The organism is Bacillus sp. FSL M7-1020 (assembly GCF_038050415.1).
Classification (GTDB): Bacteria; Bacillota; Bacilli; order Bacillales; family Bacillaceae_G; genus Bacillus_A; species Bacillus_A toyonensis.
Genome location: NZ_JBBOTW010000001.1, coordinates 5047501 through 5095000 on the forward strand (window position 1 = coordinate 5047501; position 47500 = coordinate 5095000).

Annotated in this window: 50 protein-coding genes, 2 tRNA genes and 2 rRNA genes (2 of these 54 running past the window's edge); 53 read left to right on the plus strand and 1 reads right to left on the minus strand. The window is 36.1% G+C overall.

From position 1 onward, the window contains the following. The 11 genes from MHB70_RS25965 to rsmI form a co-directional block, all read left to right on the plus strand. A 23S ribosomal RNA gene (locus MHB70_RS25965) occupies window positions 1–245 on the plus strand (it extends 2677 nt beyond the left edge of the window). A 49-nt stretch (window positions 246–294) separates the two neighbouring features. Then, a 5S ribosomal RNA gene (rrf, locus tag MHB70_RS25970) occupies window positions 295–410 on the plus strand. Window positions 411–600: 190 nt separating this feature from the next. After that, window positions 601–780, plus strand: coding sequence for a sigma factor G inhibitor Gin (locus tag MHB70_RS25975; RefSeq protein ID WP_000776275.1), 180 nt, complete (start codon window positions 601–603; stop codon window positions 778–780). Between the two features lie 78 nt (window positions 781–858). After that, window positions 859–2280, plus strand: a complete 1422-nt coding sequence (locus tag MHB70_RS25980) for an aminotransferase class I/II-fold pyridoxal phosphate-dependent enzyme (RefSeq protein WP_001072283.1) — start codon at window positions 859–861, stop codon at window positions 2278–2280. A gap of 1 nt (window position 2281) precedes the next feature. Next, window positions 2282–2908 carry a dTMP kinase gene (gene tmk / locus MHB70_RS25985; protein WP_000677208.1) on the plus strand — a complete coding sequence of 209 codons (627 nt, stop codon included), beginning with the start codon at window positions 2282–2284 and terminating at the stop codon, window positions 2906–2908. Between the two features lie 35 nt (window positions 2909–2943). Next, entirely contained in the window at window positions 2944–3927 is a 984-nt protein-coding gene (gene holB / locus MHB70_RS25990) for a DNA polymerase III subunit delta' (protein WP_061529830.1), read from the plus strand. Between the two features lie 5 nt (window positions 3928–3932). After that, window positions 3933–4760, plus strand: a complete 828-nt coding sequence (locus tag MHB70_RS25995) for a PSP1 domain-containing protein (RefSeq protein ID WP_000272428.1) — start codon at window positions 3933–3935, stop codon at window positions 4758–4760. Between the two features lie 14 nt (window positions 4761–4774). After that, window positions 4775–5125, plus strand: coding sequence for a DNA replication initiation control protein YabA (gene yabA, locus MHB70_RS26000; RefSeq protein WP_000412058.1), 351 nt, complete (start codon window positions 4775–4777; stop codon window positions 5123–5125). Window positions 5126–5246: 121 nt separating this feature from the next. Then, the gene (locus MHB70_RS26005; protein ID WP_001055365.1) at window positions 5247–5987 is read left to right on the plus strand and encodes a tRNA1(Val) (adenine(37)-N6)-methyltransferase; all 741 of its coding nucleotides are present in this window, start codon (window positions 5247–5249) and stop codon (window positions 5985–5987) included. Beyond that, window positions 5974–6264 carry a GIY-YIG nuclease family protein gene (locus tag MHB70_RS26010; RefSeq protein ID WP_000414346.1) on the plus strand — a complete coding sequence of 97 codons (291 nt, stop codon included), beginning with the start codon at window positions 5974–5976 and terminating at the stop codon, window positions 6262–6264. Before MHB70_RS26005 ends, MHB70_RS26010 begins: the two co-directional genes overlap by 14 nt. Then, on the plus strand, window positions 6233–7108 hold the full coding sequence (gene rsmI, locus MHB70_RS26015) for a 16S rRNA (cytidine(1402)-2'-O)-methyltransferase (RefSeq protein WP_000267799.1): 876 nt from the start codon (window positions 6233–6235) through the stop codon (window positions 7106–7108). The genes MHB70_RS26010 and rsmI overlap by 32 nt, the downstream gene beginning before the upstream one ends. Window positions 7109–7128: 20 nt before the next feature. Here the strand turns inward: rsmI and MHB70_RS26020 are convergent, their stop codons facing one another. After that, window positions 7129–7413 carry an AbrB/MazE/SpoVT family DNA-binding domain-containing protein gene (locus MHB70_RS26020; protein WP_000843036.1) on the minus strand — a complete coding sequence of 95 codons (285 nt, stop codon included), beginning with the start codon at window positions 7411–7413 and terminating at the stop codon, window positions 7129–7131. A 507-nt stretch (window positions 7414–7920) separates the two neighbouring features. On the opposite strand from MHB70_RS26020, the gene metG reads away from it, so the two are divergent. The 42 genes from metG to lysS form a co-directional block, all read left to right on the plus strand. Next, the gene (gene metG / locus MHB70_RS26025) at window positions 7921–9903 is read left to right on the plus strand and encodes a methionine--tRNA ligase (RefSeq protein WP_000159673.1); all 1983 of its coding nucleotides are present in this window, start codon (window positions 7921–7923) and stop codon (window positions 9901–9903) included. Between the two features lie 168 nt (window positions 9904–10071). Further along, window positions 10072–10839, plus strand: a complete 768-nt coding sequence (locus tag MHB70_RS26030) for a TatD family hydrolase (protein ID WP_000895828.1) — start codon at window positions 10072–10074, stop codon at window positions 10837–10839. Window positions 10840–11058: 219 nt separating this feature from the next. Continuing rightward, window positions 11059–11616, plus strand: coding sequence for a ribonuclease M5 (gene rnmV / locus MHB70_RS26035; protein ID WP_000692838.1), 558 nt, complete (start codon window positions 11059–11061; stop codon window positions 11614–11616). After that, window positions 11613–12491 carry a 16S rRNA (adenine(1518)-N(6)/adenine(1519)-N(6))-dimethyltransferase RsmA gene (gene rsmA / locus MHB70_RS26040; RefSeq protein WP_000651557.1) on the plus strand — a complete coding sequence of 293 codons (879 nt, stop codon included), beginning with the start codon at window positions 11613–11615 and terminating at the stop codon, window positions 12489–12491. Before rnmV ends, rsmA begins: the two co-directional genes overlap by 4 nt. Before the next feature lie 110 nt (window positions 12492–12601). Then, a complete protein-coding gene (gene yabG / locus MHB70_RS26045) occupies window positions 12602–13465 on the plus strand; it encodes a sporulation peptidase YabG (protein WP_001173740.1) in 864 nt (287 codons plus the stop codon). A gap of 238 nt (window positions 13466–13703) precedes the next feature. Then, the gene (gene veg / locus MHB70_RS26050; protein ID WP_000044348.1) at window positions 13704–13964 is read left to right on the plus strand and encodes a biofilm formation stimulator Veg; all 261 of its coding nucleotides are present in this window, start codon (window positions 13704–13706) and stop codon (window positions 13962–13964) included. A 91-nt stretch (window positions 13965–14055) separates the two neighbouring features. Beyond that, window positions 14056–14235: an acid-soluble spore protein SspF gene (gene sspF, locus MHB70_RS26055; RefSeq protein ID WP_001985066.1), complete on the plus strand. Its 180-nt coding sequence runs from the start codon at window positions 14056–14058 to the stop codon at window positions 14233–14235. A gap of 197 nt (window positions 14236–14432) precedes the next feature. Next, the gene (ispE, locus tag MHB70_RS26060; protein WP_000772089.1) at window positions 14433–15302 is read left to right on the plus strand and encodes a 4-(cytidine 5'-diphospho)-2-C-methyl-D-erythritol kinase; all 870 of its coding nucleotides are present in this window, start codon (window positions 14433–14435) and stop codon (window positions 15300–15302) included. 54 nt (window positions 15303–15356) lie between these two features. Further along, window positions 15357–16205, plus strand: a complete 849-nt coding sequence (gene purR / locus MHB70_RS26065; RefSeq protein ID WP_000702479.1) for a pur operon repressor — start codon at window positions 15357–15359, stop codon at window positions 16203–16205. Window positions 16206–16330: 125 nt separating this feature from the next. Beyond that, a complete protein-coding gene (locus tag MHB70_RS26070; protein ID WP_000869820.1) occupies window positions 16331–16705 on the plus strand; it encodes a RidA family protein in 375 nt (124 codons plus the stop codon). A 152-nt stretch (window positions 16706–16857) separates the two neighbouring features. After that, window positions 16858–17151, plus strand: coding sequence for a septation regulator SpoVG (gene spoVG, locus MHB70_RS26075; protein WP_000454042.1), 294 nt, complete (start codon window positions 16858–16860; stop codon window positions 17149–17151). A 322-nt stretch (window positions 17152–17473) separates the two neighbouring features. Then, window positions 17474–18853, plus strand: a complete 1380-nt coding sequence (glmU, locus tag MHB70_RS26080) for a bifunctional UDP-N-acetylglucosamine diphosphorylase/glucosamine-1-phosphate N-acetyltransferase GlmU (protein WP_000071045.1) — start codon at window positions 17474–17476, stop codon at window positions 18851–18853. Between the two features lie 18 nt (window positions 18854–18871). Beyond that, window positions 18872–19825 (plus strand): ribose-phosphate diphosphokinase, encoded by a 954-nt coding sequence (locus MHB70_RS26085; RefSeq protein ID WP_000107420.1) that lies wholly within the window; start codon window positions 18872–18874, stop codon window positions 19823–19825. Between the two features lie 72 nt (window positions 19826–19897). Further along, entirely contained in the window at window positions 19898–20458 is a 561-nt protein-coding gene (gene pth / locus MHB70_RS26090; RefSeq protein WP_079520253.1) for an aminoacyl-tRNA hydrolase, read from the plus strand. 70 nt (window positions 20459–20528) lie between these two features. Beyond that, a complete protein-coding gene (locus MHB70_RS26095) occupies window positions 20529–20753 on the plus strand; it encodes an anti-sigma-F factor Fin (RefSeq protein ID WP_000399440.1) in 225 nt (74 codons plus the stop codon). Between the two features lie 105 nt (window positions 20754–20858). After that, window positions 20859–24389, plus strand: a complete 3531-nt coding sequence (gene mfd, locus MHB70_RS26100; RefSeq protein ID WP_000579697.1) for a transcription-repair coupling factor — start codon at window positions 20859–20861, stop codon at window positions 24387–24389. Between the two features lie 136 nt (window positions 24390–24525). After that, complete coding sequence (gene spoVT, locus MHB70_RS26105; protein ID WP_000648310.1) at window positions 24526–25062, plus strand: stage V sporulation protein T; 537 nt, start codon at window positions 24526–24528, stop codon at window positions 25060–25062. Between the two features lie 228 nt (window positions 25063–25290). Beyond that, window positions 25291–26892, plus strand: a complete 1602-nt coding sequence (locus MHB70_RS26110) for a putative polysaccharide biosynthesis protein (RefSeq protein ID WP_061529831.1) — start codon at window positions 25291–25293, stop codon at window positions 26890–26892. 12 nt (window positions 26893–26904) lie between these two features. Further along, window positions 26905–28365 (plus strand): nucleoside triphosphate pyrophosphohydrolase, encoded by a 1461-nt coding sequence (gene mazG, locus MHB70_RS26115; protein ID WP_000014272.1) that lies wholly within the window; start codon window positions 26905–26907, stop codon window positions 28363–28365. A gap of 14 nt (window positions 28366–28379) precedes the next feature. Further along, window positions 28380–28655 carry an RNA-binding S4 domain-containing protein gene (locus MHB70_RS26120; protein WP_001234879.1) on the plus strand — a complete coding sequence of 92 codons (276 nt, stop codon included), beginning with the start codon at window positions 28380–28382 and terminating at the stop codon, window positions 28653–28655. A 58-nt stretch (window positions 28656–28713) separates the two neighbouring features. Next, window positions 28714–29022, plus strand: a complete 309-nt coding sequence (gene yabP, locus MHB70_RS26125; RefSeq protein ID WP_001059100.1) for a sporulation protein YabP — start codon at window positions 28714–28716, stop codon at window positions 29020–29022. Next, the gene (yabQ, locus tag MHB70_RS26130) at window positions 29019–29672 is read left to right on the plus strand and encodes a spore cortex biosynthesis protein YabQ (protein ID WP_000059779.1); all 654 of its coding nucleotides are present in this window, start codon (window positions 29019–29021) and stop codon (window positions 29670–29672) included. The genes yabP and yabQ overlap by 4 nt, the downstream gene beginning before the upstream one ends. After that, window positions 29669–30028 (plus strand): cell division protein DivIC, encoded by a 360-nt coding sequence (divIC, locus tag MHB70_RS26135; RefSeq protein WP_001208736.1) that lies wholly within the window; start codon window positions 29669–29671, stop codon window positions 30026–30028. Before yabQ ends, divIC begins: the two co-directional genes overlap by 4 nt. Before the next feature lie 87 nt (window positions 30029–30115). After that, window positions 30116–30601: a S1 domain-containing RNA-binding protein gene (locus MHB70_RS26140; protein ID WP_000021451.1), complete on the plus strand. Its 486-nt coding sequence runs from the start codon at window positions 30116–30118 to the stop codon at window positions 30599–30601. Between the two features lie 161 nt (window positions 30602–30762). Then, window positions 30763–30836: transfer RNA gene (locus tag MHB70_RS26145), tRNA-Met, on the plus strand. Between the two features lie 13 nt (window positions 30837–30849). Continuing rightward, window positions 30850–30921: transfer RNA gene (locus tag MHB70_RS26150), tRNA-Glu, on the plus strand. 262 nt (window positions 30922–31183) lie between these two features. Then, the gene (spoIIE, locus tag MHB70_RS26155) at window positions 31184–33655 is read left to right on the plus strand and encodes a stage II sporulation protein E (protein WP_001123526.1); all 2472 of its coding nucleotides are present in this window, start codon (window positions 31184–31186) and stop codon (window positions 33653–33655) included. Between the two features lie 294 nt (window positions 33656–33949). Next, on the plus strand, window positions 33950–35380 hold the full coding sequence (gene tilS / locus MHB70_RS26160) for a tRNA lysidine(34) synthetase TilS (RefSeq protein WP_000655437.1): 1431 nt from the start codon (window positions 33950–33952) through the stop codon (window positions 35378–35380). Beyond that, window positions 35377–35919, plus strand: a complete 543-nt coding sequence (gene hpt / locus MHB70_RS26165; protein ID WP_016106834.1) for a hypoxanthine phosphoribosyltransferase — start codon at window positions 35377–35379, stop codon at window positions 35917–35919. The genes tilS and hpt overlap by 4 nt, the downstream gene beginning before the upstream one ends. Window positions 35920–36004: 85 nt before the next feature. Beyond that, window positions 36005–37906, plus strand: coding sequence for an ATP-dependent zinc metalloprotease FtsH (gene ftsH, locus MHB70_RS26170; RefSeq protein ID WP_001079666.1), 1902 nt, complete (start codon window positions 36005–36007; stop codon window positions 37904–37906). A gap of 223 nt (window positions 37907–38129) precedes the next feature. Further along, entirely contained in the window at window positions 38130–38918 is a 789-nt protein-coding gene (locus MHB70_RS26175) for a type III pantothenate kinase (protein WP_000578374.1), read from the plus strand. A 6-nt stretch (window positions 38919–38924) separates the two neighbouring features. Next, window positions 38925–39800, plus strand: coding sequence for a redox-regulated molecular chaperone HslO (hslO, locus tag MHB70_RS26180; RefSeq protein ID WP_000656374.1), 876 nt, complete (start codon window positions 38925–38927; stop codon window positions 39798–39800). Between the two features lie 117 nt (window positions 39801–39917). Further along, window positions 39918–40841, plus strand: coding sequence for a cysteine synthase A (cysK, locus tag MHB70_RS26185; RefSeq protein ID WP_001261721.1), 924 nt, complete (start codon window positions 39918–39920; stop codon window positions 40839–40841). A 222-nt stretch (window positions 40842–41063) separates the two neighbouring features. Then, window positions 41064–42461 carry an aminodeoxychorismate synthase component I gene (gene pabB, locus MHB70_RS26190; RefSeq protein WP_001189712.1) on the plus strand — a complete coding sequence of 466 codons (1398 nt, stop codon included), beginning with the start codon at window positions 41064–41066 and terminating at the stop codon, window positions 42459–42461. A gap of 5 nt (window positions 42462–42466) precedes the next feature. After that, entirely contained in the window at window positions 42467–43054 is a 588-nt protein-coding gene (gene pabA, locus MHB70_RS26195) for an aminodeoxychorismate/anthranilate synthase component II (protein WP_000602280.1), read from the plus strand. Further along, entirely contained in the window at window positions 43048–43920 is an 873-nt protein-coding gene (gene pabC, locus MHB70_RS26200; RefSeq protein WP_000909853.1) for an aminodeoxychorismate lyase, read from the plus strand. Before pabA ends, pabC begins: the two co-directional genes overlap by 7 nt. Continuing rightward, complete coding sequence (folP, locus tag MHB70_RS26205) at window positions 43895–44755, plus strand: dihydropteroate synthase (RefSeq protein ID WP_002104269.1); 861 nt, start codon at window positions 43895–43897, stop codon at window positions 44753–44755. The genes pabC and folP overlap by 26 nt, the downstream gene beginning before the upstream one ends. Then, complete coding sequence (gene folB, locus MHB70_RS26210) at window positions 44756–45118, plus strand: dihydroneopterin aldolase (RefSeq protein ID WP_000358065.1); 363 nt, start codon at window positions 44756–44758, stop codon at window positions 45116–45118. Continuing rightward, on the plus strand, window positions 45115–45630 hold the full coding sequence (gene folK, locus MHB70_RS26215) for a 2-amino-4-hydroxy-6-hydroxymethyldihydropteridine diphosphokinase (RefSeq protein ID WP_001059455.1): 516 nt from the start codon (window positions 45115–45117) through the stop codon (window positions 45628–45630). Before folB ends, folK begins: the two co-directional genes overlap by 4 nt. Continuing rightward, window positions 45582–45785 carry a helix-turn-helix domain-containing protein gene (locus MHB70_RS26220; protein WP_000387027.1) on the plus strand — a complete coding sequence of 68 codons (204 nt, stop codon included), beginning with the start codon at window positions 45582–45584 and terminating at the stop codon, window positions 45783–45785. The genes folK and MHB70_RS26220 overlap by 49 nt, the downstream gene beginning before the upstream one ends. Window positions 45786–45808: 23 nt before the next feature. Then, on the plus strand, window positions 45809–46807 hold the full coding sequence (dusB, locus tag MHB70_RS26225) for a tRNA dihydrouridine synthase DusB (RefSeq protein WP_000912271.1): 999 nt from the start codon (window positions 45809–45811) through the stop codon (window positions 46805–46807). A 160-nt stretch (window positions 46808–46967) separates the two neighbouring features. Then, window positions 46968–47500 carry the beginning of a lysine--tRNA ligase gene (gene lysS, locus MHB70_RS26230; protein WP_000369685.1) on the plus strand. It continues 967 nt past the right edge of the window, so only the first 533 of its 1500 coding nucleotides appear in the window; its start codon is at window positions 46968–46970; its stop codon lies beyond the right edge, outside the window.

Genomic DNA, 47500 nt, shown 5'->3' on the forward strand with positions numbered 1-47500 from the left:
GTACGAGAGGACCGGGATGGACGCACCGCTGGTGTACCAGTTGTTCTGCCAAGGGCATAGCTGGGTAGCTATGTGCGGAAGGGATAAGTGCTGAAAGCATCTAAGCATGAAGCCCCCCTCAAGATGAGATTTCCCATAGCGTAAGCTAGTAAGATCCCTGAAAGATGATCAGGTTGATAGGTTCGAGGTGGAAGCATGGTGACATGTGGAGCTGACGAATACTAATAGATCGAGGACTTAACCATATAATATGAAGCAAATGTTATCTAGTTTTGAAGGAATATGCCTTCATAGTTTGGTGATGATGGCAGAGAGGTCACACCCGTTCCCATACCGAACACGGAAGTTAAGCTCTCTAGCGCCGATGGTAGTTGGGACCTTGTCCCTGTGAGAGTAGGACGTCGCCAAGCAACTAAAACACAAGTCTTTTGACTTGTGTTTTTTTGTATTGTTAAACAGTGCATAAAAGAAGTAATGGTAATACAAACACGTTGCCCAAGAGTAAATCATATTATATAAGAGATGGATGTATATTTTTCTGTAAATTGTTAAGGAATAGAGGTATCAAATATGTTTATTTAAATACAGGGAGGGAAGGTTATGAAATTACAAAGTGAAATTTGCATTGTTTGTGAGACAAAAAGAGAAGAAGGTATATATGTTTATAATAATTTGATATGTCATGAATGTGAAAAAGATATGGTGAGTACTGAGACAGATGATCCAAAATATATACATTATTTAAAACAGCTTCGGAAGTTAGAAGTATCATATTTATAAATAGGCATCTGCCTATTATTTTTTTTGCCTTAATATCTGTATAATAGATACAGAATGAATAATAAGGAAGAGATAGATATGAATCAAAAGCGTATGCCTTTATATGAGGCGTTAATAGAGTTTAAAGAACGAGAACCACTGTCCTTTCATGTTCCAGGTCATAAGAATGGTGTAAACTTCCCTCAGGAAGCCATTGGGGAGTTTAAAGATATACTATCCATTGATGTAACCGAACTAACAGGGTTAGACGATTTACATAGTCCGTTTGAATGTATAGATGAAGCACAAAAATTATTAGCTGATGTATATGGTGCGGAAAAAAGTTATTTTTTAATTAATGGTTCAACGGTCGGAAATCTAGCAATGATTTTATCTTGCTGCGGTGAGCGTGATATTGTCCTTGTACAAAGAAATTGTCATAAATCAATCATTAATGGATTAAAACTAGCGGGTGCGAATCCAATTTTTCTAGACCCATGGATTGATGAGGCATATAACGTACCAGTAGGAATTGGTGATGAAGTTATTAAAGGGGCAATTAAAAGATATCCTAATGCTAAAGCCCTCATTTTAACGCATCCTAATTATTATGGTATGGGGATAGATTTAGAAGCAAGTATTGCTTATGCACATGCACATAAAATCCCTGTTTTAGTAGACGAAGCTCATGGAGCACACTTTTGCTTAGGGGAACCATTTCCAAAGTCAGCATTAGCATATGGTGCAGATATTGTGGTTCATTCTGCACATAAAACATTACCTGCGATGACAATGGGATCTTATTTACATATAAATAGTCATTTAGTGAATGAAGAAAGAGTTTCTGCTTATTTGAGTATGCTACAATCTAGTAGTCCGTCATATCCAATTATGGCTTCACTTGATATAGCGCGCTTTACACTAGCAAGTATAAAGGAAAAAGGTCATGATGAAATTGTCGAGTTTTTACGGAGATTTAAAAAAGGATTGTGTTCCATTTCGCAAATAGCTGTTTTACAATATCCGTTGCAAGATGATTTAAAGATTACTGTACAAACTCGTTGTCAGTTATCAGGATATGAATTACAGTCTGTATTTGAAAGGGCCGGAATATATACAGAAATGGCAGATCCATATAATGTCCTACTTATTTTACCTCTACAAGCAAAAGAGGAGTACATGAGGGCTATAGAGATAATTCGAGTTGCGTTGGAACATTATGAGGTGAAAGACAAGAACGAATCTATTCGTTATACTTATAAAAGAGAATCCTCTCCTTTACCGTATACATATAAACAATTAGAAGGATACAAAACAAAAGTAGTACCTATAGAAGAAGCGGTAGGGATGATAGCGGCGGAAATGATAATTCCATATCCGCCTGGAATTCCATTGATTATGTATGGAGAGAGAATTACTTCAGAACATAAAGAACAAATTATGTATTTAGAGAAAACAGGAGCTCGTTTTCAAGGTAGCACGAAAGATATGAAAGTGTATGATATAGAAAGTAGGTTTTAGGATGAAGGGATTATTTGTAACAATTGAGGGGCCAGAAGGTTCGGGTAAAACAACGTTAATTAAAAAATTATTACCATACTTTGAGCAAAAAGAACAAAAGATAATGGCGACGAGAGAACCAGGTGGTATAGCAATTTCTGAAGATATTAGAACAATTCTACATAAACAAGAATATACGATGATGGAAGCACGTACAGAGGCGCTTCTTTATGCTGCTGCACGTAGACAACATTTAGTAGAAAAAGTTATGCCAGCGCTTAATGAGAACTATCTTGTATTATGTGATCGTTTTATAGATAGCTCTTTAGCGTATCAAGGATATGCAAGAGGCTTAGGAATGGATAAAGTATTTGAAATAAATCGCTTCGCAACAGAAGACTGTATGCCTAGTGTAACGATTTACTTAGACATTGAACCAGAGATTGGTTTAGCTCGCATTGAAAAAGATGCGGGGCGCGAAGTGAATCGATTAGATATGGAAGATATCTCTTTCCATAAACGTGTACGTGAAGGGTATTTAGAAGTTGTAGAACGTTTTTCTGATCGTATTGTATTAGTAAATGCTGATCAACCAATGGAAAAACTTATAGAAGAAGTTGTTCAGATTATAGAAGATAAATTGTTATAATAGAAGGAAAGAATGAAATAAGTGAGGTATGCATTATGAAGAAGACGTGGGAGCAGCTTTCTGCTATACAGCCCATCGGTGTAAAAATGTTGATGAATAGCATTGCAAAAGAGCGTATATCCCACGCTTACTTGTTAGAAGGAGGGAAAGGAACAGGGAAGTTTGCAACAGCGATTCAAATGGCAAAGAGTTTCCTCTGCTCTCAAAGGAATGAGGTAGAACCATGTCATGTATGTACAAATTGTAAACGAATTGACTCAGGTAACCACCCTAACCTACATATTGTAAAACCAGATGGATTATCTATTAAAAAGCAACAAATTCATGATTTACAGGAAGAATTTTCAAAAACAGGATTAGAGGCAAATAAAAAAGTTTATATTATCGAGCATGCAGATCGTATGACAGCAAATGCGGCAAATACACTATTGAAATTTCTAGAGGAACCGAGTAGTGATACAACAGCTATTTTACTTACTGAACAAAGTCATCAAATTTTAAATACGATTTTATCTCGCTGTCAAGTTGTTACATTTAGACCGTTACCTACGGAGTCTTTAAGTAGAAGATTACAGGATGAAGGCATTACATCCTCTTTATCAACTCTAGCTGCACAGCTTACGAATAGTTTTGATGAAGCTTTAGCTTTATGTAATGATGAATGGTTTGCACAAGCACGAACTTTAGTGATAAAATTATGTGAAGCGCTCGAAAAAGATAAAGCCTCTATTTTTTTTGTACAAGAAAAATGGGGAAAACACTTTGGAGAGAAAGAACAGTTACAGCAAGGTTTAGATATGTTGCTCCTTATTTATAAGGATTTATTATATGTTCAACTTGGAGAAGAAGATCGTCTTGTTTTTCATGAGCAGAAAGAGATGTTTGAATCTTTTTCCTATACTCAGAAGCGCATTGTATCAGCTCTCTTTAATATATTAGAGGCAAAAAATAGAATCAACGCTAATGTAAATGCGCAGCTTGTGTTCGAACAGTTAGTGTTGCGGTTGCAGGAGGGATGACCGTTTTGTATGATGTAGTAGGTGTTCGCTTTAAGAAGGCCGGCAAGGTATATTACTTTGATCCGAATCAGTTCGATATCTCTGAGAATGAGTTTGTAATTGTAGAAACGGTAAGAGGTATTGAATACGGAAAAGTAGTTATTACCAAAAAGCAAGTTGATGAAAACGATGTTGTGTTACCGTTAAAAAAGGTTATTCGTATCGCAAATGAAAATGATCGTACCATTGTTGACGAGAACAAACATGCTGCGAAAGAGGCATATCAAGTTTGTCAACAAAAGGTAGTAGAGCATAATCTAGATATGAAACTTGTAGATGTAGAGTATACGTTCGATCGTAATAAGATTATTTTCTACTTTACTGCAGATGGTCGGATTGATTTCCGCGAACTAGTGAAAGACTTAGCGGCAATTTTTAGGACGAGAATTGAACTAAGACAAATTGGTGTTCGTGATGAAGCGAAGATGCTTGGTGGTATTGGTCCATGTGGTCGTATGCTTTGTTGTTCTACTTTTTTAGGAGATTTTGAACCTGTATCCATTAAAATGGCAAAGGATCAAAATTTATCATTAAATCCTGCAAAAATTTCTGGTTTATGTGGTCGCTTAATGTGTTGCTTAAAATATGAGAATGATGAATATGAGGCAGCAAAGGAACAACTTCCTGATTTAGATCAACGTATACAAACACCACATGGTACTGGCCGTGTTATCGGATTAAATATTTTAGAAAGATTAATTCAAGTGGAGCTAGTAGACAAGGAACGGATAGTAGAATATACGTTAGATGAGTTAGTGAATAAAGGGGTCGTTTCGAGTCAAACCACAGATTAATGAGGTGGGTGCTTGTGGAGAAAAAAGATATTTTTGCATCGGTTTCTAGTATGGAAGAGCAAATTGGACATTTATATAAACAGTTGGGTGAATTAAAACAACATCTTGCAGAGTTGTTGGAAGAAAATCAACATATAAAAATGGAAAATGAAAATTTGCGACACCGTTTTGAAGAAGTGCAGAATAAAGAAAAACAAAAAGCTCAAAAACGTAAAGAAGTGAAGCCGAAGACGGATATTGGTGAAGGCTATGACAATTTAGCAAGACTATATCAAGAAGGTTTCCATATTTGCAATCTACATTATGGAAGTGTACGTAAAGAGGGAGATTGTTTATTCTGTCTGTCATTTTTAAATAAAAAGTGAAATTACCTTTCCAATTATAATTGGAAAGGTAATTTTTTATACATGAGAATAGAACAAAATGTATTTGTATATTAGTAGAAGATGAAATAGGGTAGGTTAAGTGTAAGAAAAGGAGTAATATATGAATTTATACGAAGATGAACGTTTAGATTATTTATTAGCGCAAGATATGAAGATTATACAAAGTCCATCGGTGTTTAATTTCTCTTTAGATGCCGTTTTACTTGCAGATTTTGCTTGGGTGCCAATTCAAAAAGGAAATTTACTTGATTTGTGCACAGGTAATGCGGTTGTGCCCCTTCTATTAAGCACGAGAACAAAAGGGAATATTACAGGTGTGGAAATTCAAGAACGTTTATATGATATGGGAATAAGAAGTGTTCAATACAATAAGTTAGAAGAAAGAATTCAACTCATACATGGAGATTTGAAAGATATGCCAGAGAAACTTGGGCGCCATCAATATGATGTTGTTACATGTAACCCTCCTTATTTTCAAACACCTCAAACGTCTGAGAAAAATATGAATGAACATTTAGCAATAGCTCGTCATGAAATTATGTGTACGTTAGAAGATGTTGTATCTGCAAGTAGTCAGCTAGTAAAACAAGGTGGGAAAGTAGCGTTTGTACATCGCCCAGGTCGTTTACTCGACATTGTTACATTAATGCGTAAATACAAAATTGAACCAAAGCGTGTGCGATTTGTTTATCCTAAGGCAGGTAAAGAAGCAAATACATTGTTAATTGAAGGAATTAAGGATGGGAACGCAGATTTGAAAATCCTACCACCTCTTTTTGTATACGAAGAAAATAACGAATATACAAAGGAGATTCGTTCAATTTTATATGGAGAAGAATAAGCATTGTTTTTATGTGGTGGAATGTTCTGATGGAAGTTATTATGCTGGATATACAAATCATATAGAAAAACGGATTCAGACTCATAATAGTGGAAAAGGTGCTAGATATACACGTGCTAGACTTCCAGTTGTTTTAAGGTATGTAGAGAATCATGAGGATAAACGAACAGCTATGCAGGCTGAATATCATTTTAAGCAGTTAACGAGAAAACAAAAAGAAGAATATATGCAAAAAGGAGAACGCTATGTGGCAGCAAAAAAGCTTTCAACAAAATGAAAAGGGGATGTTATATCTAGTACCTACTCCAATTGGAAATTTAGAAGATATGACATTTCGTGCAATTCGGATTTTAAAAGAGGTAGATGTTATTGCAGCGGAAGATACAAGACAAACCAAAAAACTTTGTAATTATTTCGAAATTGAAACACCTGTCATGAGTTACCATGAGCATAATAAAGAAGTAAGTGGAAAGAAAATATTAGAGAAGCTAGAGGAAGGGAAGAATATAGCACTTGTTAGTGATGCTGGTATGCCGTGTATTTCCGATCCAGGCTACGATATTGTTGTCGAGGCCGTAGCTGAGCAATATCATGTGGTTCCGCTTCCTGGGGCAAATGCAGCCCTTACAGCGTTAATTGCATCTGGTCTTGAAACAAAGCAGTTTTATTTCTATGGATTTTTACAAAGAAATAAAAAGGAAAGAAAAATGGAATTAGAAAAACTTCGCTATGTGCAAACTACAATGATGTTTTATGAAGCACCTCATCGTCTAGATGACACTTTAATCTCGATGCAAGAAGTGTTAGGCAATAGAGAAATTGTATTATGTCGAGAGTTAACGAAAAAGTTTGAGGAATTTATTCGAGGAACAATCGAAGAAACAATTGAATGGACGAAGCAAAATGAAGTTCGTGGTGAGTTTTGCATTTTAGTAGCTGGTTCAACGGAAGAACCTGCTCCAGAAGAACAATGGTGGGAATCTATTTCAGTATATGATCATATTGAACATTATATAAATGAAAAAGGCATGAATTCAAAAGAGGCGATAAAAACAGTCGCTAAAGATCGGGATTTGTCGAAACGCGATGTATATCAAATCTATCATGTCGATAAAAAATAAGCTTCTCATAATTGAGAAGCTTATTTTGCTGTTTCGATATAATCTTGAAGTTCGTTTAAGATTTGCTCAGCGCCTTCTTTGCTTAAGATAATTTTACCTTCAGCTAAAGATAGGTTACCATCAGATACTTCACCAGTTACTTGGCAAGTCATGTTTGGTTTATATTTTTTTAAGATGATTTTTTCGTCATCAACATAGATTTCAAGTGCATCCTTTTCTGCAATACCTAAAGTACGGCGTAATTCGATTGGAATTACAACACGACCTAATTCATCAACTTTACGAACAATACCAGTAGATTTCATAATTCTTTTCCTCCTAAATAAATAGTTTATAAGTTTCGAGTCTATTTTTTTGATTCGTCATTTTTCGACAAAATACCCTATGGACATATGATACCAATCATTTACATTTCCGTCAATTCTTAAATTCTATATTTTTTAAAAAGATTTATAGATTTCTTACTTCTTATATATAATAGAATGGGAGTAATTTTTGCAATTATTTTCTGAAAAATATATTTATTTAAAAGTAGGGTTGTATATTTTGTTTGAATATGAGTAATAGATGATAAAGATATGTAGCATTAACTGGTGTTTATCCCGCGTTAACGAGCAATAAGATTCCCGCTTTAAAATGCGGTTGGAGCAAAGAAGTTAAGTTGGAGTCGGGCTGCTCGTAAAAGCTTGATTAGTGAGAGTTAATAATTTGTGGGGGATAAACACCCCTACGGATTAAAGTTTCACTTTATATATGAGTTTTTGATATACTATTTATAAATACATATGAGGTTATTCGGGAGGTCCAAAACAATGACAAAGGAAAATAAGTCCTTTTATATTACTACCCCAATTTATTATCCAAGTGGAAAGTTACACATTGGACATGCTTATACGACAGTAGCAGGAGATGCAATGGCACGATATAAGCGTATGCAAGGCTACAATGTTCATTATCTAACAGGAACTGATGAGCATGGGCAGAAGATCCAAAAGAAAGCAGAAGAGTTAAATGTGACACCACAAGCATACGTGGATAATATTGTTGCAGGAATTAAAGAGCTTTGGGAGAAAATGGATATCTCTTATGATGATTTTATTCGCACAACTGAAGATCGTCACAAAGATGTTGTCGAAAAGATCTTCAAGCAACTAGTAGACCAAGGTGATATTTATCTTGATGAATATGAAGGTTGGTATTCTGTACAAGATGAAACATTCTATACAGCGCATCAATTAGTAGATCCAATTATGGAAGGTGACAAAGTAGTTGGAGGAAAAAGTCCAGATAGTGGTCATGATGTAGAACTTGTTCGTGAAGAATCATATTTCTTTAGAATGGGTAAATATGTCGACAGACTATTAAAGTTCTATGAAGATAATCCACATTTTATTCAGCCAGAGTCTCGTAAAAATGAAATGATTAATAACTTCATTAAACCAGGATTAGAAGATTTAGCAGTTTCTCGTACTTCATTTGATTGGGGAGTTCGTGTTCCAGGCAACCCAAAACATGTTATTTACGTATGGGTTGATGCATTATCTAACTATATTACAGCATTAGGTTATGGAACAGAAAATGAAGAGATGTATAAGAAATTCTGGCCGGCAGATGTGCATTTAGTCGGAAAAGAAATTGTTCGTTTCCATACAATTTATTGGCCAATCATTTTAATGGCATTAGATTTACCTCTTCCGAAAAAGGTCTTTGCTCATGGCTGGATTTTAATGAAGGATGGAAAAATGAGTAAGTCAAAAGGAAACGTAGTAGATCCAGTTACATTAATTGATCGTTACGGATTAGATGCATTACGTTATTACTTACTTCGAGAAGTTCCGTTCGGATCTGATGGTGTATTCACACCAGAAGGATTTGTTGAACGTATCAACTTCGATTTAGCAAATGACTTAGGTAACTTATTAAATCGTACAGTAGCTATGATTGATAAGTACTTTAACGGAGAAATACCTGCATTTAAAGCAAATGTAACGGAATTCGATGAAACGTTAGTAACGTTTGCAAAAGATACATTGCAAAAAGTAGAAGACGCAATGGAAAATATGGAATTCTCTGTAGCGCTAAGCTCAATTTGGCAATTGGTTAGCCGTACGAATAAATATATTGATGAAACACAACCGTGGGTATTAGCGAAGGATGAAAATGATCGTGAAAAGTTAGCTTCTGTAATGGCTCATTTAGCAGAAGTACTTCGTCAAACAGGTATTATGCTTATGCCATTCTTAACAGTAGCACCAAGCAAGATGTTTGCTCAACTTGGTCTTACTGAAGAAGCACATAAATCTTGGGAAAGCCTATCTACAATTGGATGTATTCCAGGTGGAACAAAAGTAGAAAAAGGAAACCCAATTTTCCCTCGTTTGGAAATGGAAGTAGAAGTAGAGTATATTAAAGAACAAATGAAGAGCTCTGCGCCTAAAGTAGAAGAGAAAAAAGAAGAAGAACCGCAGGCAGAAGAAATTACAATTGATGATTTCTTTAAAGTAGAATTACGAGTAGCTGAAGTAATATCGGCTGAACCTGTAAAAAAAGCAGATAAGCTGTTAAAAATCCAGCTTGATTTAGGTACAGAAAAGCGCCAGGTTGTTTCAGGTATCGCAAAATTCTATTCTCCGGAAGACTTACAAGGTAAAAAAGTTATTTGTGTAACAAACTTAAAACCTGTAAAATTACGCGGTGAATTATCACAAGGTATGATTTTAGCGGGTGAAGAGAATGGAGTATTGTCATTAGCAACAATCGACCAAAATCTTCCGAATGGTACAAAAATCAAGTAATTAAGGCAAGAAAAGAGATGTTTCACGTGTAACATGTGTGAAGCGTCTTTTTTCTTTTTAAATTTCCTTTTTTTGCATTAAAATTGTAGTATTGTTATCGTTGAGTTAGAAAGAAAATCGTTTTTCTCTATGATAGAATTGATTTCAATATAAAAGGAGTTATTTATTATGTTGTTTGATACACATTCACATTTAAATGCAGAGCAGTTTGAAGAAGATTTACAAGAAGTTATTGCACGAATGAAAGAAGCTGGAGTTACATATACAGTTGTTGTTGGATTTGATGAAGTAACGATAAAAAAAGCGATTGAATTAGCTGAGGCTTATGATTTTATTTACGCTGCAGTTGGATGGCATCCTGTAGATGCTATCGACATGAAAGAAGAACATTTAGCTTGGTTAGAAGAATTAGCTTCACATCCTAAAGTCGTTGCAATTGGAGAAATGGGACTAGATTATCACTGGGATAAGTCTCCTAAAGAAATACAGAAGGAAGTATTCCGTAAACAAATTGCATTAGCTAAAAAAGTGAAATTACCAATCATTATACATAACCGTGATGCAACTCAAGATATTGTTGATATTCTAGAGGAAGAGAATGCGGCTGAAGTAGGAGGTATTATGCATTGCTTTAGTGGTAGTGTCGAAGTAGCACAGCGATGTGTTGATATGAACTTTTTAATTTCATTAGGTGGACCGGTTACATTTAAAAATGCTAAGAAACCGAAAGAAGTTGCAGTAGAGATTCCCTTAGAGAAATTGTTAATAGAGACGGATTGTCCATATTTAACACCACATCCATTTCGAGGGAAGCGAAATGAACCGAGTTATGTAAAGCTTGTAGCAGAAGAAATTGCGAATTTAAAAGGGATTTCTTATGAGGAAGTAGCAGAAGTTACAACAAAAAATGCAAAGGCTTTATTTGGTGTTGAATAAAAAAGGAATGGGAGAACCCATTCTTTTTTATTTTTTGAGAAAAGAAATAGTAGAAGCGAAAGAGAAGATAAGGGGAAATTAGGAAGTGTTACAATAAGGAGAGAGAACAAAGTTTGTACCAGTCTATTTTTTAAAATGTAAGAATGGGGAAAATAATAATGGAAAAGTCGTCATTTTTTTGTTTTACTAAGTAGAGACGAAATGAGTGTGGAGGCAAGCATGAAAATTAAAGAGATTATCGTTGTAGAAGGTAAAGATGATACAGTTGCAATTAAGCGTGCTGTTGATGCGGATACAATTGAAACGAACGGTTCAGCAATCGGTGATCATGTTATTGAGCAAGTTAAATTAGCGCAGCAAAAACGAGGCGTTATTATTTTTACAGATCCGGATTATCCAGGAGAGCGTATTCGAAAAATTATTTCTGACAAGGTACCTGGATGTAAGCATGCTTTCTTACCGAAGGAAGAAGCGCTTGCTAAAAGAAAAAAAGGTGTTGGAATTGAACACGCTTCTAATGAATCGATTCGCCGTGCTTTAGAGAATATACATGAAGAAATGGAAGCTTACACAAGTGAAATTAGTTGGAGTGATCTAGTCGATGCAGGCTTAGTGGGCGGAGAAATGGCAAAGAGTCGCAGAGAAAGAATGGGTAAGCTATTAAAGATTGGTTATACAAATGCAAAACAGTTACATAAACGTTTACAGATGTTTCAAGTTTCAAAAGAGACGTTTGCAGAAGCTTATAAACAAGTAATACAGGAGGAAAAGAAATGAAAGATATCGCAACGCCGAATCGTACGAAAGACATTGTTGAAAAGTATGGATTCTCATTCAAAAAAAGTTTAGGACAAAATTTCTTAATTGATACAAATGTATTAAATCGTATTGTTGATCACGCAGAAATCGGTTCAGAAAGTGGTGCAATTGAGATTGGACCAGGTATCGGTGCGTTAACAGAGCAGTTAGCGAAGCGTGCTAAAAAAGTGGTGGCTTTTGAAATTGATCAAAGATTATTACCAATTTTAGACGAGACGTTAGCTCCATATAGTAACGTTACAGTTATAAATAAAGATGTACTAAAGGCAGATGTACACGAAGTGTTTAGTGAGCAATTTGAAGAAGGACAAGATGTAATGGTAGTAGCTAATTTACCATACTATATTACAACGCCAATTTTATTTAAATTGCTTGAAGAAAAATTACCGGTTCGTGGATTTGTTGTTATGATGCAAAAAGAAGTTGGAGATCGTTTAGCTGCTAAACCTGGAACGAAAGAATATGGTTCTTTATCAATTGCTATTCAGTATTATACAGAGGTAGAAACAGTTATGACTGTACCGCGTACAGTGTTTGTACCACAACCAAATGTTGATTCTGCGATTATCCGTCTTCTAAAGCGTCCGAAACCAGTTGTAGAAGTGACAAATGAGACTTTCTTCTTTGAAGTAGTAAGAGCAAGTTTCGCACAGCGCCGTAAAACTTTAATGAATAATTTATCGAATAATTTAAATGGTTTCCCGAAAGATAAAGAGCTGTTGGATCGAATTTTAACAGAAGTAGGAATTGATCCAAAGCGAAGAGGCGAAACGCTATCTATCGAAGAGTTTGCAACATTAAGTAACGCATTAGTTCTTCATAAGTTATCATAAGGATATGAAAGGGACAGTTCAATTTGAGCTGTCCCTTTTGTCACCTTTCCTTTCCTAAATTCATACTTTAAAAACAGGTAAGATGGCCTAACGAGTTTGGAGGTAGGAGAATGGCTTTACATGTTGGAGAATTAGTGGAACGATATTCTCATAATAGGGATATCCTTTTTCGTATTATAGAAATAAAAGGCGAGATAGCTATATTGTTTGGGGAGGAAATTAGACTTGTGGCAGATGCGCCGCTTGAAGATTTAATTAGTATAGATCAACGAGAACATAAAAAAAGAGTGAAGCGTGAAAAAGAAACAATGGAGCGCACGTACCGTTTATTTCAACAAGATTATGTATTGATGAAACAAAGGCATGAACACACTTCAACTGGTGGATACACAAGTGAAGTGAATTACTTTCAAATGCCAGGACGCGTATTGCATATAGATGGGGACCCTTTGTATTTGCGCAAGTGTTTAGACCTATATAATAAAATTGGTGTTCCTGTACAAGGTGTTCATTGTAAGGAAACAGAGATGCACGAAAAGGTAGTAGACTTAATAGATCATTTCCGCCCAGACATTTTAGTTATTACAGGACACGATGCCTATACAAAATCCAAAGGGGTAAAGGGAGATTTAGCAGCATATAGGCATTCAAGGCATTTTGTACAGGCTGTCCGAGAAGTACGAAAAAAATATCCATCATTGGATCAACTTGTTATTTTTGCTGGGGCGTGTCAATCGCATTTCGAGGCGTTAATTCGAGCGGGTGCTAACTTTGCTAGTTCTCCGTCTAGGATTAACATTCATGCACTAGACCCTGTGTATGTGGTTGGTAAAATTAGCTTCACTTCATTTATGGAGAGAGTAAATGTATGGGATGTTGTACGTAATACGATTACTGGTGAAAAAGGACTGGGTGGAATTGAAACGAGAGGGATTTTACGAACAGGATTACCCTTCCAACATTATGAAGAATAAGCAAGGTACATACGTATCTTGCTTTTTTATGCGTAAGAGAATGAAATGAATTTGGATAAAAAGTGGTAAGAGCGTAAAGACTATACAATGATACTTTTACAATATAGTATTTCTTCTATCTATTCGAACGCATGATGCTTTTATAATGATATAGTCTGTGAATTGCGGTTAATAATTGGGATAGATATATCGTGTTTTAAGTGTTCAATCTAAATTACAGCGAGGTGTAGCAAGGTATATGTCAAAACGTTTAGATGAAATTAAAAGCGAATTAGATCACCATCTTGGACAGCGACTTATGTTAAAGGCGAATAGCGGAAGAAGAAAAACAGTGGAGCAATCAGGTGTACTTGCAGAAACTTATCGTTCTGTGTTTGTTGTACAGTTAGACCAACAAGAAGATGCATTGCAACGTGTATCTTATAGTTATGCAGATGTTTTAACAGAGACGGTAGAGTTAACATTTTATGGTGAACCCCATAATGAAATTATTTTATAACTCATGTGTCGTTACATATATTCCCACAAATGAAAAGTTATATTATTTTGCATACTAATTATACCGTAGCAAAATAAGGGGGGACTCTGCATTGAGTAGACGAAGAGGTGTCATGTCAAACCAGTTTAAAGAAGAGCTAGCAAAAGAGCTGGGCTTTTATGATGTTGTTCAGAAAGAAGGATGGGGCGGAATTCGTGCGAAAGATGCTGGTAATATGGTGAAACGCGCTATAGAAATTGCAGAACAGCAATTAATGAAACAAAACCAGTAGTTGTAAGATTACTTTCTATGCTACGGTAGCCGAGGAGAGATTCCTCGGCTTTTTGTACTCTGAAAGGTGCCATCATTTTACATAAGTAGTTTCATTCTGAATGCTTTTCGTTATAATTAGGGAAGTGTCATCGTCTTACTATAAATTTATGGTAAAATAAACGATAAAAGATTGAGTACATAGAGTGGGTGAATAGATTGAAGCTACTAGTGAAAGCACCAGCAAAGATTAATCTGTCGTTAGATGTACTGGGAAAAAGACAAGACGGATATCATGAAGTGAAAATGATTATGACAACAATTGATTTAGCGGATCGTTTAGAACTAATGGAATTAGCAGAAGACCGTATTGAAATTTTATCCCATAATCGGTATGTCCCAGACGACCAACGAAATTTAGCTTATCAAGCAGCGAAATTATTAAAAGAGAAGTTTAATGTGAAAAAAGGTGTATCTATTACTATTGAAAAAACGATTCCAGTAGCAGCTGGATTAGCAGGTGGAAGTAGTGATGCAGCAGCGACATTACGTGGTCTTAATAAATTATGGAATTTAGGGCTTACAATTGACGAATTAGCAGAGCTTGGCTCAGAAATTGGATCAGATGTATCGTTCTGTGTATATGGAGGGACAGCAATTGCCACTGGAAGAGGAGAGCGAATTGAGCATATAAAAACGCCACCTTCTTGTTGGGTTATTTTAGCGAAGCCACATATTGGTGTATCTACTGCTGACGTGTATGGAAATTTAAAACTAAATCGAGTTACACATCCAAATGTAGATAAAATGGTTGATGTCATCAATGCTGGGGATTACAAAGGGATTTGTGATACTGTTGGTAACGTCTTAGAAGATGTAACATTTAAGATGCATCCCGAAGTTGCTCGTATTAAAGCACAGATGAAACGATTTGGAGCAGATGCTGTATTAATGAGTGGAAGTGGTCCAACTGTATTCGGACTTGTACACCATGATTCGCGAATGCATCGCATTTATAACGGATTAAAAGGATTTTGTGAACAAGTATATGCGGTACGTTTATTAGGAGAGCGAGAAACGCTTGAATAAAGACGTATAATACGTTATGATTTGTTTAGAATATTCGTGATTTGAGGTGGGCGTATGAAAATTAGACGAAGTACAAGATTAGTCGATATGACATATTACTTGTTACAAAACCCTCGTCAGCTAGTTTCTCTCACTTTTTTTGCTGAAAGGTATCAATCGGCTAAATCCTCTATTAGTGAAGATTTAGTTATTATTAAGCAAACGTTTGAACAACAAGGGGTCGGCACATTGCAAACGGTACCAGGAGCAGCAGGAGGAGTGAAATATATACCATATATAAGTGAAGAAGAGGCAGATCTAATTATTGATGAGCTTTGTAGCTTATTTGAAAATCCAGATCGTATTTTGCCTGGCGGTTACTTATACATGACAGATCTTTTAAGTAATCCTCGTCATATTAATGGTGCAGGTCGTTTGTTTGCTTCTGTCTTTGCTAGGCAACCAATCGATGCAGTTATGACGGTAGCAACAAAAGGGATTCCACTTGCTTATGCAGTGGCAAACTACTTAGATGTACCGGTAGTAATTGCGAGGAAAGATAATAAGGTAACAGAAGGTCCAACTGTTAGTATTAACTATGTATCAGGTTCTTCTAAACGAATACAAACAATGACGTTGGCAAAGCGTAGTCTTCCAGAGGGATCAAACGTTTTAATTATTGATGATTTCATGAAAGCTGGCGGAACAATTCAAGGTATGATGAGTATGCTAGAAGAGTTTAAGGCTAATGTTGTTGGTATCGGTGTATTAGTAGAATCCACAGATATCGAAGAACGACTTATTAATAATTTTGTATCATTAATTCGCCTTTCAGAAGTTGATGTGAAAGAAAAATCGATTCAAGTGGAGAAGGGGAATTATTCACTTACACCATTTGATGAAGGACTTGTAGAGGTTGAATAAAAAAGGTAAAGCAAATGGCTTTATCTTTTTTTTATTCTATTTATAAATTATAAAATAGATGGACAAACTGCTTTTCGTGCACTATTTTTAAAGAGTAAAAATAAATAATAAAAGGGTGAAAAAATATGAAAGTTGTTCAAACAAGCAAGGCACCACAAGCAATTGGACCTTATTCACAAGGGATTATTGTAAATAATATGTTTTACAGTTCAGGACAAATTCCATTAACAGCAAGTGGAGAGCTTGTAACGGGAGATGTAACAGTACAAACAGAACAAGTATTTGAAAATTTACAAGCAGTATTAGAAGAAGCAGGTGCTTCATTTGATACGGTAATAAAAACAACAGTATTCTTAAAAGATATGGATGATTTTAATGCTGTTAATGAAGTATACGGTTCTTATTTCTCTACTCATAAACCAGCACGTTCTTGTGTACAGGTAGCAAAATTACCGAAAGATGTTTCAGTTGAAATCGAAGTAATCGCCCTAGTTAAGTAACCTTTTGTAAGCGATAACCTCTACTAATCCTTATATTCAATTGCAATAAAAATTTTTATCTTAAAAATTTTTAAAAAATTAAAGGGAAAATAGAAAATTTGTGGAATTTATACAAATATATCGCTTATTTAGAAAAGGGTGGTGAACACAAGATGGAAGTGACTGACGTAAGATTACGCCGCGTAAACACAGAAGGCCGCATGAGAGCAATTGCCTCTATTACTCTAGACCATGAATTTGTTGTTCATGATATTCGTGTAATTGATGGTAATAATGGATTATTTGTAGCAATGCCAAGTAAACGTACTCCAGATGGAGAATTCCGTGACATTGCACATCCGATTAATTCTAATACACGCTCTAAAATTCAAGATGCGGTTTTAACGGAGTATCATCGTTTAGGCGAGTTAGAAGAGGTTGAGTTTGAAGAAGCAGGTGCTTCGTAAAATTCGAATGAAAAGGCTTTTGAAAGAAAGTCTTATAATTTTGTAGCAAACTCCTGTAAGCATTTACAGGAGTTTGTTTTTTTTTGACTTTATATAATTTATATTTAAAACATTCATCGTTTATTAAAATGAAGAGAAGAAACTACTAATTTTTTCAAAATCATTTTAAATAGTATAGCTTATTTCTTAAAAAAGATACTAAAGAGTAAAACATCTTATAAGAATTATGGTAAAATTTAATAGTTAAAATGTGTTTCTTGAAATATATGATGATTTAGGATAATATCGTTAATGGATAAATAGGTTGCGATGGAGGGTCTATATGTCAAACAGATTTGCAGTGATTCTAGCTGCAGGTAAAGGCACACGTATGAAGTCTAAGCTATACAAAGTGCTGCATCCTGTATGTGGAAAACCTATGGTACAACACGTAGTCGATCAAGTAACTCAATTAGGATTGCAGAAACTTGTAACGGTCGTTGGACATGGTGCTGAAATGGTACAAGAACAGCTAGGAAACGTAAGTGAGTTTGCATTACAAGCAGAACAACTTGGTACAGCGCATGCTGTAGATCAAGCTGCTAGCGTACTTGCAAATGAAGAAGGAACAACTTTAGTTATTTGTGGTGATACACCTTTAATAACTGCTGAAACGATGGAAGCATTACTTCAGCAACACAAAGAAGCAGGAGCAATGGCAACTGTGCTAACAGCATACATAGAAGAGCCTGCTGGATATGGCCGTATCGTTCGTAACGAAAATGGTCATGTTGAAAAGATCGTTGAGCATAAGGATGCAAATGAAAAAGAATTAGCTATTAAAGAAATCAATACAGGTACGTATTGTTTTGATAATAAAGCTTTATTCGCTTCACTTTCTAAAGTTTCAAATGATAACGTACAAGGTGAATATTACCTTCCAGATGTTATTGAGATTTTAAAAAATGAAGGTCATATCGTATCAGCTTATCAAACAGAGCACTTCGATGAAACGTTAGGTGTTAACGACAGAGTCGCTCTATCGCAAGCGGAAATTATTATGAAAAATCGTATCAACCGAAAGAACATGGTAAATGGTGTTACAATTATTGATCCAAGTAACACGTATATTTCTGCTGATGCAATTATCGGTAGTGATACAGTTCTTCATCCAGGAACAATTATTGAGGGAAACACTGTAATTGGTTCTGATTGTGAAATTGGACCGCATACAGTAATTCGCGATAGTGAAATTGGAGATCGTACGACAATTCGTCAATCTACTGTACATGATAGTAAGCTTGGTACAGAAGTATCGGTTGGTCCATTTGCACATATTCGCCCAGATTCAGTTATTGGAGACGAAGTACGCGTTGGAAACTTCGTGGAAATCAAAAAAACTGTTTTTGGTAATAGAAGTAAAGCTTCACACTTAAGTTATATCGGGGATGCACAAGTTGGAGAAGACGTGAATCTTGGTTGTGGTTCAATTACGGTGAACTATGACGGCAAGAATAAATTTAAAACTGTGATTGGTAACGGGGTATTTATTGGATGTAATTCAAATCTTGTTGCTCCTGTAACAGTTGAAGATGGTGCTTATGTGGCAGCAGGCTCTACAATTACAGAGAATGTCCCATCAAAAGCATTATCGGTAGCACGTGCACGTCAAGTTAACAAAGAAGACTATGTTGATCAATTGCTGAATAAGAAAAAATCATAATGTGGAGGGTTAATCTAGATGTCGACTCAATATCTAAATTCTAATTTGAAAGTATTCTCTTTAAACTCTAATAAGGAACTTGCTGAGCAAATCGCAAAGCATATTGGAGTAGGACTAGGAAAATGTTCTGTTGATCGTTTTAGTGATGGAGAAGTTCAAATTAACATTGAAGAAAGTATCCGTGGTTGCGATGTATTCATTATTCAATCTACAAGCTTCCCAGTAAACGAACATATCATGGAATTACTTATTATGATCGATGCATTAAAGCGTGCATCTGCAAAAACAATTAATATTGTTATTCCTTACTATGGTTATGCGCGTCAAGACCGTAAAGCGCGTTCTCGTGAACCAATTACATCGAAACTTGTAGCAAACTTGCTTGAAACAGCAGGTGCAACTCGTGTAATCACTCTAGATTTACATGCTCCACAAATTCAAGGATTCTTTGATATCCCAATCGACCACTTAATGGGTGTACCGATTCTTTCAGATTACTTTGAAACAAAAGGTCTTAAAGACATCGTAATCGTATCACCTGATCATGGTGGTGTAACTCGTGCTAGAAAAATGGCAGATCGCCTAAAAGCGCCAATCGCTATTATTGATAAACGTCGTCCTCGTCCGAATGTATCAGAGGTAATGAACATTATCGGTAACATCGAAGGCAAAACAGCAATTTTAATTGATGACATCATTGATACAGCTGGTACAATTACATTAGCAGCAAACGCTCTTGTTGAGAACGGTGCTTCTGAGGTATATGCTTGCTGTACACACCCAGTATTATCTGGCCCAGCAATTGAACGTATTCAAAATTCGAATATTAAAGAGTTAGTTGTAACGAACTCTATCGTATTACCAGAAGAAAAGAAAATCGACAAAGTACATGAACTTTCAGTTGCTCCATTAATTGGAGAAGCAATCATTCGTGTATACGAAGAAGAATCTGTAAGTGTATTATTCAATTAATTGGATAGAATGAGACGTAACCAAGCTTGGTTACGTCTTTTCGTATCGAAAAAAGAAAGTAGTGGTACAAGAATGAAATTGATAGTAGGACTTGGGAACCCAGGTAGAGAATATGAATTAACAAGGCATAATATTGGATTTATGGCAATTGATGAACTTGCAAAGCGTTGGAACATTTCTTTGAATGAACAGAAGTTTAAAGGAGTATTTGGTGCAGGATTTGTTAATGGAGAAAAAGTAATCTTATTAAAGCCACTTACATATATGAATTTATCTGGGGAAAGTATTCGTCCACTTATGGATTACTATAAAATTGATGTTGATGATTTCGTTGTTATGTATGATGATTTAGATATCCCGGTAGGTAAATTACGCCTTCGTATGAAAGGGAGTGCCGGTGGACATAATGGCGTGAAATCAACAATTTCGCATTTAGGAACGCAAGAGTTTCAACGTATCCGTATGGGAATTGATCGCCCGAAAAATGGGATGAAGGTAGTAGATTACGTATTAGGACGTTTTACATCCGAAGAGATTCCTGATGTCAATCATTCCATTGAAAAAGCAGCGGATGCATGTGAAGAGTGGTTAAATAAGCCTTTTCTCCAAATCATGAATACTTTCAACAGTTAAGGTTATGATTGGGAATATTTTATTTTATTTTTACCCATACTAGTAGTAACTGGATATTTAGGAGGCTAGTATGGAAGGGTATTATTATTGTAGGCATTGCGGGAGTAATGTAGGCTCCGTTACCGCAGAAAAAGTATATAGCGACGTTTTATTTCAACTAACAGAGCAAGAGGTAGTAGAGATGATTCATTTTCATGAGAATGGAAATATATATATAAAAACGATTTGTGAATTGTGCCAAGAAACGCTCGCATCTTATCCTGAGTATTATGAATATGAAAAATTTCTACAATAAAATGTTGTCGCTTTGGCATGTCCAAAGCATTTTTCTGTTTTCTTTTTCCAAAATATTTGCATAAAATATGGTGACTTGCTCTTTATGTTGAGAGGAGTTTTGATAATGATAGGTTTATTAGAGCAATTTTATAAAAATGAAGAAATACAATCGGTTATTAATGGGTTAGAAGATGGTTTAAAAGAACAACTTATATCAGGTATGGCAACATCTTCTCGTTCATTATTAATGGCAGCTTTATATAAAAAAACAAAGAAATCGCAACTTATTGTCACACACAATCTATATCAAGCACAAAAGGTACATGAAGATTTAGTGGCATTACTTGGTGAAAAAGATGTATGGCTGTACCCAGTAAACGAATTAATTGCATCAGAAATCGGTGTTGCAAGTCCAGAATTAAAAGCGCAACGCATTGAGGTGCTAAATCGTTTAGCGGCAGGAGAGAATGGGGTTATTGTAGCGCCAGTCGCAGGATTACGTAGATTTTTACCGATAAAAGAATTATGGAAGCAAAAGCAAATTGAAATTAATCTAGGGCAAGAGATTGATTTAGAGGCGCTCTTGCATACATTACATCATATTGGCTACGAACGTAAGTCGATGGTAGAAGCTCCGGGGGAGTTCAGTTTGCGCGGGGGCATATTAGATATTTACCCATTAACTGAAGAATTACCATTCCGTATTGAATTCTTCGATACAGAAGTCGATTCTATTCGATTATTTGATGTGGATGAACAGCGTTCTCAAGATAAAAAGGAAAGTGTTAAGTTTGGTCCGGCAACAGAGTTTTTATTTTCACAGGAAGAATTGAAATCGGGAATTAAGCATCTTGAAGAAGGTTTGACTAAGACGATGCAAAAACTTTCCGATGACAAATTAAAGACTGCAGTGCTTGAGACAGTAAGTCATGAAATTGAAATGTTGAAAAATGGCCAAAGTATAGAACAGATGTTTAAATATTTATCTATTTTCTATAAAGAACCTGCTAGTCTGATAGATTATTTACCAGAAGATGGTGTTGTAATTTTAGATGAAATCTCTCGTATTCAAGAAACAGCATCACATCTTGAAACGGAAGAAGCGGAATGGTATATATCACTTCTTGGTGAAGGAACAATAATTCAGGATTTATCTTTCTCCCACTCATTTGAGGGATTTCTTCATCATAAAAAAAGAAGTTTTGTATATTTAACGTTATTCTTACGCCATATAGCACATACGCATCCGCAAAACATTGTGAATGTGACATGTAAAACAATGCAAGATTTCCATGGGCAGATGCAGTTATTAAAAACTGAAATTGATAGATGGAATGAAGGGCACTTTACGACTGTTGTGCTTGGAACAGATGATGAACGTGTAAAAAAACTACAACATATTTTAAGTGATTATGATATTGAAGCGGATATTGTAGAGGGCACAGATATTTTATTGCCTGGAAGGTTACAGATTGCTGTAGGTGATTTACATGCAGGATTTGAAATGCCAATGCAAAAGCTCGTTGTCATTACTGAAAAGGAGCTTTTTCATAAGAAAGTTAAAAAATCACAACGTAAGCAAAAGTTATCTAATGCTGAGCGTATTAAAAGTTATTCGGAATTAAAAGTTGGAGATTATGTAGTTCATGTAAATCATGGTATAGGTAAATTTTTAGGTATTGAGACATTAGAGATTAATGGTGTTCATAAAGATTATTTAAATATTAAATATCAAGGTAACGATAAGCTATATGTTCCAATTGAACAAATCGATCAAGTGCAAAAATATGTGGGTTCTGAAGGTAAGGATCCGAAAGTTTATAAATTAGGCGGGAACGATTGGAAGAAGGTCAAAACGAAGGTTGAAAAATCTGTACAAGACATTGCAGATGACCTAATTAAATTATACGCTGAGCGCGAAGCTTCAAAAGGCTATGCATATACACCAGATACGGCAGAACAACAAGAATTTGAATCTTCCTTCCCGTATCAAGAGACAGATGACCAATTACGTTCTATTGAAGAAATTAAGAAAGATATGGAACGCGGACGTCCGATGGATAGGCTTCTTTGTGGTGATGTAGGATATGGAAAGACCGAAGTAGCTATTCGTGCAGCATTTAAAGCAATCATGGATGAAAAACAAGTTGCGATTTTAGTACCGACAACAATTCTGGCACAACAACACTATGAAACAATTCGAGAGCGTTTTCAAGATTACCCGATTAATATAGGGTTACTAAGTAGATTCCGCACGCGGAAACAACAAAACGAAACGCTTAAGGGGTTAAAAGATGGCACAGTAGATATTGTAATCGGAACGCATCGTATTTTATCTAAAGATGTTACTTATAAAGATTTAGGACTTCTTATTATTGATGAAGAACAAAGATTTGGTGTGACGCATAAAGAAAAAATTAAACAATTAAAAGCAAATGTTGATGTGTTAACCCTAACGGCAACGCCAATTCCACGTACACTTCACATGTCTATGCTTGGTGTGCGTGACTTATCTGTCATTGAAACGCCACCAGAAAATCGTTTCCCAGTCCAAACGTATGTGGTGGAATATAATCCAGCGTTAATGAGAGAAGCGATAGAGCGAGAGCTTGCAAGAGGTGGGCAAATTTACTTCTTATATAACCGGGTAGAGGATATCGAAAGAAAAGCAGATGAAATTTCGATGCTAGTTCCAGACGCTCGTGTAACATACGCACATGGGAAAATGAACGAAAGTGAATTAGAGTCTGTTATGCTATCGTTTTTAGAGGGACAGCATGATGTTCTTGTAAGTACAACAATTATTGAAACAGGTGTAGATATCCCGAACGTTAATACGTTAATTGTATTTGATGCAGATCGTATGGGACTATCGCAGTTGTATCAGCTTCGTGGGCGTGTTGGGCGTTCTAATCGCGTTGCATATGCATACTTTGCATACAAACGTGATAAAGTGCTATCAGAAGTTGCAGAGAGACGTCTACAAGCAATTAAAGAGTTCACAGAGCTTGGATCTGGTTTCAAAATTGCGATGAGAGATTTATCAATTCGTGGTGCGGGTAACTTGTTAGGGGCAGAACAACACGGGTTTATTGATTCTGTCGGATTTGATCTATATTCTCAAATGTTAAAAGATGCAATTGAACAGCGCAGAGGAACCGATGGAGTTGAAAATACAGTTAATGTTGAAATTGATTTAGAAGTAGATGCGTATTTACCAGATGCTTATATTTCAGATAGTAAACAAAAGATTATGATGTATAAACAATTTAGAGGTGTTTCTACAATTGAGGATATTGAAGAATTACAGGAAGAGATGATCGATAGATTTGGTGATTACCCACAAGAAGTTGGTTATTTATTACAAATTGCAAATATTAAAGTATTGGCAATGAAAGAACAAATCGAATTAATTAAGCAAAATAAATTTGAAGTAACAATTCTGTTCTCAGAACAAGCAAGCCAAAATATTGATGGTGGAAAATTATTCATGCTTGGAAATAGTTTTGGGCGTATGATCGGTCTTGGAATGGAAGGATCACAATTGAAAATCGTTATGAAAACGAATGGATTAGAGACATCGAAGTGGTTAACAATTGCTGAAAATTTATTAAAAGGCTTACCAGATGTAAAAAAAGAAGTAATAAATGCCTAATATTAGATAAAAAAATACAATTCGACGTGCATAGAAGAACTAATGTGTAAAATACTATGTCTAACAGTTGGTGATTTTTACATGAACAGGTAAATTCACCACTTTGATCATCAGTAGAAAGTGAGGCAGCATTAGAATGAAAGCAACTGGAATCGTACGTCGAATTGATGATTTAGGCAGGGTAGTAATCCCGAAGGAAATTCGTAGAACTTTACGTATTCGAGAAGGAGACCCACTAGAAATATTTGTTGATCGCGATGGAGAAGTAATTTTGAAGAAATATTCTCCGATTAGTGAATTAGGGGATTTTGCAAAAGAATATACGGAAGCTTTATACGATAGCTTAGGACATAATGTGCTTGTGTGTGATCGTGATTCTATTATCGCAGTAGCAGGCATATCTAAAAAAGAATACTTAAATAAAAGTGTTGGCGATTTAATTGAGAAGACAATGGAAGAGCGTAAGTCTGTAATTATGACGGACGAAAGCGAAATTTCAATTATTGATGGAGTAACAGAAAAAGTTAGCTCCTATACAATTGGCCCGATTGTTGCGAATGGGGATCCAATTGGAGCTGTTATTATCTTCTCTAAAGAGGCTATTATAAGTGAAGTAGAGCATAAGTCAGTAAATACAGCAGCGAGCTTCTTAGCGAAGCAAATGGAGCAGTAAAGATATATAATTTTAGAAGTTGCAATCTTTCCTAATTATGATATTTCTTTTGAAAAATCAATTATTTGGAGATATAGGTATATTGAATGAAGGTAGCGCTTTGCTACCTTTTTTCGTTGAACATTTTTAGTTTTGTAAGAACTCTTTATTACTCGTGGGTGTAAGGGAGCCTGTTTTTTCTTTGTGATATAATACGAAAGGTGAGAATAGAAAAAGGAGTTTTCTTGTATGGAAGCGAAGAAGTATCAAGCCTTTTGGCGTGGGGCTATTATATTAACGATCGCAAGTTTTATTACAAAAGTATTAAGCGCTTTTTACCGTATTCCATATCAAAACATAGCGGGAGATGTTGGTTTTTATATTTACCAACAAATTTATCCGTTTTATGGATTTTGTTTAATTTTAGCTACTTATGGATTCCCTATTATAATTTCAAAAATGGTTGCAGAAAGATTAGAAAGAGGAAAACAAAAAGAAGCAGAAGAAATAATTTGTGTATCTTTTTGGTTTTTATTAGGAATTGGCTTTATAGGGTTTTTCACATTGTTCTTTGGTGCCGAAACGATTGCATCGGCTATGGGTGATGTACACTTATATAAGTTATTACGTGTTATTTCATTTTCATTCATGTTAATGCCATTCTTATCCGTAGCGAGAGGATATTTTCAAGGGTTTAATAATATGATGCCGACGGCTGTTTCACAAGTAATTGAACAAACGATTCGTGTATCTATTATTGTCTTTTTATCACTATTCCTTATTGCTCACGGATTTGATCTATATACAGTCGGTGCAGGTGCTATGTTAGGTTCGATTGCAGGCGGGCTTATTGGAATTATCGTACTTTTACTTTATATGCGTCATGATTTTCGCGCCATTTTCTTTAAAAGCTTGAAGAGAGTTGGGGGAAAAAGAAGAATTGTTAAAATCCTTTTTTGGCAAGGAATAGCTATTTGTGTTAGTAATTTAGTCCTTATTTTTATACAAATGGCAGATTCGGTTTCCTTCTATACTTTACTCATTGGGGCAGGGGAACAGGCTGAAAGTGCAAAGGTACTAAAAGGTGTTTATGACAGAAGTATCCCTCTCATGCAATTAGGTACTGTCGTGACAACGTCTTTCTCATTGTCACTTATTCCGATTATTACAGCGGCAAAGGAAAGAGGAGATCTTGCTTTTATTCAAGAAAAGGTAAAGTTAGCGATGAAAATAACACTTGTTATTGGATTTGCAGCAGCCATCGGATTAACTTGCATTATTCAGCCTACAAATATTATGTTATTTGAGAATAGTGATGGGTCAGATGTGTTATCGATTTTATCTTTATCTATTTTATTTAGTTCATTGTCAATTACAACTGCTTCTATTTTACAAGGGCTGGGACAAACATTAAAACCAGCAATATTCGTTGTATTTGGAGGTTGTTTGAAGTTAGTTTTAAACTATATGTTAATGCCGCATTTTGGAGTTAAAGGAGCTGCGATTGCAACTTTAATTGCGCTTGTTGTAATTGCCTTGTTAAATAGTGTATTACTTATGCAATCTGTATCGGGGTCGCTTATTAATAAGCAGAAGATGTTCGGTATAGTTATTAGTGGTATCAGTATGGGATTTGTATTAATAATGTTTATTCGTGTGTTACAAATGTCTGGGTTAGTAATTGATGGGAATCATAGAGGAATCGCGACATTTGAAGCGTTGTTAGGTGTAGCCATTGGCGGATTGACATACATGTTTTTAATTTTAAAATTACGTGTATTTACAAAAGAAGAATTAGGATCCGTTATGAAAAAAGAGAAAAAAGAAGGTTCATTGAAGAAGAGTGGATAGAGGTGACAGGTTGTGAGTGGAATCATTACTATTTTAGGATTAGGTGCTGGTGAATTAGATCAGCTGACGATGGGCGTATACCGAAAGATAAAAGTAGCAGACCATATGTTTGTTAGAACGAAGGAGCACCCGGTTATAGAAGAGTTGGAGAAAGAAGGTATAAAATATACGGCTTTCGACAATATATATGAAGCGCATGATACATTTGAAATTGTATATGAAACAATTGCGAATACATTGCTAGAACAAGCTGAAGGTGCAGAAATTATTTATGCTGTTCCAGGTCATCCGCTAGTAGCAGAAAGAACCGTTCAGCTACTTTTAGAAAAAGGAGAAGTAGCAAATGTTGAAGTGCGAATTGAAGGTGGACAAAGTTTCCTTGATCCAATGTTCGCAAGTTTAAAAATCGATCCGATTGAAGGATTCCAATTAATTGATGCTACATCATTTGAAAGAGGGCAATTAGAATTACGTCAACATTTAATCTTTTGCCAAGTGTATGATGCGTTCGTTGCTTCAGATGTGAAGTTAACATTAATGGAAATATTGCCAGATGATTATGAAGTGTATATCGTAACAGCTGCAGGAACTTCGTTTGAACAAGTCAAAAAGGTACCGTTGTACATGTTAGATCATGAAACAGAATTGAATAATTTAACGAGTGTGTATGTACCACCAGTTCAGGAACGTGCATCCTTGTATCAACAGTTTGATGTACTGAGAGAAATTATTGCAGACCTTCGTGGACCGAATGGTTGTCCGTGGGATAAAAAGCAAACACATCAATCTTTAAAGAAGTATTTAATTGAGGAAGCTTATGAAGTATTGGAAGCAATTGATGAAGAGGACGATGATCACTTAGTAGAAGAGCTAGGTGATATATTATTACAAGTCATGCTTCATGCCCAAATTGGAGAGGATGAAGGTTGGTTCTCCATCGATGATATTATTCGAACTTTATCGGAGAAAATGGTTCGTCGTCATCCACATGTGTTTGGAAATACAGATGTAAATAATGCTGAAGAAGTGATTGCGAATTGGGAAGAAATTAAAAAACAAGAAAAGGGATTCGTAAAAGAATCTGTTTTAACTGGAATTCCAAAAAGTTTGCCGCAATTAATGCGTGCCTACGAAATTCAGAAGAAAGCTGGAAAGGTTGGATTTGATTGGGTTGATGTACAGCCAATGATAGAGAAAGCCCTAGAAGAATGGCAAGAATTCCAGCAAGAAGTTATAAATATGGATGAGGAAAAGATGCTAGGTGAATTTGGCGATTTACTATTTGCATTTGTTAACATAGCTCGTCATTATAAATTAGATCCAGAAGAAGCATTACGTTCAACTAATGAGAAATTTATGGGGCGTTTTTTATACATGGAAGCAAAAGTAGCTGAAATGAATAAAGAAATGCAAGATCTGTCATTAGAACAGTTGGATGTTTTATGGGAAGAGGCAAAGCAAACAGAGCGTTAATAGGGGGATTTGATATGCGTCTAGATAAATTTTTGAAAGTGTCACGTTTAATTAAAAGAAGAACATTAGCAAAAGAAGTATCTGATCAAGGAAGAATATCTATCAATGGTCAAGTCGCAAAAGCGAGTTCAGATGTGAAAGTGGCTGATGAATTAACAATTCGTTTCGGTCAAAAAATAGTAACGGTGAAAGTAAATGAATTGAAAGAAACAACAAAAAAAGAAGATGCAGCAAATATGTATAGCCTAGTTCGCGAAGAAAAAGTAAAAGCAGAAGAGGGCTTGTTCTAAAATATGCTATCCCTTCATACATTACTATTAGCTAGTATAAAGCTATGGGGGGATTTTCGTGAATAATGGTTACTCACCTATGTCTTCTAATCAACAAAATGTTTCTGTAGAGCATGATATTATTATGCGTGGTAGGCGTGTGATCGATATTACTGGTGTAAAACAAGTAGAGAGTTTTGATAGCGAAGAATTTTTACTCGAGACTGTGATGGGTTTTTTAACAATTCGTGGACAAAACTTGCAAATGAAGAATTTAGATGTGGAAAAAGGTGTTGTATCGATTAAAGGCAAGATTCATGAGATGTTGTATATTGATGAGAATCAAGGGGAGAAAACTAAAGGCTTCTTTAGTAAGTTGTTTAAATGAGTCTAACAATTCAGTTGTATACAATGCTTTCGATGATCGGAATGGGTGCTTGGATTGGAGCATCATTAGATACATACCAACGTTTTTTAAAGCGTCAGGAACGTAAACGTTGGCTTGTATTTATACATGATATACTATTTTGGGTTGTCCAAGCATTATTCGTTTTTTATGTATTACTTCTCGTAAATGAAGCTGAACTACGTATATATGTATTTTTGGCATTATTATGTGGTTTTGCGGCATATCAAAGCTTATTGAAAGCACTATACATGAGGTTGTTAAATTTTCTCATCTATATTTTTGTGCAAACAACACATTTTTTTGTTCGAATTATACAGCTACTCATGATAAAACCTGTTATTATTATAGCGCAGCTATTTATTGCATTTATATTATTCTTATTTCGTATACTGCTTTCAATTGGACATGTGTTATGGAAAATGGTGATTTGGATATTACTTTTCATATGGAAAGTTTTTTTCTGGCCTGTTCGATTTATTGCTTTGCTCATATGGAAACTTCTCCCTAATCGTGTTAAACTTTTTATAATGAAACATGTAGGGTTCCTGCAATATATAGCAAAATTGAAGGGACACATCTTCCAACTATGGGAGCGTATAAAAAAGAAGTTAGGGGGACCTCGGAAATGAGGGAACTGAGACAAAGAACAATCGAAAAACAGAGTCCAAATCCTGTTAAAGAGCATATAATACAAACGGATGAGAACAGGAAGCGACTTTATCGCCGTTTAGCGGTTTTTCTTGTCTTTGCTTTTACAATTATTGCGAGTATTAGTGTAACTTTTTATCAACAAAACAGTTCCATTAAAGCAAAAGAAGCAAAAGTTAAGGACATGAAAAAAGAACTAGATTCATTAACGAATAAAGAAAAAAGTCTAAAAGACGAAGTTCAAAAGTTAAATGATGAAGAGTACGTATTAAAGATTGCTAGAAGGGATTATTTCTTCTCCGGAAAAGGGGAGATAATTTTTCCTGTTTCTAAGTAAAGTATGTCTTATTGACACTATATTTTAGGATTATATATAATAAAGTAAAATTTGACTTTTTAATCACTAAGGAGGAGCATTTTTTTTATGTCAATCGAGGTAGGCAGCAAGTTACAGGGTAAAGTAACAGGTATTACAAATTTTGGGGCTTTTGTGGAGCTGCCAGAAGGCTTAACGGGTCTTGTTCATATTAGTGAAGTTGCTGATAATTATGTGAAAGATATTAATGATCACTTAAAAGTGGGCGACCAAGTAGAAGTAAAAGTTATTAATGTTGAAAAAGATGGGAAAATTGGTCTATCTATTAAAAAAGCGAAAGAACGTGAAAAAACAGAAGGAGATCGTCCACGCGGTGAATACCAACGCGGTGGTGATCAACAACGTTCTGGACGTCCACAACGTAATAATCGCTCTTTCAACAGAGATAATCGCGGTGGCGGTAACGACCGAGCTCCAAAAGAAACATTTGAGCAAAAGATGGCACGCTTCTTAAAGGATAGCGAAGATCGTTTAACTTCTTTAAAGCGTAACACAGAGTCTAAACGTGGTGGCCGTGGCGCACGTCGCGGATAATAAGAACGTTTAGTTTTTAACATATAGAGAGGTACCCAGAGTGATGGCTCAGGGTGCTTTTTTATATGCGAAAATATATTTTTTAAAAAAGTTTTTGAGATGTGTTGACTTTAAATGATATCTGATGTAAGATACTAATTGTCCGTTAAATAAGACGACATGGCGGTGTAGCTCAGCTGGCTAGAGCGTACGGTTCATACCCGTGAGGTCGGGGGTTCGATCCCCTCCGCCGCTATATTTAATTTAACGGCCCGTTGGTCAAGTGGTTAAGACACCGCCCTTTCACGGCGGTAACACGGGTTCGAATCCCGTACGGGTCATCTAAAAAGATCATGCAAACTTGCATGATCTTTTTTTGTTAAATAAAAAAGTAAGACATACAATACTTCTACAAAATCACCTTAAATTTTCTGAATCTTCAATATAATAAAGGGAGATAAATTACATACTATGTATATATGTAGAGTTATTTCGAATAAAAAGTCGAACGATTATAAAAGTGAAAACTGTTGTTTTGACAAAAATCCCAATAAGCATCTTTTATAATGACAGTAATTAAACTATGCAGGTGGTGTTAAAAATATGCCTAAAGCAGGAAGGAATACTATGAATACAAGTGCATTGGCAATAAATGAAAGTCAGCTTGGAGGAATAAAGTGGACGAGTAAGTTGCGAATGAAGTTTGAACAAGTTTTCTTTAGATGGGGATTTATTATTGTTGTTATTGGTTTTCTTTTGGGAAGAGCGTATATATTAACAAACATTTTACCGTTTGCATTACCGTTTTTCGCTGCCGTTTATGTTATGAAGCGAGATAAAATGCCGCTCGCATTCCTAGCTTTAATGGGAGGAGCACTTTCAGTTTCGATAGATAATTTATTTTTTACTTTCGCGTCTATCTTTACTTTCTTCATTTATAATATCTTCTTTAGTCGGTTTACACGTAAAACTGTTGGACTTGTACCATTCCAAGTATTTATCTCCGCATTAACCGCACATTTAGTTGTTGTATATTTTGCACAGCAAACTATCACCATGTACGATTTGCTCGTTAGCACGATTGAAGCGGGGCTTAGTTTCGTATTAACGATGATATTTTTACAAAGTGTTCCGCTCTTAGTAGAAAGGAAAGGGAAACAACAAGCATTAGAGACAGAAGAAATTGTTTGTTTAATTATATTACTAGCATCTGTTTTAACAGGTACGACGGATTGGTTTGTATATGACGCTTCTATTCAACATATTTTCACTAGATATTTAGTGTTAGTATTTGCCTTCATCGCCGGCGCTGCTACAGGATCCACAGTTGGGGTTGTCACCGGCTTAATATTAAGTTTAGCGAATGTGTCCAGTTTGTCTCAGCTTAGCCTTCTTGCTTTTTCTGGATTGCTTGGAGGGTTATTGAAAGAAGGGAAGCGTCTAGGCGTTAGTTTAGGTTTGTTAATTGGGACAAGCTTAATTACATTATATGTAGATAAGCAAACGAACATTGTAACAACTTTAATTGAATCAGGTGTGGCAATTGTTTTCTTTTTATTAACACCGAAACTTGTTCTGGATCGCATTGCTAAATTTATGCCGGGAACACAAGAGCATTCACAAGATCAACAACAATATTTAAGAAGAATGCGCGATGTTACAGCGAACAAAATTAATCAATTTGCAAATGTGTTTGCGGCTTTATCTAATAGCTTTTCTGTATATGGTTATGTGGAGGAGGAAGATAAAGAAACAGAGGCAGATTTATTTTTAAGTACAATTACTGCGAAAACATGTCAAACGTGCTTTAAAAAGGATCAATGCTGGGTGGTTAATTTTGACAAAACGTATGATTATATGAAACAAATAATGAGTGAAACGGAAGAAGGAACACTGCAGCATAATCGGAAGTTAGTTCGTGAATGGGACAAGCATTGTGTGAGAGGTAAGAAAGTAACAGATTTAGTAGCCGGTGAATTAGATCACTTTTATGAGGGACAAAAATTACGAAAACAAATGAAAGAAAATCGCAGAATAGTAGCGGAGCAATTATTAGGCGTATCAAAAGTTATGGAGGATTTCGCACAGGAAATACAAAGAGAGCGAGAAAATCATCAAGTACAGGAAGAACAAATTTTGCAAGCGTTTCGTGATTTTGGCGTCGAAGTGGAGCATGTTGATATTTATTGTTTAGATAGAGGGAGCATTGATATTGAGATGTTAATTCCGGCTGCATCTAATGAGCATGGTGAGTGCGAAAAATTAGTTGCGCCGATGCTTTCGGATATTCTAAAAGAAAATATTGTCGTTAAACATGAAGAAAAGTCTTCTTATCCAAATGGTCACAGTTTAATATCATTTGGTTCAGCAAAGACGTATTCTCTTGATACGGGATTGGCTACAGCTGCAAAAGGCGGTGGGTTTGTTTCGGGGGATTCTTATGCGATGATGGATTTGAGTGTGGGTAAATATGCACTTGCGATTAGTGACGGTATGGGAAATGGGCAACGAGCTCATATGGAGAGTAAGGAAACGGTAAAATTATTACAAAAGATACTTCAATCAGGTATTGATGAGGAAATAGCAATTAAATCGATCAATTCAATTCTTTCTTTAAGAACGACAGAAGAGATGTTTACAACACTGGATTTGGCGATGGTAGATTTACGGGATGCGAATGCGAAATTTTTAAAGATCGGATCGACGCCGAGTTTTGTTAAACGCGCAAATAATATTTTGAAAATTGAAGCAAGTAATTTACCAATGGGGATCATTGAAGATGTTGAGGTTGATGTAGTGGGTGAGCAATTAAAAACGGGCGATATTCTTATTATGATGAGCGATGGTATTTTTGAAGGAGCGCAGCATGTGGAGAACCATGAATTATGGATGAAACGAAAAATTAAGGAACTGCAAACCGAGGACCCGCAAGAAATTGCTGATATCATTATGGAAGAAGTGATTCGTTCTTGTGATGGTTATATAAATGACGATATGACAATTGTTGTGGCGAAAGTAAAGAAGAATATGCCGAAGTGGGCTACGATTCCAATTGTAGGAATGCAGGCGCAATAAAGTAAAACTTTAATCAGTGGGGGGTTCTCCATCCCCGCAGATAAAAAGCCCGTACCAATCGGGCTTTTTATCTGCTATTGATTCATATAGTCTATTCTGAAAAACCTAGGCGAATTCCTAGGTTTTTTTGCTTTAAAAGGTAATGTTATTATTTTTTTGAATATGTGCGGAGGATGTAAGATAAAAATGTAATTTTTGTATATCTTTTTTTTGCACAATGTTTGTAAAAGTTGTACCATTATAGACAAGGTAACTAACGTTGCTGTTCTTGTTTAATGAAAGGTGATTACGAAGTTGAAAGATACATTTGTTGAAAAGGTAGATGACTTTGTAAAGCAGCATGATGTATTAAAGGAATGTTCAACAATTGTTGTAGGAGTTTCGGGTGGCCCTGACTCTTTAGCTCTTCTATATTATTTGTTAGAAAAAAGGGCAGAAAAACAGTTGGAAATTGTAGTAGCGCATGTGGATCATATGTTTAGAGGCGATGAATCTCATGAGGATCTACAGTTTGTGCAGGATCTTTGCAAAGGACTGGGAGTTACTTGCGAAACGATAAGGGTTAACGTGTCGCAATATCAACAGCAATACGGAATGAATGCGCAGGTTGCTGCTAGAGAATGCAGATATGCATTTTTGGAAAGAATAATGAAGAAATATGATGCGAGATATGTAGCTCTTGGGCATCATGGAGATGATCAAGTAGAAACGATTTTAATGCGCCTTGTACGAGGGAGTACTCCGAAAGGGTATGCAGGAATTGCAGTGAAGCGTCCTTTTCATAATGGATATTTAATTAGGCCTTTACTTGGAGTAACTAAGGAAGAAATTGTTAATTACTGTAATGAGCTAAATTTAATTCCCCGTATAGATCCGAGTAATAAAAAGGAAGTATATACAAGGAATCGATTACGTAAATATGTCCTTCCTCATTTGAAAGAAGAAAATCCACAAGTGCATGAGAAATTTCAAAAATTTAGCGTGCAGATGCAAGAGGATGAGGCTTATTTGCAGGAATTAGCTTTTGAGAAAATGAATAAAGTAATTACAAAAAAAAGTGATAAACAAATTAGCTTATCAATTCCTGCCTTTGAATCCATGTCTATGCCTTTACAAAGAAGAGGGATTCAACTAATATTAAACTATCTTTATGAATATAAGATTCCATCTTCTCTTTCCTCTATACATATTGACAAAGTGATTGAGTTTTTTAAGCGGACACAACCTTCGGGTTCACTTGATTTCCCAGGTGATTTAAAAATTGTTCGCACATACGAGGAGTGTAGCTTTGGATTTAAACAAGAAATTGTTTCTCCTTTTTCGCAAGATTTATCAGTACCCGGGACAATTACGCTATCGAACGGGGATGAACTTGTAATAGAGGTGAGCGAAGATATACCAAGTAACATGAATGAAACAGTATTTGTTGCTAAGTATAATGATATATCATATCCACTTCGTATTCGTTCTAGGGAAAATGGAGATCGCATGTCAATACAAGGTATGAATGGCACAAAAAAGATAAAAACTATTTTTATCGAAGCAAAAGTACCAAGAGAAAAAAGAGAAGCATGGCCGGTCGTTTGTGATGCAAGTGGGAATATTATTTGGATACCCTTGTTGAAGCGATCTGCATTTGCTGTTTCGAAAGAGATGGCAAAGAAGGATAAATATATGATTATTCACTACAAAAGCAAGGAGTCTTCCGGGAGGATAATGAAATGATGAATCAAGATATCGAAAAAGTATTAATTTCTGAAGAACAAATACAAGAAAAGGTGCGCGAATTAGGTGCAATTATTGCAGAGGATTATAAAAACACAGTACCTCTTGCAATTGGTGTATTAAAAGGTGCAATGCCATTCATGGCAGATTTATTAAAGAGAACAGATACATATCTTGAAATGGATTTTATGGCTGTATCTAGTTACGGTCACTCTACTGTTTCAACAGGCGAAGTGAAAATTTTAAAAGATCTTGATACTTCTGTAGAAGGTCGCGATATTTTAATCGTTGAGGATATTATTGATAGCGGTCTTACGCTAAGTTACTTAGTGGACCTATTTAAATATCGTAAAGCGAAGTCTGTAAAAATTGTTACGTTATTAGACAAACCAACAGGCCGCAAGGTAGCTTTGAAAGCGGATTATGTTGGATTTACTGTCCCACATGAGTTTGTTGTAGGATATGGATTAGATTATAAAGAGCAGTACCGTAATCTTCCTTATGTAGGAGTATTAAAACCAAGCGTTTACTCAAATTAATTAAATACAGGCGTTACAATTGTATAGGAAAGTTTTTCTATGTTACGATTTACAATAGTGTTTATGCCGTGAGAGGAGGTTAGGAATGAATCGTATCTTCCGTAATACCATCTTTTATTTACTGATATTCCTAGTAGTAATTGGAATCGTGAGCTATTTTAATGGTTCAACGCAAAAAACGACATCAGTTAGCTACGATAAATTCATTACTAAACTAGAAAAAGGTGAAGTGCGCAATGTGCAACTTCAACCGAAAAATGGTGTGTTTGAGGTAAAAGGACAATTTAATACTTCTAGCCAAGGAGAACAATTTGTTACTTATGCACCAAATACTGAGGAATTACAAAAGAAAATTAATGATAAAGCGCAAGGTGCTGAAGTTAAGTATCAACCAGCAGAAGAAACAAGTGCTTGGGTAACCTTCTTTACTTCTATCATTCCGTTTGTCATTATCTTCATTTTATTCTTCTTCTTATTAAACCAAGCTCAAGGCGGCGGTAGCCGTGTTATGAACTTCGGGAAAAGTAAGGCGAAGTTATATAATGACGAAAAGAAAAAAGTTCGTTTCAGAGATGTTGCTGGAGCGGATGAAGAGAAACAAGAGCTTGTTGAGGTAGTTGAATTCTTGAAAGATCCTCGTAAGTTTGCTGAAGTTGGTGCCCGTATTCCTAAGGGTGTTCTGTTAGTGGGACCTCCAGGTACAGGTAAAACTTTATTAGCACGTGCTGTTGCAGGTGAAGCTGGCGTTCCGTTCTTCTCTATCAGTGGTTCTGACTTCGTAGAGATGTTTGTCGGTGTCGGTGCATCCCGTGTACGTGATTTATTCGAAAATGCAAAGAAAAATGCTCCTTGTATCATTTTCATTGATGAAATTGATGCAGTAGGACGTCAACGTGGCGCAGGTCTTGGTGGTGGCCATGATGAGCGTGAGCAAACGCTGAACCAATTACTTGTTGAAATGGATGGATTCGGTGCAAACGAAGGTATTATTATCATCGCTGCAACAAACCGTCCCGATATTCTTGATCCAGCATTATTACGTCCAGGTCGTTTTGACCGTCAAATTACAGTAGATCGTCCAGATGTAAATGGTCGTGAAGCTGTACTTAAAGTACATGCTCGTAATAAACCGCTTGATGATCATATTAACTTAAGAGCAATTGCAACTCGTACACCAGGGTTCTCTGGTGCCGATCTTGAAAACTTATTAAACGAAGCTGCTTTAGTAGCTGCGCGTCAAGATAAGAAGAAAATTGATATGAGTGACATTGATGAAGCGACGGATCGTGTTATTGCAGGTCCAGCTAAGAAAAGTCGTGTTATCTCTGAAAAAGAACGTAATATCGTTGCATTCCATGAAGCTGGCCATACTGTAATTGGTGTTGTCCTTGATGAAGCAGATATCGTTCATAAAGTAACAATTGTCCCTCGTGGTCAAGCTGGTGGATATGCAGTAATGCTTCCGAAAGAAGATCGTTACTTCATGACAAAACCAGAGTTACTTGATAAAATCACTGGTTTACTTGGTGGTCGAGTAGCTGAAGAGATTGTGTTTGGTGAAGCAAGCACAGGTGCTCACAACGACTTCCAACGTGCGACTGGTATTGCAAGACGTATGGTTACGGAGTTCGGTATGAGTGATAAGCTTGGACCGATGCAATTCGGTAGCTCGCAAGGTGGTCAAGTGTTCTTAGGAAGAGACTTCCATTCAGAACAAAACTACAGTGATGCAATTGCACATGAAATCGATGTGGAAATGCAAACGATTATAAAAGAATGTTATGCCCGCGCGAAACAAATTCTTACTGAAAAACGTGATAAGCTAGATATTATTGCGAAAACGTTACTTGAAGTAGAAACGTTAGATGCAGAGCAAATCAATCATTTATATGATTACGGCAGATTGCCAGAGCGTCCAACATCTTCAGATGATGTAAAAGTAAACATCAATATGAAGAAGGACGATGAAGACGTAGAAGATAAGTAAGAGATAAAGGAGTGACAATTGTCACTCCTTTTTTATTTGTAGAAAAATACTAAGTCGGAAAATTTTTTAATAAAATTAGTATTAAAAATTGAAATAGAGAGTAATCTTTTTGTAAAATGATGAGGATAGAAAAGCTGATTATATAAGTATGTGTGATATGATGTTTTTATAAGTTTTATACATACTACATAAATATAGATTAAATAAGATAAGTGGTGAGAATATGATTTTTGTATTGGATGTAGGGAACACAAATGCTGTACTAGGCGTATTTCAAGATGGGGAACTTCGTCAGCATTGGCGTATGGAAACAGATCGTCACAAGACGGAAGATGAATATGGAATGCTTGTAAAGCAGTTACTTGAGCATGAGGGTCTTTCATTTGAAGATGTGAAAGGTATTATTGTGTCTTCAGTTGTACCACCAATTATGTTTGCCTTAGAGCGCATGTGTGAAAAGTATTTTAAAATTAAACCGCTTGTAGTAGGGCCCGGGATAAAAACAGGGCTAAATATTAAATATGAAAATCCGCGTGAAGTAGGCGCAGACCGAATTGTAAATGCAGTAGCGGGAATCCATTTATATGGAAGTCCGCTTATTATTGTCGATTTCGGTACGGCTACCACATATTGTTATATTAACGAAGAGAAGCATTACATGGGTGGAGTTATTACACCGGGAATTATGATTTCAGCGGAAGCCTTATATAGTAGAGCGGCAAAACTTCCTCGTATTGAAATTACAAAACCAAGTAGTGTTATTGGGAAGAATACAGTAAGTGCGATGCAATCTGGTATTCTTTACGGATATGTTGGACAAGTGGAAGGTATTGTTAAGCGTATGAAAGAGGAAGCTAAACAGGAACCAAAAGTTATTGCAACAGGTGGATTAGCGAAATTAATTTCAGAAGAATCAAATGTAATTGATATCGTAGATCCGTTTTTAACGTTAAAAGGTTTGTATATGTTATATGAACGTAATGCAAATTTACAGTATGAGAAAGGTGAATAAATAAGTATGAAAGATTATTTAGTAAAAGCTTTAGCATTTGATGGAGAAGTACGTGCGTATAGTGTGCGTACAACAAATACAGTAAGTGAAGCGCAAAGACGTCACGACACGTGGAGAACTGCTTCAGCAGCGCTTGGCCGTTCTTTAACTGCGGGTACAATGATGGGTGCGATGTTAAAAGGTAATCAAAAGTTAACAATTAAGGTAGAGGGTAACGGTCCGATTGGTCCAATCTTAGTGGATGCTCATGCAAATGGGGATGTACGTGGTTATGTAACGAATCCGCATGTTGATTTTGAAGGAACAGAACAAGGAAAACTACGTGTATATCAAGCGGTGGGAACAGAAGGATTTGTAACTGTAATTAAAGATATTGGTATGCGCGAGCCGTTTATTGGTCAATCTCCAATTGTTTCAGGTGAATTAGGAGAAGACTTCACGTACTATTTTGCAGTTTCTGAACAGACGCCTTCTTCTGTTGGTGTTGGTGTTCTTGTAAATGGAGATGACAGCGTATTAGCGGCGGGTGGATTTATCCTTCAAATTATGCCGGGCGCACAGGAAGAAACAATTGCATTCATTGAAGATCGTTTGCAAAAAATCCCTCCTGTATCAACATTGATCGAACAAGGTCTTTCTCCAGAAGAGCTACTATATGCAGTTCTTGGGGAAGATAAAGTAAAAGTATTAGAAACTATGGATGTTCAATTTAATTGCACTTGCTCACGTGAACGTATTGAGAGTGTGTTAATTAGTTTAGGTAAAACAGAATTAGAGCAAATTCGTGAAGAAGAAGAAGAGACGGAAGTGCACTGTCATTTCTGTAATGAACGATATAAATTCTCTAAAGAAGATATTACAAGCATAATTGTGAACTTGTAATAAGGAAGTTTGGGTGGAGAATTGTTCGCTCGGATAGATTGACAAACAGGGAATTTTCTGACAAAATCTAAATATAGATAAAACCAATAAAAATACTCGGTGTTAGGAGTGACAGGAATGCGAGTGGCACAATCAGTTTCAGAATTAATCGGGAAAACGCCGATCGTTAAGTTGAACCGCATCGTAGAATCAGACAGCGCAGATGTATACTTAAAATTAGAATTTATGAATCCTGGGAGCAGTGTTAAAGATCGTATTGCATTAGCTATGATTGAAGATGCTGAAAAGAAAGGATTATTAAAAGAAGGCGATACAATCATTGAGCCAACAAGTGGTAACACAGGAATTGGTTTAGCGATGGTAGCGGCCGCTAAAGGATATAAGGCGATTTTAGTAATGCCAGAAACAATGAGTATTGAGCGTCGTAATTTATTACGTGCTTACGGTGCTGAATTAGTATTGACTCCAGGTCCTGAAGGAATGGGTGGGGCAATTCGTAAAGCGACTGAATTAGCGAAAGAGCATGGCTACTTTATACCGCAACAGTTCCAAAATCAATCAAATCCAGAAATTCATCGTTTAACAACAGGTCCAGAAATTGTTGAACAAATGGGTGATCAATTAGATGCGTTTATTGCAGGTATTGGTACAGGTGGAACAATTACTGGTGCTGGTGAAGTGCTGAAGGAAGCGTATAAAGATATTAAAATTTATGCAGTAGAACCTGCGGACTCACCAGTATTATCTGGTGGGAAGCCGGGTCCACATAAAATCCAAGGAATTGGGGCGGGATTCATCCCAGAGACATTGGATGTAAAGGTATATGATGAAATTATTCAAGTGAAAACAGAGCAAGCGTTTGAATATGCGAGAAGAGTGGCTAAAGAGGAAGGTATTTTAGTTGGTATCTCTTCAGGAGCAGTTATTTATGCAGCGACAGAAGTTGCGAAAAAATTAGGTAAAGGGAAAAAAGTGCTTGTTATTATTCCAAGTAACGGTGAACGTTATTTAAGTACACCACTTTATCAATTTGAATCATAATTGAATGTGATTGAAAAGCATCCTTGAAAAAGGATGCTTTTTTCTTTTTGGATTGGAAATAGGAAAAGAGTGATTGACTAGAAAACTTCATGTAAAATAAGAGGTAGTATAATTAATTTATTTTCACTAACCTTCGAGTATAATCATTTTCTATATAAAGAGCTTATGTAGTTTGAGGTGGTTAATCTAAGAGGGTGGGATAAAAGAAGACGGGGTGTTGATATGCAACGAAGAAAATCTTTAGCGCTTTCTATTCCATATCAGTTAGATTTCTTTAAGCAATATAAATTTCTTTCTCAGGATAAGCCGCAACATATTTTGCTAGAAAGCGGACGTGGCGGTCGTTATAACATAGTGGGGTTAAACCCAGTAGCGGTAATCCGAGGGAAGGGTGAAACGTTACATATTAGCGAAAGTGGTAAGGAAACAATAAAGCGAGGGAATCCATTAGATTTAATGCAAGAATATATGGAAAAATGGAAAACAGACTACAATCCAGAGTACCCGCCGTTTCAAGGTGGTGCGATTGGCTACTTTAGTTATGATTGTATCCGTTATATCGAAAAACTCCCTTCTCTTGCAGAGGATGATCTGAATATACCCGATATATTCTTTTTATTATTTGACGATGTGTTTGTCTATGATCAAGAAGAAAAAGTATTGTGGATTATTACACATTATGTAGATAAGCATGCAGAGGCGGAAGAACGATTACATGAATGGAAGAATCTTTGGGCGGCAGAAGTGCCTGAAGTGACTATGCCGTTTGAACGTCCTGAAAAGAAAAATGAAGCGGTTGCTTTTACAGAAGAAGGCTTTATGAAGGCTGTTGAACGTATTCAAGAATATATTGGAAATGGTGATGTGTTTCAAGTAAACTTGTCGACAAGGCAAGAAAGAACTTTACAAACGCATCCGCTAGAAATTTATACAAGTCTTCGTAAAATTAATCCATCTCCATATATGGGATACTTGGAGCTTGGGGATTTTCAAATTGTTAGTGCTTCGCCTGAATTGCTAATTAAAAAACAAGGGCAAGAAGTAAGTACAAGACCAATTGCTGGTACAAGATCCCGCGGTGCGAATGAACAAGAGGATGAAGAATTAGCGAGGGAATTAATTGAGAACGAAAAGGAACGAGCGGAGCATGTAATGCTTGTAGATTTAGAACGAAATGATTTAGGGCGCGTTTGTAAATATGGCACTGTAGAAGTAGATGAATTTATGGTAATTGAAAAGTACTCACATGTTATGCATATCGTTTCTAATGTGCGTGGTGAGGTGGAAGAAGATAAGGATGCTTTCGATTTAGTGAAAGCTGTATTCCCTGGTGGAACAATTACCGGTGCCCCGAAAATACGTACGATGGAAATTATTGAAGAATTAGAACCTGTTCGACGAGGGATTTATACAGGTTCAATTGGTTGGATTGGTTATTCTGGAGATACGGAATTGAATATTGTAATTAGAACGCTTCTTGCTAAAGATGGGCAAGCGCATGTGCAAGCAGGAGCGGGAATTGTAATTGATTCAAATCCGAAAAATGAATATAAAGAGTCGTTAAAAAAGGCAATTGCTTTATGGCGTGCAAAAGAAAGTAGCGAAGAAACGGTTAGGTGAGAGAAATGATATTAATGATTGATAATTATGATTCTTTTACATTTAATTTAGTGCAATTTCTTGGAGAACTTGGACAAGAGCTTGTTATTAAGCGTAATGATGAAGTGACTATTGCAGATATTGAGAATATGAAACCAGATTTCTTAATGATTTCACCAGGTCCATGTAGTCCGAATGAAGCGGGAATTAGTATGGAAGCTATTAAATACTTTGCAGGAAAGCTTCCGATTTTTGGAGTTTGTCTTGGGCATCAATCTATTGCGCAAGTCTTTGGTGGAGAAGTTGTTCGAGCAGAGCGATTAATGCATGGGAAAACGTCGCCTATGCATCATGATGGAAAGACGATTTTCTCGGACATTCCTAATCCATTTACTGCAACGCGTTATCATTCCCTTATTGTTAAGAAAGAGACGTTACCTGATTGCTTAGAGGTAACATCTTGGACAGAGGAAGGGGAAATTATGGCGCTTCGTCATACAACATTACCGATTGAAGGTGTGCAGTTCCATCCGGAATCTATTATGACTTCTCATGGGAAAGAATTATTACAGAATTTCATTCGCAAATATAGTCCAAGCGTGGCATCGTGTTAATTTACGTAAATGGTGAATATGTAGAAGCGAATGAAGCGAAAATTTCTCCTTATGACCATGGTTATTTATACGGACTTGGAGTTTTTGAGACGTTTCGTATTTATAATGGTCATCCTTTCTTGTTGGATGATCATTATAAACGTTTAATAGATGCGCTAGATACATTGCAAATCAAATGGACAATGACAAAAGATGATGTAATGCTTATTTTGAAAAATCTCCTCGTTAAGAATGAATTGGAGCATGCATATGTTCGTTTCAATGTATCGGCGGGTGTAGATGAAATAGGATTGCAAACCGAAATGTATGAAGAGCCGTCGGTTATTGTTTTTATAAAACCTTTACCAGCCCCAGGGGATATAGTGGAAAAAGAAGGGGTTGTTTTAAAACAAGTGCGAAATACACCAGAGGGTGCGTTTCGCTTGAAGTCCCATCATTATTTAAATAACATTTTAGGGAAACGCGAAATTGGAAATGTTGTGGATAAGGAAGGTATTTTTCTTACTGAAGCAGGTTATGTTGCAGAGGGTATTGTTTCGAATCTCTTTTTTGTGAAAGACAATGTTTTGTATACGCCTTCGCTAAAAACAGGGATTTTAAATGGTATCACTCGTGCATTTATTATAAAGGTTGCAGAGGAGCTTCGTATAGAAATAAAGGAAGGTTTCTTTACGAAAGATGAATTGCTTTCAGCAGATGAAGCTTTTGTAACGAATTCCATTCAAGAAATTGTTCCGCTTTATCATATAGAGGGACGAGATTTCCCGGGTAAAGTCGGAATGATTACAAAAAGGTTTATGCATCTTTATGAAATGCAGAGAGAGAAATTGTGGAGTAGAAATGAATTGCGAAGAGGAGATGTGTAATTTGAAGTGGGATTATGATTTGCGCTGCGGCGAATATACATTGAATTTAAATGAAAAGACATTAATTATGGGGATTTTAAATGTAACGCCAGATTCATTTTCTGATGGTGGGAGTTACAACGAAGTGGATGCTGCGGTGCGCCATGCGAAAGAAATGAAAGATGAAGGTGCTCATATTATTGATATTGGTGGTGAATCTACTCGCCCGGGTTTCGCTAAAGTTTCGGTGGAAGAAGAAATTAAACGAGTTGTTCCGATGATCCAAACGGTTTCGAAGGAAGTGGAATTGCCTATTTCTATCGATACGTATAAAGCAGAAGTTGCGAAACAAGCAATTGAAGCTGGTGCTCACATTATTAATGATATTTGGGGGGCGAAGGCGGAACCGAAAATTGCTGAAGTTGCAGCTCATTATGATGTACCTATCATCTTAATGCATAACCGTGACAATATGAGTTATCGTAATTTAATGGCGGATATGATTGCTGATTTGTATGACAGTATTAAAATTGCTAAAGCTGCTGGTGTACGAGATGAGAATATTATTTTAGACCCAGGTATTGGTTTTGCTAAGACGCCTGAACAAAATTTGGAAGCGATGCGTAATTTAGAACAGTTAAATGTACTAGGTTATCCAGTTCTTTTAGGCACTTCAAGAAAGTCCTTTATTGGACATGTACTAGATTTACCGGTAGAGGAACGTCTTGAGGGAACTGGAGCTACCGTTTGTCTCGGTATTGAAAAGGGCTGTGAATTTGTTCGTGTTCATGATGTGAAAGAAATGGCGCGTATGGCTAAAATGATGGATGCGATGATTGGTAAGGGGGTAAAGTAATTGGATAAAATTTATATCCATGATATGGAGTTTTACGGTTATCATGGTGTATTCCCAGAGGAAAATAAATTAGGTCAGAGGTTTAAAGTTGATTTAACGGTAGAATTGGATTTGAAACGTGCAGGAGAAAGTGATGACTTAGAGCATTCTGTCAATTATGGAGAGCTTTTTGAATTGTGTAGGAAAGTTGTCGAAGATAGAACGTATAAGCTTGTAGAGAGCATCGCTGAAAATATCGCTACAAATATATTGAAACAATATGAGAGTATTTCACGATGTACAATTAAGGTAATTAAACCAGATCCGCCGATACCGGGGCATTATCGCGCTGTAGCGGTAGAAATTACGAGAGAACGTTCATGAATAATATAGCGTACATTGCATTAGGTTCGAATATTGGAGAGCGTTATACGTATTTAACTGAAGCGATTCAGTTTTTAAATAAAAGTCCGTATATCCAAGTTGATGATGTTTCATCAGTGTATGAAACTGATCCAGTTGGCTATACTGACCAAAGTTGCTTTTTAAATTTAGTTATAAAAATTTCTACCAATTTATCACCACAAGAATTATTGAAAGTAACGCAAAAAGTAGAGAATGACCTAGGAAGAAAAAGGGAAATTAGATGGGGTCCGAGAACCATCGACCTTGACATCTTACTCTATAATCAAGAAAATATTGAAGCAGAGAATCTTATTGTTCCGCATCCGCGGATGTTCGAAAGAGCTTTTGTTATCGTTCCGTTGTTAGAAATTAATCAAGATATAAAACAAGACATTTCACGTTCACAAGTAGAAGAAATGAAAAGGCGAGAGGGAGTAACGGTATGGAAGCAGAAAAATGGGGAAGACGCATTCGTGCTTTTCGAAAGCTGAAAGGCTATACACAAGAAGGTTTTGCTAAAGAATTAGGGGTATCTGTATCTGTTTTAGGTGAAGTTGAGAGAGGGAATCGATCGCCTTCCCAAGATTTTGTAGTAGAAGTTGCTAAAGCATTAAAGGTCTCGATAGATGAACTAATGCCAAAGTAATTATGAAGGAAGGAGTAAATCCAGTGTTAAAGATTGCAAATATTGAGATGAAAAATCCGGTTGTACTAGCACCGATGGCGGGAGTGTGTAACTCTGCATTCCGTTTAACAGTAAAAGAATTTGGTGCAGGCTTAGTTTGTGCTGAAATGGTAAGTGATAAGGCGATATTACTTAATAATAAGAGAACGTTAGATATGTTATATATCGACGAGAGAGAAAAGCCATTAAGTTTACAAATTTTTGGTGGAGAGAGAGAAACGCTTGTAGATGCTGCGAAATATGTAGATAAATATACGACAGCAGACATTATTGATATTAATATGGGTTGTCCAGTACCAAAAATCACTAAGTGTGATGCAGGAGCAAAATGGCTTTTAGATCCAAATAAAATATATGAAATGGTAGCGGCAGTTGTAGATGCTGTTGAAAAGCCAGTTACAGTTAAAATGCGTATAGGTTGGGATGAAGAACATATTTTCGCAATAGAAAATGCTAGAGCTGTTGAGCGTGCTGGTGGACAGGCAGTGGCAGTTCATGGACGTACACGAGTGCAAATGTATGAAGGAAAAGCAGATTGGGATATTATTAAACAAGTAAAGCAAGCTGTGAATATCCCGGTTATTGGAAATGGTGATGTTGAAACACCGCAAGATGCGAAGCGTATGCTTGATGAAATTGGTGTAGATGGTGTTATGATTGGCCGTGCTGCTCTTGGGGATCCGTGGATGATTTATCGTACGGTAAAGTATTTAGAGACGGGTGAATTAATGCCGGAACCAACAGTGCGCGAGAAAATTGATGTATGTATGTTGCATCTAGATCGTCTTATCGATTTAAAGAATGAAAATGTTGCTGTAAGAGAGATGAGAAAGCATGCGGCTTGGTATTTAAAAGGTGTTCGTGGTAATGCGAGTGTGCGTAATGGCATCAATACTTGCAACACACGTCAAGACCTTGCGAATGTATTAGGTGCATTTGTAGAAGAAGTAGAAGCGAAACAACAAACAATTTATGTTGGTTAATAAGGGAATGTAGAAGATTGACATTCTTCTACACACTTCCTATAATTACGTGAAAGAAAGAAGAACTGCCAGTTAGTTGCTGGCAGTTTTTCTAGTTGAGTAGAAAATGCTATACTGTATATATTGTAAAAATTAATAGAGCTGGAGTGATATCAATATCATGGATAACATGAACCACGAAGAATTAAACGACCAATTGCTTGTTCGTCGTGAAAAGCTACATAATTTACGTGAGCAAGGAATCGATCCGTTTGGTAAACGATTTGAACGCACAAATTCAACAACGGACTTAGTAAGTCTATATGGAGAATTCTCTAAAGAAGAATTAGAAGAGAAAGAAATCACTGTTTCTATCGCTGGTCGTATTATGACAAAACGCGGTAAAGGAAAAGCTGGATTCGCGCACATTCAAGATTTACACGGACAAGTTCAAATTTACGTTCGTAAAGATACTGTTGGAGATGAAGAGTACGAATTATTTACGACAGCAGATTTAGGTGACTTAGTAGGTATTGAAGGTAAAGTGTTCAAAACGAACGTTGGAGAACTTTCAGTAAAAGCAACAGGATTTACACTTTTAACGAAATCCCTTCGTCCATTACCGGATAAATACCATGGATTAAAAGATGTTGAACAACGTTACCGTCAACGTTACTTAGACTTAATTACAAGTATGGAAAGTCGTGAAACATT

Bases quoted from the DNA above. Each gene is read 5' to 3' on its own strand.
- ftsH (WP_001079666.1), top strand. From the start codon at position 36,005: ATGAATCGTATCTTCCGTAATACCATCTTTTATTTACTGATATTCCTA.
- metG (WP_000159673.1), top strand. From the start codon at position 7,921: ATGACAAAGGAAAATAAGTCCTTTTATATTACTACCCCAATTTATTAT.
- divIC (WP_001208736.1), top strand. From the start codon at position 29,669: ATGAGGGAACTGAGACAAAGAACAATCGAAAAACAGAGTCCAAATCCT.
- pabA (WP_000602280.1), top strand. From the start codon at position 42,467: ATGATATTAATGATTGATAATTATGATTCTTTTACATTTAATTTAGTG.
- MHB70_RS26005 (WP_001055365.1), top strand. From the start codon at position 5,247: ATGAATTTATACGAAGATGAACGTTTAGATTATTTATTAGCGCAAGAT.
- folK (WP_001059455.1), top strand. From the start codon at position 45,115: ATGAATAATATAGCGTACATTGCATTAGGTTCGAATATTGGAGAGCGT.
- MHB70_RS25980 (WP_001072283.1), top strand. From the start codon at position 859: ATGAATCAAAAGCGTATGCCTTTATATGAGGCGTTAATAGAGTTTAAA.
- rsmI (WP_000267799.1), top strand. From the start codon at position 6,233: ATGTGGCAGCAAAAAAGCTTTCAACAAAATGAAAAGGGGATGTTATAT.
- pth (WP_079520253.1), top strand. From the start codon at position 19,898: ATGAAATTGATAGTAGGACTTGGGAACCCAGGTAGAGAATATGAATTA.
- glmU (WP_000071045.1), top strand. From the start codon at position 17,474: ATGTCAAACAGATTTGCAGTGATTCTAGCTGCAGGTAAAGGCACACGT.
- veg (WP_000044348.1), top strand. From the start codon at position 13,704: ATGTCAAAACGTTTAGATGAAATTAAAAGCGAATTAGATCACCATCTT.
- folP (WP_002104269.1), top strand. From the start codon at position 43,895: ATGAATTGCGAAGAGGAGATGTGTAATTTGAAGTGGGATTATGATTTG.
- hslO (WP_000656374.1), top strand. From the start codon at position 38,925: ATGAAAGATTATTTAGTAAAAGCTTTAGCATTTGATGGAGAAGTACGT.
- spoVG (WP_000454042.1), top strand. From the start codon at position 16,858: ATGGAAGTGACTGACGTAAGATTACGCCGCGTAAACACAGAAGGCCGC.
- MHB70_RS26030 (WP_000895828.1), top strand. From the start codon at position 10,072: ATGTTGTTTGATACACATTCACATTTAAATGCAGAGCAGTTTGAAGAA.
- MHB70_RS26070 (WP_000869820.1), top strand. From the start codon at position 16,331: ATGAAAGTTGTTCAAACAAGCAAGGCACCACAAGCAATTGGACCTTAT.
- MHB70_RS26120 (WP_001234879.1), top strand. From the start codon at position 28,380: ATGCGTCTAGATAAATTTTTGAAAGTGTCACGTTTAATTAAAAGAAGA.
- MHB70_RS26010 (WP_000414346.1), top strand. From the start codon at position 5,974: ATGGAGAAGAATAAGCATTGTTTTTATGTGGTGGAATGTTCTGATGGA.
- spoVT (WP_000648310.1), top strand. From the start codon at position 24,526: ATGAAAGCAACTGGAATCGTACGTCGAATTGATGATTTAGGCAGGGTA.
- hpt (WP_016106834.1), top strand. From the start codon at position 35,377: ATGATGAATCAAGATATCGAAAAAGTATTAATTTCTGAAGAACAAATA.
- rsmA (WP_000651557.1), top strand. From the start codon at position 11,613: ATGAAAGATATCGCAACGCCGAATCGTACGAAAGACATTGTTGAAAAG.
- MHB70_RS25975 (WP_000776275.1), top strand. From the start codon at position 601: ATGAAATTACAAAGTGAAATTTGCATTGTTTGTGAGACAAAAAGAGAA.
- tmk (WP_000677208.1), top strand. From the start codon at position 2,282: ATGAAGGGATTATTTGTAACAATTGAGGGGCCAGAAGGTTCGGGTAAA.
- yabQ (WP_000059779.1), top strand. From the start codon at position 29,019: ATGAGTCTAACAATTCAGTTGTATACAATGCTTTCGATGATCGGAATG.
- holB (WP_061529830.1), top strand. From the start codon at position 2,944: ATGAAGAAGACGTGGGAGCAGCTTTCTGCTATACAGCCCATCGGTGTA.
- MHB70_RS26175 (WP_000578374.1), top strand. From the start codon at position 38,130: ATGATTTTTGTATTGGATGTAGGGAACACAAATGCTGTACTAGGCGTA.
- MHB70_RS26085 (WP_000107420.1), top strand. From the start codon at position 18,872: ATGTCGACTCAATATCTAAATTCTAATTTGAAAGTATTCTCTTTAAAC.
- pabB (WP_001189712.1), top strand. From the start codon at position 41,064: ATGCAACGAAGAAAATCTTTAGCGCTTTCTATTCCATATCAGTTAGAT.
- mfd (WP_000579697.1), top strand. From the start codon at position 20,859: ATGATAGGTTTATTAGAGCAATTTTATAAAAATGAAGAAATACAATCG.
- spoIIE (WP_001123526.1), top strand. From the start codon at position 31,184: ATGCCTAAAGCAGGAAGGAATACTATGAATACAAGTGCATTGGCAATA.
- MHB70_RS26110 (WP_061529831.1), top strand. From the start codon at position 25,291: ATGGAAGCGAAGAAGTATCAAGCCTTTTGGCGTGGGGCTATTATATTA.
- yabG (WP_001173740.1), top strand. From the start codon at position 12,602: ATGGCTTTACATGTTGGAGAATTAGTGGAACGATATTCTCATAATAGG.
- cysK (WP_001261721.1), top strand. From the start codon at position 39,918: ATGCGAGTGGCACAATCAGTTTCAGAATTAATCGGGAAAACGCCGATC.
- purR (WP_000702479.1), top strand. From the start codon at position 15,357: ATGAAAATTAGACGAAGTACAAGATTAGTCGATATGACATATTACTTG.
- MHB70_RS26220 (WP_000387027.1), top strand. From the start codon at position 45,582: ATGGAAGCAGAAAAATGGGGAAGACGCATTCGTGCTTTTCGAAAGCTG.
- MHB70_RS26095 (WP_000399440.1), top strand. From the start codon at position 20,529: ATGGAAGGGTATTATTATTGTAGGCATTGCGGGAGTAATGTAGGCTCC.
- MHB70_RS26020 (WP_000843036.1), bottom strand. From the start codon at position 7,413: ATGAAATCTACTGGTATTGTTCGTAAAGTTGATGAATTAGGTCGTGTT.
- MHB70_RS26140 (WP_000021451.1), top strand. From the start codon at position 30,116: ATGTCAATCGAGGTAGGCAGCAAGTTACAGGGTAAAGTAACAGGTATT.
- rnmV (WP_000692838.1), top strand. From the start codon at position 11,059: ATGAAAATTAAAGAGATTATCGTTGTAGAAGGTAAAGATGATACAGTT.